This window comes from Limosilactobacillus urinaemulieris (assembly GCF_014838745.1).
Classification (GTDB): domain Bacteria; phylum Bacillota; class Bacilli; order Lactobacillales; family Lactobacillaceae; genus Limosilactobacillus; species Limosilactobacillus urinaemulieris.
On sequence record NZ_JABUXR010000008.1, the window covers coordinates 1 to 57671 of the forward strand.

The window sequence follows — 57671 nt, forward strand, 5'->3', positions numbered from 1 at the left end:
TAACCTTCTTTACATGATTTTTGTGGTGAATTGATTGTACAACACGAGGACAGCAGTTGTCCTTTTTGTGTACAAAAAAACTGGCATTGATTTTTTATCAATACCAGAAAGTGTATACCCACTTCACCATCTTTCAATGCTACATGGAGCTTGTGTTGAAAGATGGTGCTTTTATTTACTTAAATAATTTATCAACTTCCTGATCAGATAACTTAAACTGTTCCTGAACTTTTTGCTTCAATTGTTCTTCTGAAACTCCTAACTGACGAGTCAGTGTGATCATTTGTTGAATAGCCTCTTGACGACCTTCTTGACGGACATCTTCATCGTGAAACATCATATGAGTTTTATTATCCATATAACCGTTCCTCCATTTCCTATTTTGGCTAAGCTGGCCGATATAGTCTTGTAGCTCGTCTACATAACGATCATTTTTTACATCTTTATTATCTACGTAATGAAGAAAATTTTGCAAGTCTTTTGAAACATCATTTCGGTAACCTTTTGTGTTAAGAAAGATTGCTGTGCGCCCATCTTGCATTTCTAACTCTTTAGCATTAACGCAGAAGTTACGAAATTCGTACTTATATAAGCCTTTATTATATGGATCAAAAGGACAAATAAAAATGACGTAAGTTCGTTTCATTAAATCATATTGATCACCATGATTTAATAATTCAGCATCAATCCGTCCTTGATAGTACCGTACTCGTTTCGGTAATCCTTTTGTATGTCGTACCTGCATGTCAATTTCATAAATTGCATTTTGATCCTCAGTATAAACATCAAAACGAACGCCGTGACTATGAGGATCCTCCTGAACGGCTTTTTGTAATGTTGGAAATTCAATCCGTTTAATATTCAACTCAGGTAATATCAGTTGGATTAAATGACGGCAAAGTTTTGCATTACTCATCACACTACCGAAAACATAATCATCCTGAATGCTAATTTGTTCTTTCAATGCTATCACCTCAAATTTTGGCCTTACTATTTAAAGACGTAATAATTTGAGAATTATACTTATTTTAATAAGTTCTCAGTGACCTTTTTGACGTAGTGAAGTAAATTTTTACAATTAATTTTTAAAACATTTAACTTCATCAAGAAATGATATTAAATTAGGACACTCTCTATAATGAAACATATTAGTGATAGTATTCGCTTTCATTCTCTTGTGATATAGTTAAATTACTTAACCAAGGAGGAAGAATATTAAAATGTATAATAAGGAATATTCAATTGGTCTCGATATCGGGGCAACATCGGTTGGCTTTTCAGCAATTGGTAAGGACTATAAGCCGATCAGGTTGAAAGGGAAAACCGTCATTGGTGCTAACTTATTTAAGGAAGGTGAAACTGCGGCTGAACGACGTAGTTATCGGACGACCCGTCGGCGACTTAAAAGACGAAAATGGCGGTTAGCCTTGTTAGAAGAAATATTTGATCCGTATATGGCAGAAGTTGATCCGACCTTCTTTGCTAGACTAAAGGAATCAAATTTATCTCCAAAGGATAGTCAAAAGCAATTTACTAATTCTCTACTATTCCCTAAAAGAACCGATAGTAGTTTTTATGAAGATTTTCCAACGATTTACCATTTACGAGATCATTTGATGAAAAACAAAGGAAAATCCGATCTTCGTGAAATTTTTCTAGCTATTCATCATATTGTAAAATATCGTGGTAATTTTCTATATAATATGGCAGTTGATGATTTTAATACTGACTCTATTGATTTTTCTCGGGATTTTTCAGTTGTTAATGAAGCTTACCTAGAATTAGATCCAATTAAGCTGTTTCAGTTAAATAAAGATAATATTGAAGAAGTAGCTCATAATTTATTAGATAATAGTATAAGTAATTTAGATAAGCAGAAGACAATTGCAAAACTTCTCTTTGTTAAGTCTGAAGATAAGATGGTTGATAAAGTTAATAACACAATTACTAAGCAAATTAGTAAGGCTGTGCTAGGTTATAAATTTGATTTAGCTAGTGTTTTAAAAGTAGTTACTGAAGATAAAAGTAAATGGAAAATTAGCTTTAATGCTGAAAATATTGACGAAATTTTGGAAGATTTAATTACTAATCTAAATGAACAACAGCTAGAAATTTTGAATATTCTTTTAAAACTTCATTCGCAACTTGCTTTAAATGATATTGTACCTAGTGGTATGACTTTAAGTGAATCAATGATTCAAAAGTATAGTGATCATAAAGAACACTTAAAACTATTGAAAAAGTATGCTCAATCCTTAGAGCGCGGGCCTTATCGAAAGATAATGGATGCATATGCCGCCTATATTGGGAATAATTCTTCTAAGAAGCTCACGCAAGAGAAATTCTATAAGGTTATTAAACGTCAATTAAATGATTCAGAATTAGCCAGTGAGATTAGTGAATTAATTGCAAATAATCAATTTATGCCTAAGCAACGAACTAACCAAAATGGTGTTATTCCATATCAGTTACATCTTAAAGAATTAAACCAGATTATTGACAATCAGAGTAAATATTACCCTTGGCTTGCGGAGTTAAATCCTAATAAAGCACGACGTCGTAAAGCAAAATACAAAATTAGTGAATTAGTTGCCTTTAGGATTCCATATTATGTGGGGCCACTAATTACGGAAGAAGAGCAACAAAAGACATCAGATGCTGATTTTGCTTGGATGATTCGAAAGAGTGAAGGAAAAATAACTCCTTGGAATTTTGATGAGAAAGTTGACCGCATGGCATCCGCAAATAAGTTCATTAAGCGGATGACGACTAAGGATACTTATTTATTAGGTGAAGCAGTTTTACCAGCTCATAGTTTGCTATATGAACGGTATAAAGTATTAAGTGAACTTAACATAATCAGAGTTAATGGCCGTAAATTAAGCGTTGGTTTAAAACAAGATATTTATCATGATTTATTTGAAGACCATAAAAGAGTCACTAGAAAACAATTAGTGAATTACCTTGAGTCCAAGGGAATTCCTACTAATCCAATTATTAGTGGCTTATCAGATCCTGCTAAGTTTAATTCTTCGCTGGCAACATTTAATGATTTAAAAACCGTCTTTGGATCACAGCTTAATGATCCAAACAAGTTTGAAAAGATTATTGAATGGATTACCGTTTTTGAAGACAAGAAAATTTTAAAGGAGAAACTTTGTGAAGAGAAATGGTTAAGTGACACGCAAATTACAGAACTGGTTGCCAAACAATATCGTGGTTGGGGACGCTTATCGATGAGATTATTATCTGAGCTTAAAGATCAAAATGATAATTCTATTATTGATATTATGTGGAATACCTCAAAAACTTTTATGGAAATCATTAATGAACCTGTATTTGCTGAACAAATAAAAAATGAAAATCAAGATCAGTTAAAAGGAGAGGATTATGAATCGGTACTAGCTGATGCATATACCTCTCCGCAAAACAAAAAGGCAATTCGTCAAGTAATCAAGGTTGTAGATGATATTGTAAGGGCTGCAGGAAAAGCACCTAAATTTATTTCTATCGAGTTTGCTCGTGAAGATCAATTCTCACGGAGAACTCAATCACGGTTAGCACAATTGAAGCAAATTTATGAAAGTACCGCTAAAGAGTTAGTTCAAAACGAAAGAGTAAGAAAAGAACTTGGTAATATAAAGGACTTGGATGACCGATTATATTTGTACTTTACTCAGTTAGGTAGAGATATGTACACTGGTGAAACAATTAATATTGACGAAATTTCATCACGTTATGATATTGATCATATTCTTCCCCAAGCTTTTATCAAAGATGATTCTTTAGATAATAGGGTTTTAGTAAGTCGTGCTATCAATAATGGTAAATCTAACAATGTTCCACTAAAATTATTTGGCAATAGGATGAAGCCTTTCTGGAATAAGTTAAAAGATCATCATTTAATTAGTAAGCGGAAATATGAAAATTTAGTAACTAATCCAGATGCAATTGATAAATATAAGGCAAATGGCTTTATTAATCGTCAATTAGTTGAGACTAGACAGGTAATAAAACTAGCAGCTAATATTCTTTCTAGTCGTTATTCAAATGCTGGAACGCAGATTATTGAGGTTAAGGCTAATTTGAACCACCAAATGCGTGAATCATTTAGCCTCTATAAGAATCGGGAAGTCAACGATTATCATCACGCTGTAGATGGGTATTTAAGTGCATTTGTGGGACAATATCTTTATAATCGTTATTCAACACTTCAGTCATATTTCGTATATGGAAAGTATCAGCGCTTTTTTGATCAAAACGTTAAAACTAATCTAAAATTTAATCGCTTTAATTTCTTATATGATTTAACTTCATCTAATCAGGAAAACATTGTTAATAAAAGTACTGGTGAGATTATTGGCAAGCGCTCAGAATTGATTAGCCAAATCAAACGGGTATATAGCTTTAAATATATGCTAATCTCTCAAGAAACGTATACAAATTCTGGAGCAATGTTTGATCAAACTATTTATCCTGCTAAATCAAATAAAACCCTAATCCCAATTAAAAATGGTAAATCAACCCAAATTTATGGGGGATATAGTGGCAATAAGGATGCATATATGTCAATTATTCGGATAAAGGGGAAGAAGGAGGATAAATTTAAAGTTGTTGGTGTACCAATGCGAGCACTCGCAAAATTAAACAAATTAGTAAAGCAAAATAATGATGGTTATTTAGAAGAATTACATAGGGTATTGGCTGAGAAAACTGCCAAAATTAAGGTAAATCGGAAAAATGGCAAAAAGAAGAAAGAATATCTTCAATTTGATATTTTGATTCCTAAGGTCAACTATCGACAATTAATAATTGATGGTCAATTAAAGTACACGTTGGGGAGCGCTACTTACCAATATAATGCTCGGCAATTAGTTCTTTCTAACAATTCAATGAAGATTCTTGCTACAGATTTTACTAAAAGTAACGACGCAATTGAAGAACAGAATAAGCAATTAATGCTTGTCTATGATGAAATCTTGAATAGGGTTAATCAATACTTACCACTTTATGATAAGAATAAATTTAGAACTGGTCTTAAAAAGGGGAGGGATAAATTTGAATCCTTACCAGTATTACCAGTTTATGATGGAGCTACAAAAAAAGAAGAGGGTAAGGTAGAGGTGTTGAGGAATGTTTTAATGGGACTTCATAATGATCCTGTCAAGGGAAATTTGAAGTCAATTGGGATAAAAACACCATTTGGAATGTTGCAATCATCTCAAGGTATATTAATTTCAAAAGATGCAAAGTTAGCATACCTCTCTCCAAGTGCACTTTTTCAGCGAGAGGTAAGAATTAGCGATTTAATTAAATAGATATTAGAAAAGGGAAATCGCTCATTAGAACGATTTCCCTTTTGCTTATGTATTGGTCAGATAACTGACTCAAAAATTGAAACTTCTGTACAAAATGTACTGTTTGATTTTAACTCTGTACTTCAGATCAATGATGTTTAAAGTGCCGGTAGCTAACCGACATAATTATTTTACCAAAGAAAAATGGAGATGACAAATATGGGATGGCGTTCCGTCATAATTAGTCAGCATGCAAAATTATCATATTCATCAAATTTAATGGTGGTGCAAACAAGGGATGGGATAAGTCAGGTACCGATAGAAGATATCCAATTATTATTGATATCTACTACCCAAGCTGTTATTACTACTGCCTTGATTAGCGAATTAGCTGATCAAAATACAAAAATTATCTTTGTCGATAAAAATATGCAACCGAGTTGTGAGATTAATAATTATTATCCGAATAATCGAACAATTGACTTGTTAGAAACACAGTTCAGTTGGTCACAGGAAGTACGGGAGCTTTTATGGACAAAGATTATTTATCAAAAAATAAAAAATCAAATTCAAGTACTAGAAATTTACGGACATCCTGTAAAAGAATTTGAGAATGAATTAGATAAGCTAGAAATAAATGACTTGACTAATCGTGAAGCAACCGTTGCTAGAAAATATTTCCCACTATTATTTGAAAATAAGAAATTTTCTAGAAGAACTGGGACCGCAGTTAATGCAGCACTAAATTATGGTTATTCAATATTATTGTCAATTGTTAATCGAGAAATTGTCGAAAAAGGCTATCTGACAACATTAGGAATCCATCATCGAAGTAATGAGAACCAGTTTAATTTAGGTTCTGATCTTATGGAACCGTTTCGTCCAGTTATTGATTATTGGGTAGCTAATCAGAATTTTACGGAATTAACTCCAGATGTGAAATATGGGTTAGTTGATGCGTTAAATATTGAAATTACCTATTGTGGAAAGAAAACCTTATTACGGAATGCCTTGAGTAAGTATGTTGGTGATTGTTTGAATTACCTTAGCGGAATAACTAAAGTAATTAATTTAGAAACGGAGTTAAACCATGAGGTACCAAATAATGCGCTTATTAATCATGTTTGATTTACCAGTTGAAACAAGTAAACAAAGAAAAGCATACCGCAATTTTCGAAAAAGATTAATTAATGAGGGCTTCACAATGATCCAATATTCGGTTTACGTTCGGGTCTGTGTTAGTAGACAATCGGCGGGATTTATTGAGAAAAGGGTAGGCCAATTTCTTCCTGAAGAAGGTGTTATCCAGTCACTAATGCTAACCGAGAAACAATATAATGATATGCATTTTCTTTTAGGTAAAGAGAAAAAAGATGTTAGAAATTACTCAGGAAGGACGGTAATTTTATGAAGGTTACTTATAATAGCCACAAATCAGTTTCTCTTAATCCCGGTAAAATTGCTGTTATTGCAACGAATACACCGGTTGTTTTTAATGAAATTATGGGTGGATTAAATGACTTTAATGAATCAGTAAAGTTTGTTGACGACTCATATAATTCTTTAGAAGTAACTAAAATGATTGATTTAGATTCAGAGTTATTGGTGAATCATAAACTATATGAAAAATATTCTAAAGATATTATTAAAGCAGAAATTGATAATATGTCATTAGAATATCATGAAAAAGTTGACAAGCAAGCGCAACAGTTATTTACGGTACTTCAAAAATCACTTTTTATGACAGATTTACCAATTGAAGTTAGTTATGATGGTGACTTAAAAAGACTATTATCTTATAGCCAAATTAAATTATCAGCAGAACATGAGATGGGACCATATGATATAATTGCTTCAGATCTTAAAATACATCTAGAATGCAATTTAAAAAGTATTGTCTGTTTTTGTAATGTTGCTAATTACTTAAGTAAGTCTGAGTTTTATGAATTGCAAACGGAAGTTAAAAGATTGAATATTCCGCTTTTATTAATAGAATTCTCAGAAATTAATGAACGTTCTTTTTATCAAGAAAGTAACTTTCTCTTTATAGATCAAGACTTCATTGATTGGAAGCTCTAAAACATTTCTTTCATTAATTAGAATTTGATGGTTTTAGATGTACTTCAGATCAATGATGTTTAGAACAATGAATCGAAGCGGCAGGAGAAAAGCAAAGTTTTAGATGTACTTCAGATCAATGATGTTTAGAACCTATCAGCAAAATACAAGGGAGCATATAAAGTTTTAGATGTACTTCAGATCAATGATGTTTAGAACAATAATATTCCCCTTTTATGCCCCTTTGCAGTTTTAGATGTACTTCAGATCAATGATGTTTAGAACCAACGTGACTTAATATACATTGACATACCAGTTTTAGATGTACTTCAGATCAATGATGTTTAGAACGTCGATTTCCTTATCACCATTCTTCATGTAGTTTTAGATGTACTTCAGATCAATGATGTTTAGAACAATGATTCAGCGCGATCACCGGTCACCACAGTTTTAGATGTACTTCAGATCAATGATGTTTAGAACCTGTCGTGCAAAGTTAATACTGATGCTCAGGTTTTAGATGTACTTCAGATCAATGATGTTTAGAAATAATTTAAAGTTAGCGAACACGATTGGTATTAGAATGAAGAAAGATTTAATGTCATATGCTTCATCTTTAGGGTAACAAAAAAGTTTAGAACGATTATTTTCGTTCTGAATTAATCTTAGGTTATTTATAAATACTAAAATTTAAAAAACGACTCTTATATAATGTGCTTTATAATTGCTAGGCAGAAAATTTAGCGATTGTGAGGCGCTTTTGAATTTCTAAATATAAATTAATGTATTGCTGGGGTTAAAGGTATCGCTTAAATGGGCTACTGATTTGAAGTTTGACGTAAGTTAACATTTACTACCGATCCTAAGCTCTAAAATTGATATAGTAGTTTATCATTTTGCGCTTAATATGTCTCATAAGGTAAGTTAATTAGACAACATCTCCTGTGTGAGAAATACTTTCAGTTACCGAAAGTATTTGCCATTCAAATGTATCAATGAATTAAAATAGTTTTTCAAAATTCATACTCAGTATTCTATAATTTAACAATATTAGAATGACTTTAAAAGTAAAGGCATGATCTTGAGTGAATAACCCCAATCATGTCTTAGTAACATAATATTTCAATTTTGTCTGGTGTCTCGTACTTCAGTTGAGAATATTAAACTATATTATTACTTTTGTGAGAAACGAATTTTTATAACATTTTCTAATATTTGATTTGAAGTCAAATACGAATTATATGTATCGGGATTTCCATTCCTAATATCTAGAATATTTTGATCATTAATAATTCCTTTAGATTCAAAACGATGTAAAAAATCATCGATATCTAACGTTGTAACTATATCATCTGCGTAACTAGTCCCAATAATTTTTTTATTTCGATCATCAACTGATTTTATTATAATTTTACTAAAATTATGTCGATATAGGTAACTGTAAACATCTTTTATTTCTTCGACATTTTTATTGAAAAATTGTGTTAATGCTAAATTATACAGTAGTGTTATATTAATTATGTAATTTCGAGCATATTTAGAAAATCAATTATTTCCATTTTTTTGTAAATAGGAAAGATCTTTCTTTGCTTTTTTCTCCGTTTCTTTCTTTGCTTCTTTCTCCATTTTATTTTTTATTTGTCTATCCTTATAAAATCCTGGAATATTTAAATAGTATTCGAATCTATTGCTATCAATTTCTTCGATAACTTCGTTTATGATTTGACTAGCTGCATGATTTTGTGGATGTTGATCAAAATTTCTAAGATTATAACAAAGCCTATATCCTAAATTGTTATCATAAATGTAAGTACATATATTTTTCCAAATATTTTTGAATTCAGGAACATAGTTTGCTAACCATTTTTGTTCTAAATAATCAATAAACATATTTCCGTCAGCAATAAAAGCGCCTACTGTCACATTAGGATTAGTTGCTATATTTTTTGATATGAACTCACTAGTCAAATTTTTATATGAAGAAGTCACCCTATCATACAGAGCTTCTATATTTTCAAACCTTTTCCTAATATTTTGAAAAACGCCCATCTCTTTTTTATCTTCGTTGGTAATATTTATTCTCCTACCATCTTCAGAATAATAAATATTCTTCTTAAACTTATATACGTCTATTACACATTCTTTTACGTTATCTCTTATGCATTTACCATCGTTAAAAATATATTCGTTATATTGATCTTCAAAGTCTTTTGGCAAGTCTTTGCCAGTTTCTTTCTTGTATTCCTCTAAAAAAGGATCGATTTCTAATACTACACTAGCTGACTTATTTATCTTATTCTTCGAAATTTCTTCTAAATTCAAGTTGCTTTCAAATTCTTTAGTATAATTAATGTCTATTAAATTAACTATACTTTTCCAGTCATCATTACCTGCTTTCTTGCTATTAATAATTGCCATGTCATCAAAAAGTTCTTCTATCAGTTGTTGATGAGTACTATTATCTGTAAATTCAAAGCCAGCATTGCAAAAACCAATGTAATCAACTCTTCTGTCTTGAAAATAAGGTAATATGTATTTTTCAAATAATAGTTTTTTACTTAAAATAGATGCTTTTGAAGAAAATAAATTGTACTCATCTAGAATGGCAATGGAACTATCCTGACTAATTTTAAAGTCATCCACCATAGCTTCAGCCACAAAATACAAGTCACCTGACTCACTATCTGCAGCCTCGACAATATCAGCAACTTCACCATTTATTATAAAGAATCTTGCTGAAGCTAAGGTATTCAGTTCTTCATCTTCATCCATTGTCATCTTTAAATTTAAGATCGTGTTGTATACACCATCATCAAATTCTGATGATTTGAAATCTTCACTTTCAAACTCGACATATGCTAAGTTATTTTTTATGTATTCATCCGTAAATCTGGTATCCATATAAAATTTTACCTTTCTGTAATGTATTAAAACAATGATTATACACTAAAATAACACTTATTTTATTAAGAAAGCTTCGATCTTTTTTATGCTCTTAGCTAATTTATTAGTTGAGTTTCTATTGCATAGAAAGCTTGAGGGCTAGTTTTACCGCACACTTTGTTAATAACCTTTTAATTTACGTCGTTGGGATCTGGGCTGCAGTTTCTACTTCGTCAAGCATGATGTGGAGAAGTTTGACTGGAACTTTGCTTGGTATGGGAATTACTGCTGTATTAGTTTATTGGTGTTTTTTAAGAAACAAACAGAACCGAAGATTATAGTTGTTGAAAGATCAACTTAGCTAGTCAAAATAATATTGTTTATAAATCAGTCAGTATTCTTTAAGGGTCCAGTTGAAAGCCTTAGAAGATTAGGGGGATAAAAAAACAGTACTCAGTCAAAATAGCTGAGTACCGAATATTCTATTAATTAACTTTAATCACTCCACCATCTTTAAACGTAAACTCCGCGTTGGAAGATGGTGCTTTTAATTTGGTGTAATCAAGCTACAAATATTAGTTATCCTTATTGTATAATTAAACAACCAAAATTAAAGGAGGGACAGGCGATGACCCAACTCGAACAAAAAAGGCTTGAGCTAGCTGTTAAGCAAAAAAGAGGGCTGCATTTTATCGTTGCTTCTGTAATAATTTGGCTTGCAATTGCATTTATTTATTCATCTGCTATGCCAACCTTGACTAAGAACTTATTTGTTTTTATTTGTACAGGGATCTTATTACCGCTGGCATGGGGAATTTCAAAAATACTGAAAGTTAACTTCAGTGATAATGAAAATCCTTTGTCAAATTTGGGCGTCTTGTTTTCGGTGAATCAGTTATTATATTTGCTGATTGCCATGTGGATTTATCCGACTATTCCAGATAAAATGCCGATGGTTATTGCAATAATTTTTGGTGCACACCTAATGCCCTTTAGCTGGTTATATAAGTCTAAAGTGTACTTACTGTTTTCAATAGTTATTCCGTTTTTGGCGCTATTCATTGGCTTATCGTTTAGTCCAACTATTTTAGCTGTTGGAATGACAATTGTAGAAACCATTTTTTGCGGGGCATTAATTATTGAAAATAAAAATTGAAATTTATGGAATATGATCAGCAATATAAACTTAATCCGGTCAAATAAAGGCGTTGCAGTATAAGATCCCGTTGAGGTCTAAAATAACCTTAGAGACTATCCAATCGAGGCGAAACCACATGCGTAAATATGTCAAAGCGCTAATTATGATTATCCTGATTCTAGTACTAATAGTTATTGGTCAAATTGCACCACTAGCAGTAGCTGACCACTTAAATTTCTCAGAAAACACGGCAGTTATCATAATGACAGTTATTTATCCAATTATTGTTATCGTTGGTGGATGGCTACTAAACCATTTCCTATTTCATCAACCTCTGCCATTAGTGGCTAAGTGGCGTTTTCAATGGTGGCCAATTTTATATGCAATCTTGGCGGATGTCTTAATCTACCTATTTTCTTGGATTGCTCAGACCGGCTTCCATTCATCGGTCGCGACAATGAATAATTGGTGGTTACAATTCACGATGACAGTTGTGAGTGCCCCATTGGTTGAAGAATACGTCTTTCGTGGATATATATTTGGTGCGCTAGATAGCATTTTTAATCGTTCCGTAACGATTTGGCTAACAGCATTTATTTTCGGCTTAATCCATTTATCGTCGCTCGGTAAAGCAGCGTGGTATAATGCAATCTTCCTTGTGATTGCTTATACCGCAATGGGAATGTTCTTCACGTTAATTGCTGTGGCGGCGAAAAGCTTGTGGGCTAGTTTTACCGCGCATGTTGTGAATAATTTATTGATCTATATTATTGGAATTTGGGCGGCGGTTTCCACTTCATCAAGTATGATGTGGCGGAGTCTAACCGGAACTTTGCTTGGCATGGGAATTGCTGCTGGATTGGTTTATTGGCGTTGTCTAAAGAATAAACGGAAAAAGATTATTAAGGACTAACACAATTTTAGAGAAAATAGTAGATGCTTCTACAGATAGTAAAATGAACAGCTCGTGCCAGACTGACGCAGGCTGTTCATTTTAAAAACTTATTGCCTAAGCCTCCTATTAATTTTTTTCAAATCCTGCTTTACCGCGTAAAAATTAATAAACCACATAATAAGGTAAATCATTACAAAAATGCCGGTAAAAACTAACCAGTTAATTAGGTTTAATGGGAACCATCCCGCTAGAATTGCCAGGGGAGTAAATCCACAATAATAGATGATAAAGTTAATGATTGTTCGTTTTAAAATTGACCAATCCTCAATATTAAAAATTAATGCGCCAAAGCTGAATACAAGCCCCATCATCCCCCAGAGAATTACAGAGACTAACACTGCATTCAACATCCGGCTAAAATGGTCGGTGAAAGTTGGTGCAGATGGTACGTAATCTTTAAGGTTGTAGAAGTAACTAAAGAACAATGAAAAGACTAAGCCGAATAACTCGCCGACACTTACTCCGCTGACGGCATAAAGGAAATATTTTTTCATAAACCTAACCTCGCTTTTAAATTTTTGATTTTGCGACGACTAATTGGAATCCGCTGTTGATTTTTTAAAATTACATCAATTGCGCCATTATCCATTAATTCTAAGTGATCGATATGCTTAAAATTGAAAATTGCACTCCTAGAGGCTTCGACAAAATCATTAGTTAATTGCGCTTTTAATACCGAAATTGTTTTCCGATACTGATAGCGTTTATTAGCGGTTGCCACTTCTAAGCCGTGATCAGCTGTTTGAATGGCAAAAATATCACGATAATGGACGGGAACTAATTCATTATCATAGTTACACCATAGTACCTGCTCATTGTTATTTAAATATTCTAAAAGATCAGCGAGTTTAGGAGTCATTTTTCGCATCCAGATTTCAGCGTGTTCATTCTTAATTGAACTATCGACATGGCAGTTGATTTTCAAAGTGTTACACCTCCGCAATTGATGTACCAATTTTAACAAAAGATAACGGTACTAAATTCAATTAGTATTAAACGGTAAAAAAGATAAGTAAGAGGTTTGATCGAGGACTCGGATGGGTGAGCAAGGAGCATTTTGATGTCGATTTCTCGCCAAGGGGTTATTTATTGGGGAGTTTTAGAAATATTACGTCACCTAGCTGGTTATACTGGAATTATTTGGGCACAAGCAGTCAGCGATATCATTACCTGCCTGCTTGGTTACCTCCTCTACAAGCTAATTTTCAATTGGCAGGATAAAAAATAACGCGGAGATTTAATCTCTTCAGCATAAGTTATCTTAAATTTAAATAATTATTGTCATATGACTTTAGCGGTCTGGTAAACTTAAATTGATGAAAGAGGGTTAAGTGATGAAAACCGATCAAATTAAAGTTAATGTGACTGAAAATAAAGACAGGTCAGCAACATATGAAATGCTGATGTCTAATCAGCAATATAAAGTTATGAGCAAGGTTTTTGCGAAAAGTGGCTATACAATTGCGTCCTATTTTAAGGCATTCATGGAAAATTTAGTTAAAGAGGATGCTGATGGACCAGTTCACCAGTGGCTCGATCAGTTGATTGTTGAATCAGGGGATGAGCTCGGTGTAAAAAAAGAAGCAATTGAAAAGGCAAAGGTTCGAATTGCCAAGCTTAAGGCTGAAACCAAGTAATACTAAAGAAGATAATCATAATGCGACAAATACCGATTAATCAGGCGAAGTCGATCATAAAGCAGCTTTTGAAGGTAAAAAGACAGCAGAAAATTAGCCTATTAACGAATAAGAAGGATCGTTCATTAACAATTATCGTAAATGATGGTGAAGTAACCGTGAAAGAGCAAGGATATGTTAACGATATCAATACATATTCTACTGAGAGTACTGCTAAGCATGAACTAACAAGGGCTTTCAAACGCGAATTTCCTCGTAGTCACCAGCTTTATATTAGCTATGAGTAAGACTATAAAAGGTGAATAATTAAATGAAATTATTGAAAAATAGTTTAACTACTTATCGCTTGCAATTACTGCTCGCAATTATAATCGTAAGCATCAATACGTCGTCCCGTGGCGGTGTTGCTTCACTCCTAGTGCTTTTGATGCTAATAATTGCTTTACTATTTACTAGTGTGGCTCGTTCGTCTCGAAACTTGCGGTATATTAATTGGGGGATTCAGCTATTAACAGCTCCCGTTCTCCTATCATTTACTACCGGAAGCTTGCTAATGCTAGCGAGATCACTACTCTTTGTTAGCATCCTAGTACTACTGAGTTACCTTGTAATTTTCATCCCTTATACGAAACTTTACGTAAAGCCGTTAAGAAATACTTGGTTACGACTATTATGGGTAATTTTCTTTTTCCAAATTGCCATCGGTCCCGCTTCCTATTATGGAGTCACAGTTACGACTGGTAATGTGTGATTCACCTCACTAATAACCACTGGCTGTTTAGGGGCAATTGCCTATTTGATTGTAATTATTAAAGCTTTGCAAGCTGGCATTTACAAACGCCGCTATCATTTGCCAAGTACCACGTTAAGGTTAATTGGGGCGTGATCCTAGTTTATCTTTTGCTAGTATTGCTCTTTTTGTACAGTAACTTGGCAGGTTATCAAAAGCTAAGGATGAAGGGCAGATTACAATTGTGGCAAGATTTCCTTACATCGCTTGAAAGCGGAATTGGTGAAGAGACCTTATGTCGGTTTGCAATTTTGACCTTACTAGTGATCATTTGTCGTCACTCGAAATGGAAGGTACCGTTAGTGATTTATACTAGCTCACTGATCTTCTGACTTCTTCACTTCATTAACCTGATTGATCAAAATTGGCCTCTAACGGTCTATCAATTCTGCTTTACCACTATTTCAGGGATCTTCTTTGCTCTTATTTTCTTATACACTGGCCGATTATGGTTAGTTATGGTAATTCATTTTGCGATGGATTTTGTTTCTTCATTTAGCGAAATATCAGCGATGAATAGTACGGTTAGTTTAGCTGATTATCAATCGATCGTGGTGTTAGCATTGTTGATGCTTGTCCTTACCATTTGGATGATGAGAGGAAAACGGGGCAAAGTGATGCAAACTCGGACGCAATTACTAATCACTAAAAATTAAGAGGAAGCGTGACAGAAGTCATTTATGACTTCGTTTTCACGCTCCCGCGAGCGCAAATAGGGTTCCAGAGTTCGGTTATACCGGACTCTGGAACCCATTTGCGTACCGCGTTGTTCGTATTTGAACTTAGTAAAAGTATTTATGTCATATCCCCTCTTATTCAGATATTATCAGTATTTCTATAATGAAGTTTAAATGCAACTATTATCAAGAATGGGAGTAGTGTGATTACACTGCTAAGCAAGAATATTCCAAAATTTTTAATTAACTGGTCGTTTTGCTGAACTATTTGATAGGCATAATAACTCGGGAAAAGTTTTTGAATATTGGTCATTAACTTAATCATTGAGTTTGTTGGAATAAAAACATTCCACGGAACGATAAATATTGCTAGTAGAAACATCAGTGGAGTTGAACCCGCGTCAATTAAGGAGCGATCGAAGGAAATGCCAAACGTAAAGCCAATTACGCTTAGGTAAATTCCGAAGAGGTTAACTAAACCGAGAGATATCCAAGTTACCTGATTAAAGTTAATTGTATGGAAAAGGCAAGCAAGCAGTACCAATATAATGGTAATAATCATATTAAGAATTAATTGAGTAATTAGCTGTGAAATCAGATATTTCCAAATAGAGTAGTGGCTAATTCGCGCTTGAAGAAAATAAAAGCGACGATTACTAGCAATCCGTTTACTAAAAGTAACAATTGAATTGCCTAAGATTCCAATCAAAAGGGCTAATATTAGCAGAATTAATTGGAAAGGTGATTTTTGTGGCATGTTAGTTATTTTGATCATCATCCAGTACCAAGAAGTGGGGAAGATGATAGTAAAAATTAAGAAGCGACGATTACGAAGTACTTGTTTAAGTTGAATTTCTGTGATCATGCTAGTCCTCCTTATTGTTGAGTCGATACCATTGAGCAATTGTTTGGTGATGACTGTGGATTTCTTTAACACTAATGTCATGAGCAATAATACCGTCTTTTAGTAACCAAACTCGAGAGAAGTATTTGTCGATTTGGTTAAAATCATGAGTAACTACAATTGTGCTACCATTACGCTGATCTAATAACTTCCAGAAAAAATCAATTGAAGTGAGATCCATTCCGACAGTTGGCTCATCTAAAATTAATAATTTAGCAGAGCGTAAAGTGCTTATTAACAAACTGAGTCGTCGCTTTTGACCACCGGATAATTTTTGAATGAATTGATTAGTTTGATCATTTAGTTTAAATTTGAGCAATAGATTATTGATGTATTTAGGTTGATAGACCTTATTAATTAATGCAGCTAATTTAACCTGTTCCATAACTGTAAGATCTGGAATTAGGACATCATCTTGAGGCATCACATTTAGATCCTGTTTAAGATTAAAATAGTATTTTATCTTGCCACTATCCGGATTGAGTAAACCAATGAGAATTTTTATTAACGTCGATTTACCAGCACCATTGCTGCCGAGAAGCGCAATTCGTTCATAGTTATTAATACTGAAAGTAACATCTTTTAGCACAGGTTTGTTAAAGGTTTTTTTCAGGTGATTTACGGTTAATAACAGAGTATCAGGATCCTTACTACCAGTTACTAAATTATCTAAGCTTACGTTAAAAAGTCGTGCTAGTGAGATTAAATTATCTAGGTTTGGCTCTGTATCACCATTTTTCCATTTAGAAACTGCTTGACGGGATACAAATAGTTGACTAGCAATATCATTTTGAGAAAGCTGTTGCTCTGTCCGGAGTTTTCCCAACTGGTGGGCAAAAATATTTTTCATGAGAGTACACATCCTTGTAGAAATGATGCTTTTATTTTAATGGATTTTTTAATCACATCAACTAAATGCCTAGATAATAATGTTTGCGCAAGTTGCAACCATATGTTGACAGCTAATTTCCTGGGAAATAAAAGAAGTATCTAAGGGAATAGTACAAACAAGTTTGCCGATCCTAAATAGACATAATCCATGAAAATAATTTCATGAATTATTGATTCTCTTAAATGAATATAGCCAATCTGATCTGTATCATCCTGAATGCCTATTCAATTAGCCGGAAAATGAGTTAATTAATATTCAAACTGTGAATGTTTAAACATGTTAACAAAATTAACTATTTATTGCTTATTGACTAATAGATATAATCCTGTAAAGTTATTCGTGAAAGCGCTAACAAAAAACAATTAAATCTATTGGGAGATGGTTAAGATGACAGCTAATCATTTTAGATACTTGGTAGGCTTTGCCGCATTTGGATTTGTGATGGGAACAGTTAGTTCAGCAAGCGCCTGTACAACGGTTTTAGTTGGGAAAAATGCTAGTACAGACGGCTCAACAATGATTGCTCGAAATGAGGATGTTGATACTTCTTGGGCTAAACACTATGTTTATCATCCAGCTACTTCTGGAACTAATACTCAATACCGTTCTACTGATAATGGCTTTACAGTTGATCTGCCTACTAATGCTCAAAGCTATACAAGTACACCAGATTGGCAACAGAAAAAGGGTCAGGATCAGTTTGGTGAAGACGGAATTAACAGTAGTAATGTGGCAATGAGTGCGACTGAATCAGGAACGACCAACAAACAAGCACAGAAAGCAGATCCATTTGTAAAGAAAGGAATTTCTGAGCCATCAATGGTTGATGTTGTTTTACCATACGCTACTTCCGCAAAGGATGGGGTTAAACAACTCGGTCACATTGTCGAGACAAAGGGTTCAGCTGAAAATAATGGTGTGATTTTTAGTGATAAAAACTCAATTTGGTATATGGAAATTGGTTCCGGACATCATTGGGCTGCTGTTCGGGTGCCAAATAATAAGTATGCGGTAATTCCTAACCAGAATGTCATTGGCAACGTTGATACTAAGAAGAGTAATTTTATGACTTCTAAGAATTTACCTAAATTCGTTAAAAATCACCATTTAAATGGTTACGTTAATAGTCATCAGGTTAATTTTGCTCAGGCATTTGGGACTAATAATAAAGAAGATGCTACCTATAATCGTCCACGAATTTGGGATGGCCAACGAATTTTAACACCAAGTAAGAAACAATCAATTACCCAAAAGCACTATGCAATGTTTATGAAACCGGATCATAAAATCTCTGTGCAGAAGGTTCAACAGGTATTAGGCTCCCACTTTAATAACACCAAGTACGATAGTAACGGTAAATGGGTTGGCGGTTACCGACCAATTAATGTGCCAACTGATGTTGAGTCTCATATTCTGCAAATTCGTCCCAACGTTCCTAAGGAGATGGCCGGAGTTCAATGGTTAGCAATGGCTTCACCTGCCACCAGTGTATACGTACCATTCTATACAAATGTGAATAGTACTCCAAATAATTACCAAAAGGGAACGGACAAACCCGATAGTGAATCAGCTTATTGGACATATAAAATGACGAAAGTATTAACTGATCCATATAAGAACAAGCTGGTTAATAAAGACGTTGTTCCAGTACAAAAGAAAACAACTAGTCATTTAAAGACGTCATTAAAGAATAATGATCAGCAGGCAAAGAATCTTACCGGTGATGAGTTGACTAATTTCTTAACTCAATGTAACCAGCAAAATGCTGACTATGCCCAAAATGTTTTCCAAAAATTGAATAACAAGTTAATCGTTGACTCAACCCGGCAAACAAAAATTGTCCAGGATAAGAATTTATAATATTGGTCCAATGCTTACTAGCAAATAATTAGCTCTCAAAATTCGGCTTAGCTGTATTCTGAGAGCTTTTTTGTATATCCGTATTTCCCAGGAAATAAAGTGTTAGGACAGGGAGAAAGTTGTTTGTGATATCTCATATCTGTTAAAAAGATAGTTATGTTATTATAGGTGGCTTAATTGTTTTAATTAATATTATCTATACTATAATATAAATAGAATTATAAAATGATAATAAGGAGCCTTGAAAAATGAGAGTTACAAAATTAGTTGTTGGAATATTACTGTTGGTATTGGCAGCCTGGTTATTAATTGATGGGGTTGCAAATGGAATCCTGGGGATTTGGACTGATCCAAATTATGTTTACGCTAGTTTAGAAATTATTTTAGCTGGGCTATTTATTGGTGCAGGTGTTGTTTATATTGTTCAAGAAGATAGCCCGTTTCTTGGCGGTGACATTACTGGCCTAATTTTACTGGTAATTGGCGGTATTATTGGAATTGTCGGTGGCTTTATGGATCGGTGGATGTTTCTCTACGCTGTTATTAGTCTGGTAGTTGGGATTGGCTTCTTTATCTGGCATAGTAAAACATGTGAGGATATCTAGTAGTTTTATGAATTTTAAAATTTGTGATGATTAAGAAGGCTTCCAGTATTCGTTATTACTAATTTCTGGAAGCCATTTATGTATACCAAAATCTTCCATTATTAGAATTGAGAAACGAGGAGCTATTATGGATGATAAAGTAACGCCCAAATTACTTACAGCAATTTTATCAGCGGGGATGCTTTCTTTTTTAGGAATTCTCGATGAAACAGCTACTACGGTTACTTTTCCAACGTTAATTAAGGAATTTGCAATTACTACTGATCAAGTCCAGTGGATTAATACATTGGTTCTCCTTGTGATTGCGACCATTGTTCCCATTAGTTCTCAAATTAGTTTACGGTTTACGACTAAGAGAATCTTTCTTACCGGAATTACCTTTTTTGTGCTTGGCCTAGTGATTGATATTTTTACGCCACGATTTGATTTGTTATTACTAGGGCGAGCATTTCAGGGGATCGGAACCGGAATTGGGTTACCATTAATGTATAATATCATTCTTACTAAGGTCCCCAAGACCCACCTTGGCTTTATGATGGGAATCGGGACAATGATTACTGCAGCAGCGGTTGCACTAGGCCCGGTGTTTGGTGGAATTGTAACTGAGCTTTTAAACTGGCGCTGGATCTTTATTATTTCAATCTTTCTTGCAATTATTAGTGCTTTTACGGGAACCTATTCGATTACGCAACTTAATAAATTACAAAGAGTTTCTTTTAAATATGGTCAGTGGCTAACGATTGCCGTTGGTTTAGTTTTCTTAATGCTTGGTTTCACTAACCTTGCGAAAAATCATTTTTGGTCAGGACAAGTTGTCGGTTGTTTACTGTTAGGATTAGCTAGTTTACTTATTTGGGGCAAACTTTCTTGGAATGATTCAACAGCCTTAATAAGTCCACGTCTCTTTACGAATCTTGCTTTTAGTATGCAGCTTCTTTGCTATTGCTTTGCCAAGATTAGTACGTTAGCGCTTGGCTTTATTTTCCCTATCTATGTTCAAACGGTTAACCAGGGTTCAGTTTCTCTCGCCGGCTGGATAATGTTACCAGGAGCAATTATTGATGCCTTAATGGCAGCCTTGGCAGGAAAATTATTAGATAGGCAAGGCGCTCGACTGCCGATTATTCTTGGAACAATTGCTAGTTTAATTGGTATTGTTATTATGAGTATTTGGGGAATGCATCTTTCTAATCTTGCAATTATTCTTCTCTATTCTCTTTATTATGGTGGCTACGGAATGTGTTTCAGTAGTTTAATGACGAGTGGTCTAACCTCATTAGCTACTGACAGTCATGCACAGGGGAACGCAATTTTTAACACTTTGCAGCAATTTTCAGGTGCTGTTGGTACAGCACTTGCGGGAACACTTATTGCACTTAGTCAAAGTAACCATCAAATTTCTCGAGCAGTAGCAACGGCGATTGGAGCAAAATGGACCTTTCTCGTTTTAACTGGCCTAATTATTCTTAACCTAGTTCTTACTACTATCTTTGTTCCGCGGAAAAAGCATTGACGCTTCTTTTGGTAGCTAACCGTTATTCCCTGAGAAGGTGAGTGTGTGTTACTTTTAATAATCTTTTCTTTACTTGTTTTATATAATTTTATTCGGGATACATTCCGCTTTGAACCAGTTACGCGGACAAGTTTTATTATTCTGCCAATTTACGCCACGATAATGACTGTTATCTCAATGATCGTTGAACTAAAAGAATGGCACTTCTCAATCATTTTCACTTTGGCTTTAATCGGTGTACTCCTTGGATGGTTCCAAACCTTTAGTCTAAAGGTTATTCAGATTAATGAGCATTCACATGATGAGTCATCTGGATTTAAATATTGCCGTGGCTGGTCATATCTGTATGGGTTTATTTTAATCTTTATTGTTGAAATAATAACTAACTTTTCATTAGGAGAAAGAGTAACCTTTAAGGGGGTCTTTTTCGAATTGATTAATGAAATTTTACGTGAGCGATTTAAATTTTTACCATATAATGGTTGGGTTATTTGGCTGCTATTGGCGGTAACAACTAGTGTTTATACATTAATCTTAATTCATCGGTATCCAATTATTACTAAGGTCTTAACGCGTAAGCAACGTGAGAAATAGGAACCTACTTTCGTATAATTCTTGCTATAGAAAATATAAAAATAGCGAAGACGGTGAGTAAAATTCATATCGTCCTCGCTATTTTAGTTAAAATTTTTGTAATCAATTACCGTTCATCACTTGAACCAAAGATATCCAAAAAATTAATAAAGAGGTTAATGAAATCAAGGTATAGTTGTAAAGCACCTAGGATAGCTAACCCGGTAGTAGAAGCTCCTCCACCATATTCCAGATAAATATTCTTCATTCGTTGAGCGTCCCAGGCAGTGAGAATGGTAAAAATAATAACGGCAATTACTGAAAGAATATAGTCAATTGCAGGATTTTGTAGAAAGAAGTTAACAACCATTGCAATAATTAAGCCGATTAACGCTGCTGAGGCAAAGGAACCGGCCCTAGCAAAATCACGATGCGAACAAGTACCAATCAGTGCCATGGTTAGGAAAATACCAGCAGATGAAACGAATGCAGTTGCAATATCAGTTCCGGTATATGCCCCGGCAATAAACGCAAAAGTAATCCCATAAACAATTGACGTAATTATTAACAAAACAAACCCTAATCCAGGACTACGAGTAGCGTTAAAACTAATTCCAAAAGTAAGAAAAATCGGTAATAGAATGATTAACCAAATTCCCCACCGGTTGTTGATCATGAAAGAAGTAAATTGCTTAGCAAAAACGCCCATCACCAACCAAGCTGTTAGAGCGGAGATTAGTACTGCTAAAGTCATTAGTCCGTACATTCGAGTTAAGAAACTATTTAAACCATTAATATCATTGACGACTCTTCTATTAGGTGAAAATTCATCCATGACTAGCACTCCTTTCGTTTACTATTTACTATACCTCTATTATATAATATAAATAAAATAATAACGAACATGATTGGTTATAAATATTGGAGGACGCTGAATTGCAAATGTTAACGATTGTTGGGGTAATTATTGTTGGTTTAATTACTGGAACTGTTACAAGCTTGATTGGTGCTAGTGGTGTTTGCGTTGTTGTTCCAGCCCTCACACTCTTTTTTGGCCTTAATTCGCACTTAGCAATTGGGACAAGCTTAATGGTAGACGTGATTACTAGCATTGTCGTTGCTATTAACTACTTTAAGCACGGTAACGTTCGTCTTCAGGCAAGCTTATGGATTACGGTTGGATCAATTTTAGGCGCCCAGTTAGGTAGCCATTGGGCCGGAATGATTAATGATACTTCACTTAGTATGATTTTTGCAGTCGTTTTAATTATTTCTGGGATTGCCACTTTAAAGAAGGGGGTTAATAACCATTTTGATTCACAAAAAGGGATCCACTTTAAAAGTAGTTTTACTCAGGCTTTGTTATTATTAATTATTGGCAGCGTAATTGGAGTTATTAGTGGCCTTGTCGGTGCTGGTGGTGGCGTGATGATCCTGTTAGCAATTATTTTCATTCTTCATTACCCAGTACATCAGGCAGTTGGAACATCTACTGTCATTATGGCGATCACGGCTTTATCATCCATGATTGGCTATGCTCGTCAAGGGAATGTTGATTGGCTGATGGGACTATTTATTGCTAGTGGTGCGGTAATCGCTGGAATTATCGGTGCTCGTTATGCAAATTCGATTAATGAAGAGAAACTAAACAGGGTTATTTCATGGATCTTTATTATTCTGGGTTTCATAATGATTGGGATGCGTCTAATTCATTAATTTCCCGGGAAATTAAATTACTGACGGGTAACTGTCAGGATTCTGACGGCTAAATGGCGTTGTTATCCGTAATGTTAAAGTGTAATTTAAAAGTACAAGTAAATAAGGGAGGGATGTCCCATGGTAGAGACTGAAGTTAAAAAATTACGGGTTGCCAAACACTTATCTCAAGAACAACTTGCTGAAAAAGCCAAAGTTTCTGTAAGAACTATTCAACGGTTAGAAGCAGGTGATGACGCTAGCATCTCAACATTAAATTTGGTTGCAAGCGCACTAGGAGTAGAAGTTGGTGAGCTTTTTCCACAAACTCAATCTGCACAGCAAAAGGAAAAAATTCAATCAGCTGATGAACAGTTACAATCACAGCTATACCAGCGGCATGAGGAATATCACACTTTTAAGAGTATCTACAATACCTGCTTCATTGTTATTATGATGATTTGGGGATGTCTTTTTCCATTAATCCACAATAATGCTTTTTCTTCAATCGCTGGTGTTTTGTGGATTGGTGGCTGGCTGCTTTTTGGCCCGTTAAAAAAGGAAATTAAAATCAAAAGAATCGATCCAAAATTAGATGCTAAATATCCATTGACTGTTAATCGGATTGATAAAGATAAGGAGGCAAACTAAAAGTCAGGAGCATTTTTCTTTATCTCTTATAAAAAGTGAGTAGAATAATAGTTACCATATCGCTTAAGAGGGGAGAGTTATTTATGAAAAAGTTAACTGTAACTGACGCGGCATTGGAACGAATTAAGAAATATCTTCATCCTGATAAGCAAATCGTTTTAGACTTTGACGATGGGGTTGGTCCATTCTCAGCAATTGGCAATTGTAGCCTAGATGCTAATTATCGCCTAATTTTTGTTAATCGTGACGTTAAATTACCTGATTTTGACGAGATCGTTAGTTCTAATATTGGTGATATTCGGATCAAGAGTGAATGGTATGCCAGTGCTCAGTTTGAAGATCAAATGGAACTACGCTTTGATCCTAAGCACTTTACAATGCCATTGGTTAGCCCAACAAAAATTTTAACCGATAACGTTGAAGTTGTTGAAATTGATGAACCGCTTAAGACAGAATATAGCGGGACTCATGATTGCTAACAAATAATTTAAGACTAAATGAAAATATCCAAAAACGAAGCTGCGAACTTTGAGCTATAATGATTGTTCGTAGCTTTATTTTTAGAGTGTATTTTAATGAGGAAAAAACATGGATCCACAACAAATTTATCAATTGCTAAATTTTAATGGAATTAAATATCAGTCAATTCACCATCCAGCTGTCTTAACGACAGATGAAGCTGATCAGTATGTTCAAGACCATTCATTCGCAAGAACAAAGAATCTCTTTTTGCACACTCATAACCGAAAAAAGTATTTCCTATACGTCTTTCCTGAAAATAAGCGTTTTAATGAAAAAAGCTTTCGTCAGGCAGTTAAAACATCTCGATTATCATTTGCTTCCCCAGATGAACTGAACCAGATTTTGGGCGTGGCTCCGGGAATGGTGTCACCCTTTAATTTACTTAATGATCAAAGTCATCAGGTATCACTAATTGTTGAGCAAGAAGTTCTTAAAATGAATAAATTAATTGGAGTACATCCAAATACTAATACTCAAACCGTGATATTAGAGACTGCTGATTTGTTGGCACTTTTGAAAAAGGTTGGTGCTAGTATTCAGATAATTAATCTTTAGCTTCGGTCGGAATTAAACAAGTTTATTGTCGTTCGCTTTTATTGACACCCGATCCGAATAACATTAGAATTCTAATGACTAAGTGTAGTCTATTGGGGAGTAATTAAAAATAGGAGTAATAAGCAATGAGAGTAAATATCTTACAACATACATCGAATGAAGGACCTGGTTCTATTCGGGATTGGATTCATGCAAATAACGATGAAATGTATGTTTATCACCCAGATCAATTCGGTAATTTACCAACCGCAGCTGAGACTGATATGCTCGTCGTTCTTGGTGGACCGATGAGCCCTAATGATGACTTTCCGTGGTTGGAAGAAGAACGAGAATTAATTCGGACCTTGCTTGATGAACGTAAACCAATTTTTGGTGCTTGTCTAGGAGCACAGCAGATCGTTAAAGCGTTAGGCTACCAGGTTACTGAAGCTCCGCATAAGGAAGTCGGTTGGGCCCCGGTTTATCGGCAAAATGATGCAATTCCCGGTATTCCCGAAAAGCTAACCGCTCTGCATTGGCACCAGGATATGTTTGAGATTCCTGATGATGCTAAATTGCTTTTTAGCAGCGATTTAAACGAAAATCAGGGCTTCCTGTATCGCGATAATGTTATTGGTCTCCAATTTCACTTTGAACCGATGAAGGATAATGTCCGTGAAATTGCCATTAACGATAACCAATACCCGCTTGAAAATAATGATCTCCACCAAACAACTGCTGAAATTATTAATCATGATGTTCCAGCAGAAAATAAGCAAGTAATGTTCAAACTGCTAAATTACATCACAAAATAAGAATATTTGGTGCTTTCAGAAGACCGTAGTAAAGCAATTTTAACCCGCTTGTTTTATATGATTATTACTTCACTTTTGAGGTTGCTAATTTAGTATTCAAAGTGTTATTGTTTAAGGTATATGAGAAATGAGGTGATTTGAATGGCTGATCGATATACCGTAATTCGTCAAGCATTAAGTAAGCCGGAGTTAAACGCAAAGCTGTTTGCATCGGAGTTCGGACTAGAGGCAAAGAAGCACCGGGTATTAACTAATGGTCGAGCAAGTCGCTACCCATATCCAGAAGCGCTCCGTTCTCGTCGTCATAACCTATACTTGAATTCTGGCTTTACTGATAACATGATTGATTTCGAAACATCACCAGTTGTTGGCAGTAAAAATGCAGTTCGTCAATTGAAGATGCTTGAACAGATTATGGTTGGTCAACTCCATGAGGATGAACGTCTATGGCCACTCAGTCTTGCGCCAGCACCTGTTTATAATCATGATTTAGATTACCTAATGACTGCTAATACAAAGCCTTGGGATCGAGCTAATCATGATTATTTAGGTAAGAAGTACGGGATTACCCAAGAATTATTAGGCGATGTTCATGTTAATTTCAGCCTTAACAAGGGACTTTTACAATCCTTATATGATCAATTCTATAAGGATGAATATGATTCACTTGTTGATTTTCAAAATCATCTTTATTTTAAGATGGCTCAGTGTTTTGTCCTTTACCAATGGCTATTCACTTACCTTTATGGTGCCAGTCCAGTTTCGGAAGATATGCATATTCCAGAACATCTTGAATTGCCAGTTCGTAGTTTGCGGTGTAGTGATTACGGTGATGATAACCTTTCTAATGAACAAGTCGGGTATAATTCATTAGAAGAACATTTTGCCAAGCTGCAGCAATTTTTGGATGACGGGACATACTACAGTATTAAGGAGTTCTTTGGCCCTGTTCGCTGTCGGCGTCATAATCATGATGTTGGCGATTTACAGGGAATGCTGACTAAGGGAATTAATTATCTGGAGTTTCGTTCGTTTGACCTTGATCCGCTTTCTCGGACAGGAGTTAGTGACGATACAATTAATTTCCTTGAGTTATTAATGATTAATACATTAATTAAGCCGCTTCCGGATAATTTACCAGAAGAATTAGCTGCTGCCCGCAAGCTTAATAATGAAGTTGCACTCCAAAAGCCAAAGGAGCAAACTCCAGAGATGCACGAGGAAGCTATTAAGATTATTACTGAATTACAGGATTTAGTTGATGAATTTAATGCGCCGCGTGAATATCGGTTAGCCCTTAAATTTGTGCAACGGCGGGTTGATGATCCTGCTTTAACAATTAGCGGTCAATTAGCGGACCAGATTGAAAACGGGAATTTACTTTCATTTGGATTAAAACTAGCTAATGATCGCTTTACTGCCAACATGAACATGACCCACCCGCTTCAAGCAATTAGTAATAAGTATTCCGATGATACGCAACGCTTGATTAAGGCAGCAATTGAGTTGGGGGTAGATGTTTCATTTAATGATGATGGTGTAACCTTGACGGTTGGCGATCACGATGAAACGTATGAGGCTCAAGGAGACTTTGAGTTCCCTGATGGTCCACGTAAGTATATCTTAGATACATTCCCTGAAGCGGTTAAGTTCCAGGAACAACAATAAATTATGAATAATGGGGCCTCACAATTCCTTGTGGTGCCCTTTTTTGGTTAAGGAGGAGCAAGATGCGGAAGATTGGAATTATTGGCTTGGGACATATCGGACGATTATTAGCGCATACCCTAGTCATAACTGGCAAAGCAGACCAGTTAGTTTTAATCGATCAAGATGATGAGTTGGCTGTTGGTTTGAAAGCAGATTTAGAAAATGCTCAAACTGCCTTGATGTCAAGAACTATAATCATAATTCAAGATTACGCAGCCTTAAGAAATGCGGATATTTTGGTAACAGCATTCGGTGATAGTCAACTTCTTCAAGAACAACAGATGGCAGAATTATCGCGTAATGGACAAACTATTGATCAGATTGCACCACGGGTTAGGCAAAGCGGCTTCTCAGGAATCGTCTTTAATATTAGTGATCCGAACGAAGCAATTACCGCCTACCTTCAACAGCAACTTGCCTTGCCACCGAAACAGGTAATCGGAATTGGGACAACAATTGATACCATGCGAATGCGTCAGGCAGTTGCCAAAGGCGCGCAAGTATCGTCACAGAATGTTAGTGGCTTTGTTTATGGTCAGCATAACGGTGAAAAAGTATTTGCGTGGTCAACGGTAACCGTTAATGGTCAAAATTTAGAAAAGGTGATTAACGGTCACCACCTTGATCAGAATAAATTAAGAGTTAACGCTGATATGGATAATTGGTACACCCTAAAAGGACTTGGCTATAATGCAAGTGCTGTTGTCACTTGGACTCTTCAGATTATTTCTGTAATTTTAGGAAGTGGTAATTTGACCGTCCCGTTAGCAATTTATCAACCACAGTACGAATGTTACGTTAGTTTTCCAACGCTGATTAATCGTCATGGCCAAGGTAATCCGATATTATTGAATTTATATCCTGTAGAAGAAGCTGCTGTTAAAACAGCAACAAGTGCAATCCAACAGCAAATCGCGTTCTTGCAACAAGGAGGGAAAGAAAATGATTAATTCATTAGCTGTATATTGTGGTGCAAGGGATGGTAATGATCAGAAATATTTAACAGCAGCGCGACAGCTGGGTGAATGGATGGCTGCCCACCAAATTGATTTAGTTTATGGCGGTGGTCAATTTGGTTTAATGGGTGCCGTTGCTAATGGGGTTCTTGATAATGGCGGAACTGTTCATGGCATTATTACCGAAACTCTTGCTAGTCGGGGAGCAGCCTATAAAAAAATTCAGGATCTCAAAATTGTTCCTGATATGGATCACCGAAAGGAAAAAATGATGGCAATGGCTGACAGAATGTTGGCTCTTCCTGGTGGGATTGGAACTCTTGAAGAGATCAGTCAAGCTGCTTCGTGGATTACAATTGGTGAGAATCCGAAACCAGTTGCCTTTTATAATCAGGACGGGTTTTATTCACCACTTGAACAGGTGCTTAAACGCATGAGCCATGAAGGTTTTCTCGAGAAGATTTACCTTGATAGCATGTACTTTAGTGATGACTTTGATCAAATCCTTGACTTCATGGAGCATTACCATGCACCGAAGTATAGGACGTATGAGTAAGATGCAAATGCAAGCCGTGACGGGTTAGCAACTGAGCACTAGGAGGAAGTTGCCCCTACCAATCAACTTCAATATTTTCGATCAAAAAAAGCCACAATCATCATCGTGGCTTTTTTTAGTGGTTGAATTGTATAAACTTGATCGTCAGCCTCGTCAATTAATGAAACAGGACGCTGATCATTTGCTTGAATTGTAATATGATAGCCAAATTTATCAAGGTAAACTAATTTATCTTCACGAACTAGTTGAACTGTTGCGGGAATTTCTTGATTATCAATTCCCAATTTTAGTTCTGGAGAGATGGTAATTTTATGGGTTCGGTTGCGTTCTTGATCATAATATTGCCAAGTTCCGGCATAAAATATTGGCAACGCAGCCGATGTGTTACTTTTCTTCGCGTGACTGAACCCTAACGTACTAGAGAGCCCAGCCATTAATCCCGCGCCGAAAAGTAGCATTCCCTTTTCTTCATATTCCATCAATCTCCTCAATTATGTGATAAGTCATTTTTCTACAAACTTATTATACACATAATTATATGATCGAAAGATTTCATTTCTGTTAAAAACAAACAATAATTGGTATGATTAATGTAACAAGTTAAATATCTGATAAGGGAGTTGGCTTAAATGCTTAAGTTAGGAATTATTGGAACACATATTATTACGGATCAAATGTTAGATGCTGCTAAGACTACTGGTAAGTATCAATTAACCGCGGTCTATTCACGGACACTAGATCGGGCTAAGGAATTTGGTCAGCCATACGGTGCCACAGAATTTTATGATGATCTTGAAAAATTCTTTGAAGATGGTGACTTTGACGTTGTCTACATCGCGTCACCAAATAGCTTGCATTACCAACAGGCACGCTTAGCAATTGAAAATGATAAGTTTGTGATTGTTGAAAAGCCAGCGTTTGTAAACCCAAGTGAATTTTCCGGGATTCAATCCTTACTGGCAGCCCACCCGAAGGCACGATTGGTGGAAGCTGCTCGTCATATTCATACGCCGCTCTATAAGGAAGGACTAAAAAAAGTTGATGAAATGAAGGAGCATTATGTTCAAGGCGCAACGATCACTGTGATGAAGTACTCCTCACGGTATGACAAGGTCTTGGCAGGGGAAGAGCCTTATCCAAATATTTTTACCTTGAAGTATGCTGGTGGGGCTTTAATGGATCTCGGTGTTTACGCAGTTTATGGTGCATTGACAATGTTTGGTCAGCCGCAATCGGTTGTCTATTACCCGACTCTATGCAAGACAGGGGTTGATGCTAAGGGCGTTGCCATTTTGAACTATGACAAATTTAGTATGACCTTAAACTTTGGTAAGACAGCCAACTCATACTTGCCATCCGAAGTTTATGGCTTAAAGGACACTCTCGTTTTTGATAGTATTTTTGAAACGCAAAAGGTAACATATTACGATGCCGATAAGAAAGCGCACCAACTTGATGCACCGGTAGAGAAGAATTCAATGACAGATGAAATGAACGACTTCGCTGACTTGTTCAATGATCCAGATAATGAAGAACAAATGAAGAAGTACAAGGGCTGGATGGATCTTTCAGAAATGGTTAACTCCGTAATGTACTCACTTCGGCAATCAGCTCAATTAGAATTTCCGGCAGATAAAGATCAAGAATAGGATGGGGATAACATTTGATCGAACAATTTCAAGAAAAATTCAACCAGCAATTTAACCAACCGACTGCAATCCAAGAGGCGGTTGCCAAGCCATTAGCTGAGGATAAGTCAATTCTCGGCATCGCGCCTACTGGTTCAGGAAAGACGTTGGCAGTTACCTTGCCGCTCCTTCCTAAAATTATGCCTGGAGCTGGCACCCAGCTACTAGTTCTCGCACCATCACAGGAATTAGCGATTCAGACAACTCGTGTAATGCGTGAATGGGCTAATATTATTGGCGTTAAAGTTCTCGCGTTAACAGGTGGTGCTAACCTTCGTCGACAAGTGATGAAGCTGCGTAAACATCCGGATGTCGTTGTCGGTACTCCCGGTCGAGTTCTTCATATGTTGGATAATCGCCACCTCAAACTTGGTCATCTTCAGACAATGGTCATTGATGAGGCCGATGATCTATTGCGTGACGATACCTTAGCCGTTGTTGAAGATATTGAACGTGCTACACCATTAAGTGCTCAGTTAGCATTTTTTTCTGCTACTAAGTCACCAGTGTTTAAGCAACTTTCAGTAATGTTCGGTCGGGATATCTTAACCCTTGATGTTACCGATAGTGATCATACTCGGGGAACTGTTCGGCACGGGTATATTGATGCACGGACTAATGCTCAAAAGACCGCTGTTCTTCGTCGATTGACCAGCATCAAAGATTTTCGTGGTCTAGTTTTCTTCAATAGTACCCGGACGCTACATTATGCTGCTAGTCGTCTTCGCCATGAACATATGGCAATCGGGACTTTGGGTGGTCGCCAAAAGCAAACGCAACGTGAAAAGGCGATGCGGATGTTTCGGAAACGCCAGATTAAACTATTGTTGACAACAGATGTTGCCGCTCGAGGAATTGATATTCCTAAACTTCCAGCTGTTATTAATTTTGATTTGCCAACAGAAACGAATACTTATATTCACCGGGTTGGTCGGACTGGTCGACAAGGAGAACCGGGATTAGTGATTAATCTGGGGGATGATCATGATATTCGCGATTTAAAAAAGGTAGTGCAACCAACTGATTATCAGTTAGAGCACCTCTACATTGATAATGATCAGATTACGGATCAAAAACCACAAAGCGGGCAAAGGTCAGTTTCAGTTCGGCGACAAAACAGTCGACAATTACAACAAGAGCAGTGGAGTGACAGTACGAATGTTGAAAAAACTGTTCATCACACTCTTGGTAAGCCGACAAAGCCAAAGAAAAAGCCCCATAAGAAGAACCGGAAGAATAAGGGGATTCGTCTTAAGCACCGTCGTAAGAGTGGCATGTAATTGAGGCGGTACTTTGAATAATTAACGAAAAAGAGTAAAATTACCTTTACGAGTTCAGCCGTAAATGCGATAATACTCTTTGTCTGGTCCTATAGTATAACTGGATAGTACATCCGCCTCCTAAGCGGCCGATTCCGGTTCGATTCCGGATGGGACCATTTTGACTTAACCTAGGTAAGAAAAGATGTTTTTAACAATGTGTTTTCTTATCTATTTTTTTGGACTATTTTAGCGGTGCAATGAGTCATTGCTAGTAATGCTTATCGTTACTCGATATACTTAATCCAAAAATAAGGAGAGACCAATGAAATTTGGAGAACAAATTAAAGGACGACGACAGGAGTTAGATTTGACACAAGCTGAGGTGGCCGAAAAGTTATTCGTCACTCGACAAGCAGTGTCCAATTGGGAGCACAATAAAACATATCCTGATTTGAATATGCTTGTAAAAATTAGTAATGTTTATCAAATTTCGATTGATTCTCTATTAAGGGAGGACCAAAAGTTGAAGGATTATTTAGAACAAGGGAGAGCAATGAATTCGTTTAGTGTCTCTTATGGCTTTATTTGGGTAATGTTTGGGCTTAGTTATCTTCTTGATGATTCAACAAAAGGTGGCAGGATTGCTTGGGATGGCATGGCAGCAATCTTTCTTCTTGCCATGATTTATGAAGAACTAGTAACACCTTTTTTTCTTGGGATCAACCGACGCACATTTTATCGGAGTGGTAAACGGCCTGACGAAAAATTATCAATTTTTGCTAAATTGTTTTACGGAGTATTTGTTTTAGCCGTTATTGTTAGCGTGATTCTGGTTCATCAGGGAATGTCAGGACGCTATGCATTGTCAGTTTTAACTATATTGGTAGGAGTTCAGTATCTCTTACGAAAATATATGTTTCAAGAAAGTAAAACTGATTAACCGTGAGAAATTAGATCTACTATTTCCCGGGAAATAAAGTTTATCCGGAGTAAATTTTCCCAGATATTATTAAATGTTGTACAATTAAAATAGTATTTTTGCAAAGGAGTTGTCACTGTGCAGAAGCCATTCAAAATTATGCTTTTATTTGGGACGCGTGCTGAAGCAATTAAGCTTGCACCAATTATCGAGCAAATGAAACGGTTTCCAAGTACTTGGAAACCATCAATTGTCATTGCTGCCCAACAGCGACGCCCGCTCCTTCAACAAACGATGGAGTTCTTGAATTTAACGGCAGATTTTGACTTAGATCTTTCTGGCCTAAAGAATACTGATTATGCTGAACAGTTAAGCAAGCTAATCCATAACCTTGATAACGTTATTAACGCTGGCCAACCGGATATGCTTTTAGTAGTGGGGGATGCAGTTACTAGTTTAGCTGCTAGTCTAGTAAGCTTTTACAACCATCTTCCGTTAGGACACGTTGAGGCGGGATTGCGGACTTATGACAAGTACCTACCATTTCCAGATGAAATGCACCGGCGGATTACAGATAATTTAGCTGACCTTTACTTTGCCCCAACAACTCGGGCCCGGGATAATTTGTTAAGTGAACACCACTCTGCTCAACAAATCTATGTGACCGGTAACCCGGTAATTGATTCCGTTAAGGAGCGATTAACAACTAATTTTCAGAGTGATCTCCTTGAACAGATTCCCGATGATCACCGCATTATTATTTTAACGATGCAACGGGTTGAAAGTATTGGTGCGCCAATGAAACGGGTCTTTCATACAATGAGAGATATTGTGGAGACCAATGAGGATGTTGACTTAATCTATCCGGTTTATCCCAATAGCGAGGTAATGAGTCTTGCTGATGAAGTACTGGGGAATAAAGAGCGGATTCATTTAATTCAGCCGCTTAATCATGGCGATTTCTTAAATCTTGCTGCACGGTGTGACTTTATTGTGACTGATTCTGGTGGGATTCAAGAGGAAGCGCCAGCTATTCATAAACCGGTTTTGCTTCTGCGAGAAAAAACAGAACGACAGGAAGCCGTCGATGTTGGTGCCGTTAAAGTTGTTGGTACTGATCCAACAAGTATTCAACAGGCTGTCTTTACACTTTTGAACGATCATAAAGCCTATAAAAAAATGGATCAGGCAGAGAACCCGTTTGGCGATGGTCATGCTAGTGAACGGATCCTTGATATTATTGAAAATTACCTTAGTAAGAAGTAAGGGAGCGCAAATAGGGTTCCAGAGTTCGGTTATACCGGACACTGGAACCCTATTTGCATACCGCGCTGTTCGTATTTGGACTTGATAAAAGTACTTATGTCATAACTATCTAACTTTCTGAATTAACTTTAAGGCTTCATCATGACTCATGTTATATGTTTTAGCTAATTCTGAAATAATTTTTTCTTGCTCTAAACCCAAATCCTTTAGCATCGTAACTGCTTTGACTTGTGCTTCATTTTGAGCTTCCTCTTTACCTTCTCTTCGTGCATCCATTAGATCAAGTTCATATTTCATAAAGCCATGCCTCCTTATCGGGTCTTCACGAATCCGTTTCATTTCAGTCCGTACTTGTTTGACAAGCTGATCACTTGTGTCAATTTGGTTTCCCATTAATTTGAGGAATCCCTTTAGCTTCATATTACCATGAAACTGGCTAGCTTTGGCATTGAAGATCGTAATTTGCCGTTGATCACCTAGCTTAAGCTTTGGATCATTAATACAGCGATTTTCAAACTGATATTTACTCCAGCCGCGACCAAAATAATCAAAATCGCAGAACATAATTATGTAGGTTGGATACTGTGCTAATTTTGTGTAATCGTCGCCAACGTTTAAAATATCGAAATCAATTTGCTGTTGGTAATAACGAAGCCGAAAGGGAAGATTGTGCTTATCCGCAACTTGCATTTCAACCACGAAAGTCCGCTGCTCTTCATCACGGACAAAAACATCAAACCGGACTGTTCGTGCACTAATTGGACCAGTAATTTGTTTCTGGGGAGTAATTCGTGAAATTGCTTTAATGTTTAGTTCTGGTAGGGAACGCTGAATAAGTTCTAAACAGATTTGTTCATTTTCCATTACCATCCCAAACATAATGTCATTCGTAATTGTCAAATGCTCCCATTTTTCCTCAAGTTGCTTTAGATATGATTCACGATAATCCATTTGCCACCATCCTTATTAGAGTTGAGGCTTTCAATCCTCCTAAATATATAAGACGGCATTTAGGCGTTTTTGCATGAAAAGCAACGAAGAAAAAATAGCAGCCTGCATCAATCCCTGATTCAGCCTGCTAATATTTACTTATCTTCAATCCCACGATTATCCTTAAAGATTAACCACTTCGAGAAAATATAATTTGCGATTACCACAATAACGTTATCAATAAACTTAACAATAAATTGTTGTAATGGGGTATCGAACTTGAGAACTTGGATTCCAACATAGGTAATTACCATATCAATTACTAAGGTCAGTCCACGATAGAAAAAGAAGCGAAGAATTTCAACTAAGAAGTCACTAACGGTCGTGTAGTGAGAACCAAAGACCCACACTTTATTCGTGAAGTAGGCTACTAGGACAGAGGCAAACCATGCAATTACGGTTGCTACTTCAACATTCCAGTGAAGACCGGGACTTAAAATTTGAAAGACCGCTAAGTTAACAACAGTAGTGACAACGCCCCAGAACAGGTAGGCAATGATCGATTTATACTTACTCCAGAGTTGCTTAATCATTACTTAGCCGCCTTTTTAACTAATTCTGCGACAAAGTTATCAAGGGTTTTAATATCATCCTCGTCTGGCGATAAGTTAATGTGGACATTATCGGATCCCTTGGTAGCATGAGCTTTTTCAAATGCTTCGCCGAACAGGTCGACTGCCTTGCAATAATCATCAGCGTAGAAGGTATCGCCTGAACCAGCAACCCCATAAACTTTGCCAGTTAAGTCGGCTTCTTGAAGATCATCGTAGAAGTCTAATCCTTCATCTGGAAGAGCTCCTTCATCATAGGTATAAGGACAAACTACGCAAATGTCGACATCCTGAAAGTCTTCCACGTCAGCCATTGTAATTTCCGTCTCGTCGACTTCCACACCCTGATCCTCGAATGATTCAGTAATGATATCGGCGACATCTTCGTTGTTACCGGTGATGGTTGCGTAAACAACAAGTGCTTTAGCCATTTTTATTCCCCCGTTTAAAATAAATTACGTTCCATAGTATAGCATGCTTTGCTACTTCTTTGGTGACAAGTGTTATACTAGTTTACGTATAAAATAATGAAGGGGACAATTTAATGATTACATTAAAATCACCACGCGAAATTGAAGCGATGGAAAAGGCCGGTGCTGCCCTTGCAAGTATGCATATTGGAATCCGGCAATTTATTAAGCCAGGAATTTCAAGTTGGGAAGTTGAAGACTTTGCCCGGAAGTACTTTAAGGCTGCCGGTGCTAAAGCCGAACAAATTGGCTTTGAAGGGTACAAATACGCAACCTGTGTCAGTGTTAATGATGAAATTTGTCACGGTTTTCCACGGAAGAAGCTCATCTTTAAAGATGGCGATTTAGCTAAGATTGATACCGTTGTTAGTGTTGACGGCTTCTTCAGTGATTCCTGCTGGAGTTATGGAATTGGTAACGTTAAGCCGGAAATTCAAAAGTTGATGGATGTTACCAAAAAGTCATTATTCATGGGGATTGATCAATGTGTTGCTGGTAACCGAATTGGTGATATTGGTGCCGTTATCCAACACTATACTGAAGATGAAAATGGTTATGGTGATGTTCGTGAATTTGTCGGTCATGGTATTCAACCAACAATGCATGAAGATCCAATGGTTCCTCATTATGGCGAACACGGTCAAGGACTCCGCTTAAAGAACGGGATGACAATTACCGTTGAACCAATGATTAATACCGGAACTTGGGAGGCCGATACTAGTGACCCAAGTGGTTGGCTTGCTAAAACTGCTGATGGTGGTTGGTCTTGCCAATATGAACACACGCTTGTCGTTACCGATAAGGGGCCAAAGATCTTGACTTCTCAAGATCCAGAGACTGATGCTAAATACATCTATGACGACAATTACGCTAAGTACTTGAAGCATTACAGTGAAATTGCTAAAGATATTGCTCAAAAGTTTGAGTAAAGTAGAGAGCGTGAAGCCGTAAAAAACTCCCCGGAGGTTGTTAGCTCTGGCGAGTTTCGAGGGAACGCGTTTCGACTCTTTTGCACTCCATTAACCCATAAGAAAATAAAGTGACCACTAAAGTTAAATAAAGGGAACATAATAATGCATAAATAAAATGGCAGATCTGCTAAAGAAAAATTAGTGATCTGTCATTTTATGATTTATGAGAATTGAAGGAGCAAGCTTTACTAAGAGTTATTCAAATAAATCGTTCATAATGTTCGATGACCATATTAATAAATATACGAAAATTTATTGTATTAATCACTAATAATGTATTTTATGCGTGAATAAGTCAATTAATATGCATAAATAAAATTAGAAAATGATAAGAAATACTGAAAAACTCTTTTATTTTTAGTAAAGAGGACTATACTTAAAATATTAAATAATTTCTTATTTTTATTTAAGAATCTTTGCATTATATTATGGAGGTTTTTTGTTTTGGATGAGCAGAGTAGTAATAAAAAAATGATTACTACCTTCGGCCTAGTGACGATGATCATTACTGCGATCTTTGGTTTTGGTAACGTATCAAACGCCTACTTACAAATGGGCTACGGCAGTATTATCTGGTATGCGCTTGCGGGTATTTGTTTCTTCTTCCCGTGTGGCTTAATGATGGCAGAATATGGTTCTGCATTTAAAGACGCTAAAGGAGGAATTTACTCCTGGCTTGCCGGTTCGATTGGTGAACGAATGGCTTTTATCGGAACTTTCGTTTGGTTAGCTTCCTGGATTGTTTGGATGGTTTCCACCGCTTCCCGGATTTGGATTACTTTTTCCGCATTGATTTTTGGTAAGGATACCACTCAGCAGTGGCATTTCTGGGGAATGACTTCAACTGAAGTTATTGGTGTCCTTGGAATTATCTTAATGATTGCTTGTACCTACTTTAGTTCTCAGGGGATGACTGCGATTGCCAAAGTTGGTTCACTTGGTGGGATCTTCACCGTTGTTGTTAATATCATTTATGTGATTGCAGCTATTATTGTTTTGATTATTAACAAGGGTGTTTTAGCTCAACATTTTGATGGTGCTCAGAGCTTGATTATGTCACCTAACCCACAATTCCAGACGCCAATTGCAATTATTTCTTTCGTTGTTTATGCAATCTTCGCTTATGGTGGTATGGAATCACTTGGATCTGTTACTGATTCAATGAAGAACCCTGAAAAGACTTTCCCACGTGGCTTAATCATTGCCTCTATTTTTACAATCGGTGCTTATGTCATCATGATTTTGATGGCTGGTTGGTTTGCTAATTACAAGCATGACTTTGCAGTGTCGACAACTAACCTGGGGAACGCTACTTATGTCCTCTTTAACATCTTAGGGGTTAAATTAGGAACTGCTTTAGGATTTTCTCATGCAGTTGCTCTCGAATGGGGTGCTGCCATGACACGGATTGTTGCCTTCTCACAGGCACTAGGATTCTTAGGAGCCCTCTTCGTTCTGATGTATTCACCAATTAAGGCCTTTATTCTTGGTTCTAACCCTGATTTATGGCCAAAGAAGCTCACTAAGCTTAATAAGGCGGGGATGCCTGCCAATGCAATGTGGCTTCAGGTTACAGTTGTTTCCATTATTATCTTCTTGGTTGCCTTTGGTGGTTCTGCCGCTCAACGGTTCTACACCATCTTGACTGATATGGCCAACGTTTCCACCTGTTTCCCATACCTTTTCTTAGTTGGTGCATTTCCATTCTTTAAGAAGCGGACAGATATTGAACGGCCATTTGTTGTCTTCAAGAACAAGGCATTGACTAATACGATTGTTTGTTTCGTTGAAATTATTTTGATTGTCGGAATTCTCTTTACCTTTATCCAACCAATGTTAGATAAGGATTGGGAGACTGCTTTCTGGACAATCGCTGGTCCTGTCTTCTTCGCTGCAGTAGCTTTGATCTTCTACCAAATCTCTGCTAAGAAACACCATGTTAAGAATGTGATTAAGTAGGAGAGTGCGAGTCAGCAGAGGACTTGCGGTTGGCTAACGATGACTTCTGGCGAAGGCGTGACTTTGTTCACGTCTAGCCAGAAGGGCGTTAGCTCTAGCAAGTCCCTGACGAGCATGTTTCGACTATGTTGCAGTGGTAATGCTGGCTCTAGCAAGTTCTTGGCAAGCACGCTTTCTGAGTCGTTATCTCGAAGTATTAAAAATTAAATCGGTGCAACAAACAAGTTATCGGTGCAAAATCAGTCGATTTTGCACCGATAATCTTTAAATTGCACTGAAAAATCAGAAAAGTTTCGGTTAATTTCCGATCTTTTCTGATTTTTTTCCGTTTTTAAATGGTGTGGGAATAAGCGATATTCCTTCTAAGACATTGAGAGGTGAGATATAATGTATATCAAATATATATTAACGGAGGGCGTTAAAATGACAGTTAAGATCAGACGCGTTGGAACATCGGATGTTCTTACCGTTCCTAAATCTATTAAGAAGCGGTACAAGGAATATGAGGTATACCAAGATCGAAGTGGGGCGATAGTGTATATGCCTAAACGTAGTAATCCTTTTAAGAATAGTGAATTTGTTGCAAAGCATCTTTATGATGGTGATGATACTGGCTTTATTGATGGTGGGGTAAGGGATGACGAATTATTACATTAATAAGTACCTTCCTCAAAAGCAGGATCTGATTTGGATTGATTTTGAGCCTTCTGTTGGTGAAGAAATTAAGGGGAGGCATCCAGCAATCGTGATGAGTTCTGCTAATTATAGTAAGGTCACCGGGCTGGTAATGGTCATGTCGGTTACACATGCCAAGAATAATCGATTGAGGGAGTTCTTCATACCACTGCATACAAAGGAAATCGAAGGCTATATTAATCCACTTCAAATTTTTACGTTTAGTATTCGAAAACGCTGGGTAGAATTTACCGGAGAAATTGCTAGTCCACAAGATTGGGCTCGCGCTTTGATGATCCATAATGAAATATTGAATAGCTAATAAGTGGAGATGGCCTTTTCCCCAGTTCGCACGCAATTCAAAATAATGTATAATGAACGAGTATTACTGATGAGGAGTTGGGCAATGATCGGGAAGCTAAATAAAGCAAAATTAAAGAATTTAGTTGCAATGCTGGTCAAGCATTTTACCCTGGCCCAACTATCTAGTTCTGCGGCCACACTCGCGTACTATACGTTACTTTCAATTTTTCCGGCATTGCTGGTGATTGGGAACTTATTACCGATGATCGGTTTGGATGCGAATACAGTTCTTACCTACCTGCAAACGTTAGTCCCGGCAACGGTTTATAGCTTTATTCGGCCACTTGTCCTTGATTTTCTTCAACGAGGAAGTGGTGGTGTCCTGACCACCGGGGCCTTGATTGCTCTTTGGTCGACTAGTCAGGGAATCGCTGCTTTTCAACGAAGTGTCAATCATGCGTATGGAATTGCTGAAAATCAAAATCCGATTAGCAATCGGGTAATTTCGTTTATCTGGATGATTGTTGTTGTCATCATTATCTTCGTGATCGTCTTCCTTTACGGGGTCGGTGAACAATTCCTGAAATGGCTTCAACCATTCCTACACTTCAATCGGCGCTATATTTTCCTGTTCAGCAGCTTGAAGTGGCCAATTACCTTTGCCGTTATCTTTATCGCTTTGACAATGCTGTATTACTTTGTTCCCAACGCTAAGGTCGGCCTTCGCTTTGCGGCAATTGGGGCATTCCTTGTTTCGATCTTCTGGCTATGGCTTTCCAAGTTATTTGGGTTATATACCGTTCTTTTCAGCCATGGCGTGATCGGTTATAAGACCATTGGAGCCTTCATTGCAATGATGGTTTGGCTGGACTTTTCTGGTTACCTCATCATGATGGGCGCGGCAATTAACGCAGCCTTTCAAGAGGCTCACGATGGGAAACTCGAAGAAAAAGAGCACTTCTGGCAGTTAATTAAAACGGAACATGATGATGCTCGTAAACGAATTGTAAGAAAATAGCGAGACTGGAGATAACCAGCCTCGCTATTAAGGTAAGGATTATTAAAATGGAATACTGTTAGCTATTCTGCTACTGAAGCTTGCTTTTCGCTATTGAAAAGAACAGTTGGGATTGTGTCAACGTACTTCGCGGCAATTGGAGTAACGTACAGCTCTTCACCGTCCTTGAAGAACAGGTGAGTATTAGTTAAGTTAATCATTGCTTGGCGGACCGTTTCAGCATCCAGTTGATCATTTGCATAGCTTAGCTTAAGAACGTGTTTCTTACCAAGGCTACCCTTGAAAGTTAAATTAAGAGTTTTCATAAATTAAATCTTCCTTTCTAATCTTTAAACGAGGGAAATTGATTGAGTATTAACTACGTCTGCGCCAATCACTTTTTCGGTGGTTAGAATTTCCATGGCAGAGCTAAGGAGCTTAAACTGTTCTTCGCTGACATTTTCAGAAACGTTATTCAGGACATGTTTTACTCCCTTGGGGTGTTTTTCTCCGACTAACGTTAATTGAATCTTGGCTGCTTTGAACTTTCGTGACATGCTCATGATGAATTCTCCTTTGGTTTAATTTAATTGATAAGTAGTGGCCACTGCTTACACCTATTAACAACGAATGAGAAGTGGATTTGTAAAGAAGGAATTTTAAAATGGCAAAAATTACTAAAATTGAAGCGCAAAAAAGGCAGGGAAGGTACAACATTTACTTAGATGGTAAATATGCCTTTCCGGTAGCTGAGAGTGTATTGATCCAGTTCCGTTTGATGAAGGGGATGGAGATTGATCATGAACTCGAAGCCCAAATTACGACCGCTGATCAAATTGCCCGGGCCTATTCGCGGATGCTGGATTACTTATCTCACCAATTACGAACAGAAAGTGATGTGATCCAAAAGCTTCGGGATCTTGAGACGCCAGAAGAATTTATTGAGCCAGTTCTGCAAAAACTTCGTGCGCAAAAGCTGTTAGATGATCATGAATACGCTGCTAGTTACGTTCGTACTGAGATGAATACTGATCTTAAAGGTCCGGGGAATATTCGGCAGAAGCTCCGCCTAAAAAAGATCGGTGAAAATGATATTGACGATGCATTAGCTCAATTTACTCTCGAACGACAATTAGAAAACGCCACAAAATTAGCCAAGAAGCTCTTTCGTCGCTATCGTTCCCAACCCACTCGTCGTCAGGAACAAAAAGTTCGTCAGGGACTAATGACAAAAGGATACGCTAGCACGATCTACGATCAAATTAAGGATCAGGTTGAACCAGAAGAAGATCTTGACCAACAAGAAGAGCTGCTGAATCACCAGGCAGAGAAAATCTGGCACCGTTACCGTCGCTACCAAGGTTATGAGCGAGAAATGAAGTTTAAACAAGCAATGTACCGCAAAGGCTTTGATTTAGATGTTACGCAAGCTTGGCTAGATCGTCAGGATTCAGAGGAAAGCTTTTCAGACGAGTAAAATGCTGGTAAAATGTGTAAGATACGTAGAAAAGTACAAAAATAAAACTTAAAAGAGAAGTATAATGACACAAAAGAAAATTCATATTGATGAGAGAAAACTGCAACATCAGTATGGCTACCGGTTTATCAAGCGCCTTTTTGATGTAGTTGCGTCTTCAGTTGCGGTAGTGATTCTTAGTCCAGTTTTTTTAATCATCGCAATCGCAATTAAAATCAATGATCCTGCGGGACCAGTTTTTTATACCCAGACCCGGGTCGGAAAAGATGGTAAGCCCTTTAAAATGTTTAAGTTCCGATCAATGGTTACTAACGCTGATGAGCTGTTAGAAAAGCTCCGTGATCAGAATGAAGTTGAAGGCGCAATGTTCAAAATGAAGGAGGACCCTCGGATTACCAAGGTTGGTAAGTTTATTCGGAAGTATAGTTTGGATGAACTGCCTCAATTATTGAACGTTGTTGGAGGTTCGATGAGTATTGTTGGGCCCCGGCCACCGCTACCATACGAAGTTAAAGAGTATACTGATTATGATCGTCAACGCTTAATGGTTAAGCCTGGTGCTACTGGGATGTGGCAAGTTGGTGGGCGAAACGCCTTAAGCTTTGATCAGATGGTTGAACTTGATTTGACCTACATTAATGAACGTTCAGTATGGCTTGATCTTAAGATTATGTTTGAAACTGTTAAGGTGATGATCAAGCCCAACGCTGCTTATTAAGGAGAACGATTGTGAAGACAAAAGTATTAGTTGCTGCCCATAAAAATTATGCAATGCCCAAAGACCCATTGTATTTACCAGTATTTGTTGGTAAAGAGATTCATCCTGATGTTAACCATACTTTCCAGGGTGATAATACGGGGGACAATATTTCAGCGAAGAACCCTTACTATAATGAATTAACAGCGATTTACTGGGGATGGAAGAACTTAGACGTTGATGCAATGGGGTTAGTTCACTATCGTCGTTACCTAAGTCTTAACCACCAAAAATCACTGGATGAGGTATTGTCAAGTGAACAAGTGGCTGACTTGCTTAAGGATCATGATATTATCTTGCCACCTAAACGACGTTACTATATCGAGACAAATGAATCTCACTACCTCCACGCTCATGAGCATGAACCATTTGAGGTAATGCGTCAGGTGATCCACCAAAATTATCCTGAATATGCCCCTGCCTTTGAAAAGGTTATGAAACGAACATGGGCCCACATGTTTAACATGTTCATTATGAAGCGTAAACCGTTAGATGAATATTGCACATGGATGTTTGACGTTCTTGGTGAAGTGGAAAGTCGGATTGATATTTCAAATTATTCAACCTACGAACAACGGGTTTACGGCTTTTTAAGCGAGCTACTATTGGATGTATGGCTTGAGGTTCACCCTGAATATTCGACGGTTGAAGTAAAGTACGTCTTCATGGAGCATACTAACTGGTTCAAGAAGGGCGGTAAGTTTGTTCTGCGGAAGATTACAGGACATGCGTAAAGAGGAGACAGATTTAATTGCCTAAGTTATCCATTGTTGTTCCTTGTTACAATGAGCAAGAATCAATTCCATTATTTTATCCTGCTGTTGAAAAAGTTGTTAATAAGATGCCAGTCGAGGTTGAATATTGGTTTGTTAATGATGGTTCGGCTGATAAGACCCTGGATGAATTACGAAAGTTGCATCAACAAAATCCTGATAAAGTTCATTATGTATCCTTTTCTAGAAATTTTGGTAAGGAAGCTGGGCTATATGCTGGACTTGAAGCGACGACAGGAGATTATGTTGTTGTAATGGATGTTGATTTACAAGATCCTCCTGAATATTTACCAATAATGTATAAGTATATCTCTACGGGAGAATATGATTGTGTTGGGATGCGACGAACTGATCGTACTGGTGAAGCAAAGTTTAAATCATTCCTTAGTGATAAATTCTACGATGTTATTAACAAAGTTTCCGATACTAAGATTGTTAACGGTGCTCGTGATTATCGAATGATGACTCGCCAAATGGTTAATGCCGTCTTATCTTTAAAAGAATATAACCGTTTCTCAAAAGGAATCTTTAATTGGGTTGGCTTTAAGACTAAATACCTACCATATAAAAACGTCCGACGGATTGCTGGAACAACTGATTGGTCCACGTGGAAGCTATTTAAGTATGCTGTGGATGGCATAACTGACTTTTCCGAAGCACCACTGTCAATTGCAACCTGGATTGGTGGGATGTCAGCATTCTTATCAATTTTAGGATTGATTTTTGTAATTGTTCGGAGAATTATTGAACCAAGCAGTAGCGCTTTTGGTTGGGCATCAATGGTCTGTATTATGTTATTACTTGGTGGATTGCAGCTGATGTGTATTGGAATTGTCGGCAAGTATATTGGCAAAATCTATATGCAAACTAAACAACGACCAATCTATATTGTAAAAGAGAAAAAGTAGGAGGAAAGTAGGGTGCAATATCTATCATCCAAATATCAACGGTTAATTAACCTTGAGTTAGATGGACAAATCCTTTATGAAATAGCGTTTGCCTTTTACTTTGTAATTGCTTTTCTTCAAACCTCAACCTATACTTTTTATTTTCCTGGTAACCTTCTACATCAAATTGCTTTTATTCCATTAGCGATCGTTTTGTTTAAGATTATCTTTTTTGATTCAAATACAATAAGAAAAATAACGGTTAATCTTTTAGTCCTTGCTATTCTATTCATTACTTGGAGGACATCAGGTGAGTTTATCCTCTTTCCAATGGGGATTTTTGTTTTAGGTGCTAGAAATGTAGATTTTAAGAAAATCATTTATTTATATTTAGTGTTAGGAACGATCCTTCTCTCGTTTGTCTTTTTTACTTCTCTAATCGGTTTAACCAAGAACCTAATTTTTCATCGGGGAATTCACACATTAAGACGGGCATTTGGGATTATTTACCCAACTGATTTTGCTGCCCATATTCTATATCTAGTATTGGCATATTGTTATCTTTACTTCAATAAGCTTTCGTGGAAGAGTTATACAGTATTTGTGCTATTAGCAATCTTCCTCATTAAGTTTTGTGATGCACGTTTGAATGCCTATGCTTTGATTTTGGTAATTCCAGTAATGATGATCGGACAACGGGCACAAAAAGGATATATTGTTTCAAGATCGATTGCTATCTTTTACTGGGTCTTACCAGTATTGGCAGCTTATATTACTATGCTCGTATCATATCTTTATATTCCTAATAATCATCTTTTTGAAAAAGCAAATGGATTATTGTCAGGGCGATTATTTTATGGTCATGAGGCAATAAGAAAATATGCTCTTACTGTTTTTGGTCAACATGTTTACGAAAATGGTTATGGTGCTGCCGGTGGAATAAAGAAAGTAATTACCGGAAATAATTATTTCTATATTGATTCCGCATTTTTAAGATTGTTTATTATTTATGGAATTATAATGGCTTTATTAATCATAATAGCAATGACAATTGTTTCTTATCGTTCTATTCAAAAAGCTGATTTTGCCTTAGCAAGCATTATGGTTATTGTAACGATTAGTGCAATTGTGGAACAACGTCTTCTAGATTTCGGCTACGATCCGTTTTTAATTGCTATTTTTGCGCAATGTTATTTTTCAAACAAATTGATATCGGAGGAGAAAAATGAAAAACGTAACTTTAAATAATTTAATGAAAAAATACGGGAAACCAGTTTTAGTTGTTCTTATTTTTGCTATCCTCGGCGCTTTAGTAATGGGAGTAGATGCTAAAAAGAAAAAATCAACTACCTATACCGCTAGTCGTCAAATTGTAATTTCTCACAATATTCCTCAAGAAATGCGGACAATGTCAAGTGGAGCAAATATTTCAATTGTTAGTGAAGATAACAATATGATGCCAACTTATAAGGATATTGCCGAAAACGGGACAATTGCTCAAGAAGCACGAAAGCATCTGTCTAAGTCAATGAAGAAAAAATACTCAACAGATGACATTAAGAGTGCTATTGATGCTAAAATTTCACAACAATCGTTAGTGATGGAGCTAAAGGCAAAAACATCGTCTAGGGAAGCATCTGTAAAGATTGTTAACGCAACTGCAAAGGCAATGAAGGAAGAATTACCACTGTTACAACCGGGTTCGGGAAAGGTAACGCTTTTACAAAAAGCTACTGTTAATAATACCGATAGTAAAACAACTCCTAGCACGAAAAAATATGTAGTTGTTGGCTTTGCTTTAGGCGCATTGCTGGGATTGATTATTGAATTTGTTATTTTTACGGTTAAGAATTTCGGACATAAAGAGTAGAAAAATGAAAAAAGTAATTTTTACGGTTGCTGACTATGGAAATGGTAATAATGCAGGTCCCAAAGCTAAACGAGATGTGGATCATTATTTATTACAATCTGACTTTGAAATAATTCATCAGCAATTAAATAATAAATCTAAGTTAGATAAAATTAAGACAGCATACTGGGTAATCCCCCATTTATTTAATAATATAGAGAAATTTGATGAGTTATTCTTTCAGTACCCAACTTATTCAAGCTATGTGATGAAAAGGTTGGTAAAAAAAATGCGTTCAAAAAGTAAGAAGCTGTTCTTCATTGTTCATGATGTTGAATCACTTCGCCTTTTTCAAAATGATCAAACCTATTGGGAAGGTGAGCGGTCACTTTTTAACGCTACTGATGGATTGATAGTTCATAATCATGAAATGAAGCGATGGCTACAGGAAAATGGTGTTACTGTTCCAATGGTAGAATTGGGGATTTTTGATTACAACAACCCTCAAAAAATAAACCAAAATTCTGAATATGATAGGACAGTTTGCTTTGCCGGAAACTTAGCTAAATCAAAGTTCCTTAATAAAGTGAGTTTACAAACTGGAAAATTAGAAATCTTTGGTTCATATCCAAGTAAACACTATTTAAAAGGCGTTTCTTATCATGGTCAAATGAGCCCAGATGAATTACCGAAGAAACTTACTCAAAATTTCGGGCTAGTTTGGGATGGTGACCAATTAGATACTTGTAGTGGGAAGTTTGGAAATTATATGCGTTATAATAATCCACATAAAGCCTCACTTTATTTAAGTACTGGACAGCCAGTGATTATTTGGAAGAAAGCTGCTTTAGCAGAGTTTGTTATTAAAAATAAAGTTGGAATTGCAGTGGACAGTTTAGAAAATCTAGATGAAATCTTGGATAAAATCACTGCAGAGCAATATCAATTAATGAAAAACAATACTATAAAATTAGCAAGCAGTTTGAGAAGTGGACAATTTATAAAGCAAGCAGTTAAAAATATAGAAAATTATTAAGAAAAATAAATGTCGATTAACATTATAGTTAATCGCTTTTTTTGAAATAGAAATAATTTCGATCTTTTTAACATGCTAGCATGATTATGCCATCTATACTAAATTATATTTTGATAGTATAATCAAGATATTTGTAAAGTTTGATATTAAAATGTAATCGTATTTTATTTGCTAATAAATTTTATACAAAAAGAAGGGAATTACTCATGACGAAGTATGACTATTTAGTAGTTGGTGCCGGTTTATTTGGTGCTACCTTTGCCTACGAAACAGCTAAGCGTGGCAAAAAGGTTAAGGTAATTGAAAAGCGTGATCACATTGCAGGAAATATTTACACTAAGGAAGTTGACGGTATCCAAGTCCATCAATATGGTGCTCATATTTTCCACACTTCTAATAAGGAGATCTGGAATTACATTAATCAGTTTGCTGAATTTAACCGTTACACAAACAGTCCTGTTGCTAATTACAAGGGGCAAATGTATAATTTGCCATTTAATATGAATACCTTTAGTGAAATGTGGGGTGTTCGTACGCCAGCAGAAGCACTGGCAAAGATTAACGAACAGCGTCAAGAAATGGCGGGTAAGGAACCGAAGAACCTTGAAGAACAAGCCATTTCATTAATTGGTCGGGACATCTACGAAAAGTTAATTAAGGGTTATACCGAAAAGCAATGGGGGCAAAAAGCTACCGAACTACCAGCATTTATTATTCGGCGGTTACCTGTTCGTCTGACATATGACAACAATTACTTCAATGATCTCTACCAAGGAATTCCAATTGGTGGTTATACTCAAATTGTTGAAAAGATGCTTGATAGTGAATTGATTGATGTTGAAACTGGAGTTGACTTTTTTGATCAGAAGGATGATTATTTAGCTAATTATCCTAAGGTTGTTTTCACTGGAATGATTGATCAATTCTTTGATTATCAACTTGGTGAACTTCAATATCGGAGTCTACGTTTTGAGACTGAAGAAAAGAACGTTGGTAATTACCAAGGGAACGCGGTGATTAACTATACCGATGCTGAAACGCCATACACGCGGATTATCGAACATAAGCACTTCGAATTTGGTAAGGGCGACAAAGATAAAACGATTATTACCCGAGAATATCCAGCTGACTGGCATCGTGGGGATGAACCATACTACCCAGTTAATAACCAGCAAAATAATGAGCTTTATAAGAAGTATGCTCAACTTGCTACAGAGAAAGCTAATAATGTTATCTTTGGTGGACGGCTTGGTCAATATCGCTACTACAATATGGATCAAGTTCTCCACGCAGCCTTAGTTGCCGTAAATAAGGAGTTTAAGTAATTAGCAATGAAAGTTATCAAGAACTATTTGTATAATGCGGGATATCAAATTTTGAACATGATCATTCCATTGATCACCGTTCCTTATATTTCTCGTGTTTTAGGTGCACATGATGTTGGTATTAACGAATACACTAATAGTTGGGTAACTTTCTTCTTCTTGATGGGGCAAATGGGCATTACTCTTTATGGTAATCGAGAAGTTGCTTATCATCGTGATGATTTATATAAGCGGTCACAGACGTTTTGGGGAGTAGAGGCTCTACAATTGCTAACGGTTTCTACCGCTTTTATTCTATATCTTGCAGCTGTTTTCCTTTTTAGTACTACATTTAAGGAATTCTTTCTTCTTCAAGCAATTTGGATTATTGCTACTGGAGTAGATATATCCTGGTACTTTATGGGATTAGAAGAATTTCGAATAACTGTTGTTAGAAATACTTTGGTAAAAATTGCCTCACTGATCCTTATCTTCACCATGGTTAAGACTTCTAATGACTTAGGTAAATATATTTTAATTCTAGGTGCTTCTCAATTAGTGGGGAACCTTACACTTTGGCCCTATTTGCGTGGTAACATTATTTGGGTAAGTGTCAAGAAATGGCATCCGTTTAAACACTTTTATCCATCACTGTTACTCTTTATTCCAACAATTACTACTCAGGTTTACTTAGTGTTGAACCGATTAATGCTTGGTCGCATGTCAACTCAAGCTGATCTTGGTAATTTCGGGCAGGCAGATAAAATTGTTAAATTTGTCCTAGCAGTAGTTACCGCTACTGGTACTGTTATGCTACCCCATGTTGCAAATAAGTTTGCTAAGGGGGACATAAAGGGAGTTCGTAATAGTTTATATTCATCATTTGATTTTGTATCAGCAATTTCAATTCCAATGATGTTTGGCCTAATGGCAATTGCAAAAAAATTTGGACCATGGTTTTTGGGAAATGGATTCGTTTTATCAGGTTCGGTTATGTTTATTGAGGCACCAATTATAGTATTTATTGCTTGGAGTAATGTTACAGGTACCCAGTACTTAATGCCTATTAATCGTGTTAGGGCTTACACCACTTCTGTAACCATCGGTGCAGTAAGTAATGTTGTTTTCAACTTTTTATTAATAGGGAAATGGGGGGCTAATGGAGCAGCATTAGCAACTGTTGGTTCTGAATTGTTGGTTACAGCTACACAGTTGGTAATGATTAGAAAAACAATAAGCAGAAGGAAAATTTTTAAGGAGCAATGGAAATATATAATCTCAGGTATAGCTATGTTTATAATTGTTAATCGTATCTGCCAATCCATTAATATGACCATTAGTAATTTAGTTTTAGAAATTTTTGTTGGGGTATTTATATATATTATCGGGTTGATCTTAACTAAAGCTTCTATAGTTCAGGAAGGACTAAAAATAATAAGGAAAAATTAATATTGAGGAGAACTTAATTATGCAAGCGGTGTTAATCATAGCTCATAGGGATATTGAACAGGTCCTCTCCCTATCTGAAATTTTAAGTACAAGATTTGAAGTTTATGTACATTTTGATAAAAAAATGCATGTTTCAGATGGAATAAAACAAAAATTAAGGGAAAAAGGGATTAAATTCTATCAACAAATTGATGTCCACTGGGGAGGATGGTCGATTGGACAGGTTGCAATCAATCTAATGAAAGAAGCACTGAAGAACCCCGATATATCCTATTTACATCTAATTTCTGGTCAAGATTGGCCACTGCAATCGATTAATACGATTTATAATTATTATGAAGAAAATGATAAAGCGTATATGAAATTTTTTGATGCTACAAATGTAAAAAAGTCTGGAGAACCAATAATTTGGTGGCAAAAATATTATTATAACTATGATAATATGAACCGGCGAACTCTATACGGGAAAATATATCATCGAGTTTCTATTTTAGTTCAGACTATACTAAGGGTTAATAAGTTTAAAAAATTAGGCATTGAATTAACAATCTACTCAGGTTCTAACTGGTGTGATCTTCCTCGAGATATAGCAGTATATACTCTAAGGTATTTAGATGAACATCCTAATTTATTACAAATGTTAAAGACGGGCTGCTTTTCTGATGAGTTTTGGATGCAAACGATCATCGGTAATTCGAATTATAAAGAAAGAATTTCAACAGACTTTCATAGATATATTTTATGGGAAAAGAAACATAATAGTTATCCAGCTATTTTAGATGAAAATGATTATAAAAGAATTTGTGAGGGTAATTTCTTTTGGGGACGAAAGTTTGTAAAGCCTTATTCAAATAAGCTTGTTAATAAATTAAATAAAAAAATCAGTAAAGGTCAATAGTATGATGAATAAATATATATTAGGCTGGCAAGATAGTGGAAAAAACAATGGTGGACTTAAGGCTAAATCAGATGTTGAATACATATTATCTAAAAAGGATTTTAAGATAATTCCAGGGCCAAAAAGTAAATTAACTAAGTTACTATATCCATATATTTTGAATTATAAAAGTAAGACGTTAGAGAATAGCGTTGTATTAATTCAATATCCAACAGCTAAGGCTTTTCAAAGGAATGCAATTTTGCGTGGAATAAGAAAAGGAAAAAATATAAAGATTATTTTTTTAATTCACGACATTGATGCCTTAAGATTCATAAATGATAATAATCAGGAAAATAAGATAAAAGATGAAATTAATATTTTAAATCAGGCAGATGGTTTAATAGTATTAAATGATATCTTATTAAAAAAATTAGAATTATTGGGAATTGATAAACCGATGGTTAGTATGGGAATTTGGGATTATCTAAATCCCGTTTCTTTGAAAGAAAAGGTTAAGTATGAAGAAAAAGTTTGTTATGCTGGTAACCTTTTAAAAGCAAAGTTCCTATCTAAATATAATCAAAAACACTTACTTAATGTTTTTGGACCTAATAGTTCCAATATGTCAAAAGCAGTTATTTACCATGGACAATTTTCACCTAATGAATTACCTGCTCAGTTAAATTACAATTTTGGTTTAGTATGGGACGGAGATAGTGTGGATACTTGTAGTGGTGACTATGGGATGTATTTGAAGTATAACGATCCTCATAAAGTATCATTGTATATTAGTAGTGGACTGCCTGTGATTATTTGGAAGGAAGCAGCTGTTGCAAAGTTTATACAGCAACATCATGCGGGGATCCTAATAGAAAGCTTGTCTGAAATTGATAAAGTTTTAAGTAAAATAAATCAAGATGATTATTATCAAATGAGAATGAACACGTTAAAACTTGCAAGACTTATGCGAAAAGGTTATTTCTTAGATAAATCAGTAAATAAATTATTAAATTTAATGAAAGTAAGCGGAGAGTAGTTATGAAGCTTGGATTACAAAGATTACATTACATTGATGTTCTTAACTGCATAGCAATAATTTTTGTATTGTTGCTTCATTCGTCCCAATTGGCTCATTTCGGTACTTTAAAAGACTCTAATTTTATTATTACCGAAATTATGCAGTGCCTTTTTATACCAGCAGTGTATATATTCTTTATGAATTCTGGAGCAACTCTGCTAGATTATCGTGATAAATACGATACAAAAACATTTTACAAGAAAAGATTAAAAAGAGTATTAATACCTTTTTTGTTTTGGTCCGCCTTTTATTACTTGTTTAACAGTAGGTTTCATTCTTTTCCTGGACCGATTTTTCAAGAAAATATAGGAATCAAGAACTTTCTAGAACAATTTTTAAATAATAATATTAATAATCTGTTTTGGTTCTTTTATTCAATTATTGCCTTGTATGTAGTTACGCCAGTATTCTCGGTATTAGCTAAGGAACACCGCAATGTTCTGTTTGGTATGGTTGTAATTTATTTTATTTTTACGGACTTACTGACCTATCTAGGGAAGCTTATTAATATAAACTTCTTAACAAAATTTATTGATCAACCACTTCTTACTTCTAGTTTTTTGGGTTATTTTATTATTGGCTATTTAATTAAAGAAAATTACTTTAATCGAAGACATGAAAATATTTTGATTTTAGTTGGATTTTTGTGTTTATTATTAAATATCCTAAATGTTTTAACCGGTTTAAAATACTCTTTTCTTGGGAACGTTGGGCCGTTTCTATATTCAGTTGGATTATATATTTTAATTAAACGACTTGTTAATCATACTAATTATAGTTATAAAATAGCTCAGTGGCTTTCAGGGTCAAGTTTAGGTATTTATATTCTTCATCCAATTTTTTATGCTATTTTTGATAAACTGATTTATAAAACCTCAGCTGGTAATTGGAAAGACTATTTAATTACGTTAAACAGTCCTCTTCATATTTTCCTAATGCCGTTTGTGGTATATATTGTTATTGCTATTCCACTTCACTATTTAAAGAGGTTGAAATTGGTTAAGACTATCATTCCTTAATTGAATATATTACAAAGTTATGTCTTTTAATTACTTTTTATTGACAAATAATAAAATTAATTAAAAGACATTTTTTTATGTGCTAAGATATCATGTAGTCTTATGTCTAAGGGGAGAAATATCTTATGCAAGAAAAGAAGCATTATAAGTTATATAAGAGTGGCAAACAGTGGCTATGCATGGCAATTGCGATCACTTCCGTCACACTTGGTATGAGTTTTGCTTCAAATGCGCAAGCTGATACTGATGTTCAACCACAAGCTAATCAAACAGCTGTAGTAACATCAGCTTCAACAAGTTCAACCAATGTGGAATCTAGCACTGTTAGTGCAGATTCTCAATCAGCAACAGTAGAAGTTGCAGAAAACACTAACGATAACAATTCAACAAGTAACGTAACAACAAATGAGAATAGTTCAGTAGCTATTAATGATAATAGTTATGCCATTGCCGCAACTAGTGCTAAGGCTGCTGCAGCTACAGTAACTACTCCAGAAAATGGCTGGAACAGTAATCACACTGCTTTCTATCAAAATGGTCAAACTGCCAATGGTTATGTTCAAACTGATGATGGCAATTACTATATGTTTAAGAATGGTGTTCGCCAAAGCGGTGTTCAGAAGTGGATGGGAACTTATTACTACTTTGATCCATCAAGCTATTTGCGAGTAGATAATGATTACCGTGAACAGGTATGGCAAGATGGTACGCATAATTGGTACATGTTTGGCAATGATGGTCGAATTGTTAGCGGCTTATATAATTGGCAAGGTAGTACCTACTACTTTGATCCAAGTAGCTACCTTCGAGTAGATAATGACTACCGTTCAACTGAGGTTGATGGTCGAGGAGTATTACTCGGTAGTAACGGAGTTGCCTTAACCGGAGTACAAAAGTGGATGGGGAGTTATTACTACTTTGATCCAGTAACTAAGCTGCGGGTTGATAATGATTATCGTTCAACTGAAGCAGATGGCCGGGGAGTATTACTCGGCAGTAACGGAATTACCTTGACTGGGGTACAAAAATGGATGGGAACCTATTATTATTTTGATCCAGTAACAAGACTGCGGGTTGATAATAATTACGTTCAATCTCAATGGGGCTTATGGTATATGTTTGGTGATGGCGGTCGAATTGTCACTGGTGTATACAATTGGCAAGGCAGTTTGTATTACTTTAACCCATCAAGTTATTTGAAAGAAACTAATACTTATGTCTATGCAGGTGGTAAGTCTTACTGGGCTGATGAAAATGGGATTTTGTCAGAAATTACTGATGCACATTCAGCTTTCCTAGCAAGCATTAAGGAAGCTGCTCAGGCAGGTTGGAAACAGTTTGGAGTTTTACCTTCAGTCACGGCAGCACAAGCCATTTTAGAGAGTGATTGGGGACAATCAGCATTAGCAACTCAAGGACATAATTTATTTGGGATTAAAGGAAATTATAATGGCCAATCGATTATAATGAGAACGGCTGAATATGGTTCTAATGGTTATTATTATATTAATGATGCTTTTAGAAAGTATCCAAGTAATTATGAGAGTGTTGTTGATCATGGACGTTTTCTTGCCTCAAATAGCCGATATAATAACTTACTTTGGCAAAAAGATTACCATGTTGTAACTGCTGATCTTCAGGCAGATGGTTATGCTACAGCACCAACATATGCTAGTCCTTTGAATCGAGTAATTGAAACTTATGATCTTACCGGTTGGGATCAAGAAGTTTTCTAGAAAATAAAAAAGCTTTGTTGAAAAACAAAGCTTTTTTATTTAGGATTTGGTATGATATTGAGTGTAAGAATAAGAAAGTACTAATACGGAGGCATTTAGTTGTTATGAAAAAACACTTTAAACTTTATAAAGCAGGGAAACTTTGGCTAACAGCAGCAATTTCTGTTTTAGGTATTGCAGCTACTAGTACTGTGGCTAATGCTCAAACAAAAGTTACAAATTATGCTGCTACTGAAGCTATGGTTGCAGCTCAACCAGCTAACGAAAATAATAATGTAAAATCTAATGCATCTCAAAATTCTGAAACTGCAACAAGTAGTCATGTTAATTCTGCAGATAAGACTGTTACAAGTAGTGCACCTGCTTCACCAACTTCAGCTACTAAATCAGAAGCACCCGCAAATCCGAGTCAAACAACAATTTCTAAAGATCCAACAAGTGATACTTCAAAGACTGATGAAGATACCAATAAACTTGTTAAAAAGGATGATGGTAAGTATTATGTAAATAATCAACTCGCCAACGGTCTGCTTCCAAATGGAACCTCAAAGTCGTATTTTAAAGATGGAGTCATGCAAACCGGAGTACAAGAGATTGATGGTAAGTTATATAACTTCAATGATAAAGGTTATCTCAGTAGCGGGTATGTCTCAGGCAAGGGTTACTTTGGTGATAATGGTCAATTAATTTCATCTAAAGAATTATTCCAACAAAAAAATGGTAAGTGGTATTACAAAGGTAATATTGCACAAAATAAGGTCGACTTTGATGGTAGTTCTTATTATTTCAAAGATGGTGAAAAACAAACTGGTATTATTTCAATAAATGGTACTAATTACTATTTTGATCCAAATAACCAAGGTAAATTAGGTACTGGCTATGTGCAACAAGATGGCAAATGGTATTACTTTGGTAAGGATGGTAAGCAAGTATCTGTTGATGCCTTAGTAGTTCAAAACGATAAGTACTACTACCAAGGGAAAGTTGCTAACGGTTATATTACAACTAAGAATGGAGCATATTACTTTAAAGACGGAGTTAAGCAGACCGGAATAATTGATGCTGATAATGGCATGAAGTATTACATGAATAAGGATGGTCAAGGAATTACCGGATATGTTCAGGACAAAAATGGTAATTACTACATGTTTGACGAAGGTGGTAAGGTTGTTTCTGGTGCCTACAATTGGCAAGGAAGTATCTATTACTTTGATCCAGTTACTCATTTACGGGTAGATAACACTTATGTAGCGACTGAAAAAGATGGCCGTGGATTGCTGCTTGGAAAGAATGGTATTGCTCTAAGTGGTGTTTATCTATGGTATGGTTCATACTATGCTTTTGATTATAAGACTCATTTGCGAGTAGATAATAATTTCTTTACTGCACAATGGGGGTTACAATACTACTTCAAGGATAATGGTCAAATTGCTTCTGGATTAACTAATATTAATGGTGATATGTACTACTTCGATCCCTCTAGCTTCTTAATGGTCAAGAATAACTATATCGCTACACAAAGAGATGGTCGTGGGGTACTTCTTGGTAATGATGGTAAGGCTTTGACTGGTGTACAAAAGTGGATGGGAACATTCTATTACTTTGACCCAACCACTTACCTTCGAGTAGATAATGATTATCGTGAACAAGTATGGCAAGATGGCACTCACGATTGGTACATGTTTGGTAATAATGGTCAGATTATTTCAGGCTTTTACAATTGGCAAGGTAGTTTATACTACTTTAACCCAGTGACATATTTAAAAGTTACAAACCACTATATTAGAAACACTAATGGTGTTATTTACCAAGCCAACAAGGATGGGCAATTAACGCAGGTACCTAGTTATATGTATGATTACATTTTGAAGTACTTCTTCTAAAAAAGTAGAATCTCTCTAAGCCACGATAAAAGCCTAGAGAGATTTTTATTATAGATTGTATTGTTTGGAGACAGAAAATGACAAAAGAAAAGTTATTGAGTATAATTATTCCGAATTATAATAGCGGGGAATTATTAAGAGAATGTGTAACTAGTATTACTAGTAATATGAATAAAGACGTTGAAGTATTAGTAATAGACGATGGTTCTACAGATAACTCTATAGATAGAATTAAAGAATTTAGTAACACTATCAGGATAATTAAACAATC

At 36.0% G+C, this 57671-nt stretch carries 59 protein-coding genes, 1 tRNA gene, 1 pseudogene and 1 CRISPR repeat array (1 of these 62 running past the window's edge); of the genes and pseudogenes, 48 read left to right on the forward strand and 13 right to left on the reverse strand.

All coding sequences use genetic code 11. The annotated features are described in order from the left end of the window. Positions 1-175 precede the first annotated feature (175 nt). The gene (locus tag HUK45_RS05125) at positions 176-973 is read right to left on the reverse strand and encodes an Rpn family recombination-promoting nuclease/putative transposase (RefSeq protein WP_328797160.1); all 798 of its coding nucleotides are present in this window, start codon (positions 971-973) and stop codon (positions 176-178) included. 247 nt (positions 974-1220) lie between these two features. Between HUK45_RS05125 and cas9 the strand changes: the two genes are divergently transcribed. From cas9 to csn2, 4 genes are all read left to right on the forward strand, one after another. After that, the gene (gene cas9 / locus HUK45_RS05130; RefSeq protein WP_191911396.1) at positions 1221-5318 is read left to right on the forward strand and encodes a type II CRISPR RNA-guided endonuclease Cas9; all 4098 of its coding nucleotides are present in this window, start codon (positions 1221-1223) and stop codon (positions 5316-5318) included. 198 nt (positions 5319-5516) lie between these two features. Further along, complete coding sequence (gene cas1 / locus HUK45_RS05135) at positions 5517-6425, forward strand: type II CRISPR-associated endonuclease Cas1 (protein ID WP_191911469.1); 909 nt, start codon at positions 5517-5519, stop codon at positions 6423-6425. Next, a complete protein-coding gene (gene cas2, locus HUK45_RS05140) occupies positions 6403-6708 on the forward strand; it encodes a CRISPR-associated endonuclease Cas2 (RefSeq protein ID WP_191911397.1) in 306 nt (101 codons plus the stop codon). The genes cas1 and cas2 overlap by 23 nt, the downstream gene beginning before the upstream one ends. Beyond that, positions 6705-7376 (forward strand): type II-A CRISPR-associated protein Csn2, encoded by a 672-nt coding sequence (csn2, locus tag HUK45_RS05145; RefSeq protein ID WP_191911398.1) that lies wholly within the window; start codon positions 6705-6707, stop codon positions 7374-7376. Before cas2 ends, csn2 begins: the two co-directional genes overlap by 4 nt. Before the next feature lie 29 nt (positions 7377-7405). Beyond that, positions 7406-7904: a CRISPR direct-repeat array (repeat unit 37 nt; unit sequence AGTTTTAGATGTACTTCAGATCAATGATGTTTAGAAC). A 996-nt stretch (positions 7905-8900) separates the two neighbouring features. Here the strand turns inward: csn2 and HUK45_RS05150 are convergent. Then, positions 8901-10256, reverse strand: coding sequence for a hypothetical protein (locus HUK45_RS05150; RefSeq protein ID WP_235972019.1), 1356 nt, complete (start codon positions 10254-10256; stop codon positions 8901-8903). A gap of 610 nt (positions 10257-10866) precedes the next feature. On the opposite strand from HUK45_RS05150, the gene HUK45_RS05155 reads away from it, so the two are divergent. Further along, positions 10867-11394, forward strand: coding sequence for a DUF7010 family protein (locus tag HUK45_RS05155; RefSeq protein WP_191911399.1), 528 nt, complete (start codon positions 10867-10869; stop codon positions 11392-11394). A gap of 118 nt (positions 11395-11512) precedes the next feature. Continuing rightward, positions 11513-12289 (forward strand): CPBP family intramembrane glutamic endopeptidase, encoded by a 777-nt coding sequence (locus tag HUK45_RS05160; protein ID WP_191911400.1) that lies wholly within the window; start codon positions 11513-11515, stop codon positions 12287-12289. Between the two features lie 89 nt (positions 12290-12378). Here the strand turns inward: HUK45_RS05160 and HUK45_RS05165 are convergent, their stop codons facing one another. Beyond that, positions 12379-12825 (reverse strand): DUF3021 domain-containing protein, encoded by a 447-nt coding sequence (locus HUK45_RS05165; RefSeq protein WP_191911401.1) that lies wholly within the window; start codon positions 12823-12825, stop codon positions 12379-12381. Further along, complete coding sequence (locus tag HUK45_RS05170; protein WP_191911402.1) at positions 12822-13256, reverse strand: LytTR family DNA-binding domain-containing protein; 435 nt, start codon at positions 13254-13256, stop codon at positions 12822-12824. Before HUK45_RS05170 ends, HUK45_RS05165 begins: the two co-directional genes overlap by 4 nt. Before the next feature lie 135 nt (positions 13257-13391). Between HUK45_RS05170 and HUK45_RS05175 the strand changes: the two genes are divergently transcribed. The 5 genes and pseudogenes from HUK45_RS05175 to HUK45_RS09545 all read left to right on the forward strand — a co-directional run bounded on the left by HUK45_RS05175 (position 13392) and on the right by HUK45_RS09545 (position 15414). After that, the gene (locus HUK45_RS05175; RefSeq protein WP_191911403.1) at positions 13392-13559 is read left to right on the forward strand and encodes a hypothetical protein; all 168 of its coding nucleotides are present in this window, start codon (positions 13392-13394) and stop codon (positions 13557-13559) included. Positions 13560-13665: 106 nt separating this feature from the next. Then, entirely contained in the window at positions 13666-13968 is a 303-nt protein-coding gene (locus HUK45_RS05180; protein WP_191911404.1) for a hypothetical protein, read from the forward strand. Positions 13969-13988: 20 nt separating this feature from the next. Further along, on the forward strand, positions 13989-14255 hold the full coding sequence (locus HUK45_RS05185) for a hypothetical protein (protein ID WP_191911405.1): 267 nt from the start codon (positions 13989-13991) through the stop codon (positions 14253-14255). Between the two features lie 856 nt (positions 14256-15111). Continuing rightward, positions 15112-15186, forward strand: a pseudogene (locus HUK45_RS09540) (hypothetical protein); the annotation flags it as partial. Between the two features lie 30 nt (positions 15187-15216). Continuing rightward, positions 15217-15414, forward strand: a complete 198-nt coding sequence (locus tag HUK45_RS09545; RefSeq protein ID WP_235972021.1) for a hypothetical protein — start codon at positions 15217-15219, stop codon at positions 15412-15414. Positions 15415-15574: 160 nt separating this feature from the next. On the opposite strand, the gene HUK45_RS05195 is transcribed toward HUK45_RS09545, so the two are convergent. Both HUK45_RS05195 and HUK45_RS05200 read right to left on the reverse strand, forming a co-directional pair. Further along, entirely contained in the window at positions 15575-16300 is a 726-nt protein-coding gene (locus HUK45_RS05195) for an ABC transporter permease (RefSeq protein WP_191911406.1), read from the reverse strand. Position 16301: 1 nt separating this feature from the next. Next, on the reverse strand, positions 16302-17189 hold the full coding sequence (locus tag HUK45_RS05200) for an XRE family transcriptional regulator (protein ID WP_191911407.1): 888 nt from the start codon (positions 17187-17189) through the stop codon (positions 16302-16304). 429 nt (positions 17190-17618) lie between these two features. Here HUK45_RS05200 and HUK45_RS05205 point away from each other — a divergent pair, with 429 nt between their 5' ends. The 4 genes from HUK45_RS05205 (at position 17619) to HUK45_RS05220 (ending at position 21803) form a co-directional block, all read left to right on the forward strand. Further along, the gene (locus tag HUK45_RS05205; RefSeq protein WP_191911408.1) at positions 17619-19091 is read left to right on the forward strand and encodes a C69 family dipeptidase; all 1473 of its coding nucleotides are present in this window, start codon (positions 17619-17621) and stop codon (positions 19089-19091) included. Between the two features lie 248 nt (positions 19092-19339). Then, positions 19340-19696, forward strand: coding sequence for a hypothetical protein (locus tag HUK45_RS05210; RefSeq protein ID WP_191911409.1), 357 nt, complete (start codon positions 19340-19342; stop codon positions 19694-19696). 127 nt (positions 19697-19823) lie between these two features. Continuing rightward, a complete protein-coding gene (locus HUK45_RS05215; RefSeq protein WP_191911410.1) occupies positions 19824-21209 on the forward strand; it encodes an MFS transporter in 1386 nt (461 codons plus the stop codon). A gap of 45 nt (positions 21210-21254) precedes the next feature. Beyond that, positions 21255-21803 carry a hydrophobic protein gene (locus HUK45_RS05220; RefSeq protein ID WP_191911411.1) on the forward strand — a complete coding sequence of 183 codons (549 nt, stop codon included), beginning with the start codon at positions 21255-21257 and terminating at the stop codon, positions 21801-21803. 106 nt (positions 21804-21909) lie between these two features. On the opposite strand, the gene HUK45_RS05225 is transcribed toward HUK45_RS05220, so the two are convergent. After that, the gene (locus HUK45_RS05225; RefSeq protein WP_191911412.1) at positions 21910-22617 is read right to left on the reverse strand and encodes a Bax inhibitor-1/YccA family protein; all 708 of its coding nucleotides are present in this window, start codon (positions 22615-22617) and stop codon (positions 21910-21912) included. A gap of 107 nt (positions 22618-22724) precedes the next feature. On the opposite strand from HUK45_RS05225, the gene HUK45_RS05230 reads away from it, so the two are divergent. The 8 genes from HUK45_RS05230 to HUK45_RS05265 all read left to right on the forward strand — a co-directional run bounded on the left by HUK45_RS05230 (position 22725) and on the right by HUK45_RS05265 (position 29221). Beyond that, positions 22725-23498 (forward strand): sulfite exporter TauE/SafE family protein, encoded by a 774-nt coding sequence (locus tag HUK45_RS05230; protein WP_235972034.1) that lies wholly within the window; start codon positions 22725-22727, stop codon positions 23496-23498. A gap of 120 nt (positions 23499-23618) precedes the next feature. Next, positions 23619-24128, forward strand: coding sequence for a helix-turn-helix domain-containing protein (locus HUK45_RS05235; RefSeq protein ID WP_191911414.1), 510 nt, complete (start codon positions 23619-23621; stop codon positions 24126-24128). A gap of 83 nt (positions 24129-24211) precedes the next feature. Further along, positions 24212-24607, forward strand: coding sequence for an iron-sulfur cluster biosynthesis family protein (locus tag HUK45_RS05240; protein WP_191911415.1), 396 nt, complete (start codon positions 24212-24214; stop codon positions 24605-24607). A gap of 109 nt (positions 24608-24716) precedes the next feature. Continuing rightward, positions 24717-25205: a prolyl-tRNA synthetase associated domain-containing protein gene (locus HUK45_RS05245; RefSeq protein ID WP_191911416.1), complete on the forward strand. Its 489-nt coding sequence runs from the start codon at positions 24717-24719 to the stop codon at positions 25203-25205. Between the two features lie 125 nt (positions 25206-25330). Further along, the gene (locus tag HUK45_RS05250; protein ID WP_191911417.1) at positions 25331-25999 is read left to right on the forward strand and encodes a type 1 glutamine amidotransferase; all 669 of its coding nucleotides are present in this window, start codon (positions 25331-25333) and stop codon (positions 25997-25999) included. 141 nt (positions 26000-26140) lie between these two features. Beyond that, positions 26141-27667: a glutamate--cysteine ligase gene (locus HUK45_RS05255; RefSeq protein ID WP_191911418.1), complete on the forward strand. Its 1527-nt coding sequence runs from the start codon at positions 26141-26143 to the stop codon at positions 27665-27667. 62 nt (positions 27668-27729) lie between these two features. Then, positions 27730-28659 carry a lactate/malate family dehydrogenase gene (locus HUK45_RS05260; protein ID WP_191911419.1) on the forward strand — a complete coding sequence of 310 codons (930 nt, stop codon included), beginning with the start codon at positions 27730-27732 and terminating at the stop codon, positions 28657-28659. Beyond that, the gene (locus HUK45_RS05265; protein ID WP_191911420.1) at positions 28652-29221 is read left to right on the forward strand and encodes an LOG family protein; all 570 of its coding nucleotides are present in this window, start codon (positions 28652-28654) and stop codon (positions 29219-29221) included. Before HUK45_RS05260 ends, HUK45_RS05265 begins: the two co-directional genes overlap by 8 nt. Positions 29222-29289: 68 nt before the next feature. On the opposite strand, the gene HUK45_RS05270 is transcribed toward HUK45_RS05265, so the two are convergent. After that, positions 29290-29700, reverse strand: coding sequence for a DUF4828 domain-containing protein (locus HUK45_RS05270; protein WP_191911421.1), 411 nt, complete (start codon positions 29698-29700; stop codon positions 29290-29292). Positions 29701-29850: 150 nt separating this feature from the next. Between HUK45_RS05270 and HUK45_RS05275 the strand changes: the two genes are divergently transcribed. The 5 genes from HUK45_RS05275 to wecB all read left to right on the forward strand — a co-directional run bounded on the left by HUK45_RS05275 (position 29851) and on the right by wecB (position 34356). Further along, positions 29851-30870: a Gfo/Idh/MocA family protein gene (locus HUK45_RS05275; RefSeq protein WP_191911422.1), complete on the forward strand. Its 1020-nt coding sequence runs from the start codon at positions 29851-29853 to the stop codon at positions 30868-30870. Positions 30871-30884: 14 nt separating this feature from the next. Continuing rightward, complete coding sequence (locus tag HUK45_RS05280; protein WP_191911423.1) at positions 30885-32189, forward strand: DEAD/DEAH box helicase; 1305 nt, start codon at positions 30885-30887, stop codon at positions 32187-32189. An 85-nt stretch (positions 32190-32274) separates the two neighbouring features. Further along, positions 32275-32347, forward strand: a tRNA-Arg gene (locus HUK45_RS05285). 146 nt (positions 32348-32493) lie between these two features. Then, complete coding sequence (locus HUK45_RS05290; protein WP_191911424.1) at positions 32494-33111, forward strand: helix-turn-helix domain-containing protein; 618 nt, start codon at positions 32494-32496, stop codon at positions 33109-33111. 117 nt (positions 33112-33228) lie between these two features. Next, positions 33229-34356, forward strand: a complete 1128-nt coding sequence (gene wecB, locus HUK45_RS05295; RefSeq protein ID WP_191911425.1) for a non-hydrolyzing UDP-N-acetylglucosamine 2-epimerase — start codon at positions 33229-33231, stop codon at positions 34354-34356. 105 nt (positions 34357-34461) lie between these two features. Here wecB and HUK45_RS05300 read toward each other — a convergent pair whose 3' ends face one another. The 3 genes from HUK45_RS05300 to HUK45_RS05310 form a co-directional block, all read right to left on the reverse strand. Continuing rightward, positions 34462-35307: an Rpn family recombination-promoting nuclease/putative transposase gene (locus HUK45_RS05300; RefSeq protein ID WP_191911426.1), complete on the reverse strand. Its 846-nt coding sequence runs from the start codon at positions 35305-35307 to the stop codon at positions 34462-34464. 134 nt (positions 35308-35441) lie between these two features. After that, on the reverse strand, positions 35442-35879 hold the full coding sequence (locus tag HUK45_RS05305) for a GtrA family protein (protein ID WP_003716743.1): 438 nt from the start codon (positions 35877-35879) through the stop codon (positions 35442-35444). Then, positions 35879-36328, reverse strand: coding sequence for a flavodoxin (locus tag HUK45_RS05310; RefSeq protein WP_191911427.1), 450 nt, complete (start codon positions 36326-36328; stop codon positions 35879-35881). The genes HUK45_RS05305 and HUK45_RS05310 overlap by 1 nt, the downstream gene beginning before the upstream one ends. Positions 36329-36441: 113 nt before the next feature. Between HUK45_RS05310 and map the strand changes: the two genes are divergently transcribed. From map to HUK45_RS05335, 5 genes are all read left to right on the forward strand, one after another. Beyond that, positions 36442-37296, forward strand: a complete 855-nt coding sequence (gene map / locus HUK45_RS05315) for a type I methionyl aminopeptidase (RefSeq protein WP_191911428.1) — start codon at positions 36442-36444, stop codon at positions 37294-37296. Between the two features lie 486 nt (positions 37297-37782). Beyond that, positions 37783-39297, forward strand: coding sequence for a glutamate/gamma-aminobutyrate family transporter YjeM (gene yjeM / locus HUK45_RS05320; protein WP_191911429.1), 1515 nt, complete (start codon positions 37783-37785; stop codon positions 39295-39297). Positions 39298-39720: 423 nt separating this feature from the next. Beyond that, positions 39721-39954, forward strand: coding sequence for an antitoxin of toxin-antitoxin stability system (locus tag HUK45_RS05325; RefSeq protein ID WP_191911473.1), 234 nt, complete (start codon positions 39721-39723; stop codon positions 39952-39954). Continuing rightward, the gene (locus HUK45_RS05330) at positions 39935-40294 is read left to right on the forward strand and encodes a type II toxin-antitoxin system PemK/MazF family toxin (RefSeq protein ID WP_191911430.1); all 360 of its coding nucleotides are present in this window, start codon (positions 39935-39937) and stop codon (positions 40292-40294) included. Before HUK45_RS05325 ends, HUK45_RS05330 begins: the two co-directional genes overlap by 20 nt. Positions 40295-40363: 69 nt before the next feature. After that, the gene (locus HUK45_RS05335; protein WP_235972023.1) at positions 40364-41293 is read left to right on the forward strand and encodes a YihY/virulence factor BrkB family protein; all 930 of its coding nucleotides are present in this window, start codon (positions 40364-40366) and stop codon (positions 41291-41293) included. A 62-nt stretch (positions 41294-41355) separates the two neighbouring features. Here HUK45_RS05335 and HUK45_RS05340 read toward each other — a convergent pair whose 3' ends face one another. Both HUK45_RS05340 and HUK45_RS05345 read right to left on the reverse strand, forming a co-directional pair. Beyond that, the gene (locus tag HUK45_RS05340; RefSeq protein WP_191911431.1) at positions 41356-41598 is read right to left on the reverse strand and encodes a DUF2922 domain-containing protein; all 243 of its coding nucleotides are present in this window, start codon (positions 41596-41598) and stop codon (positions 41356-41358) included. Positions 41599-41622: 24 nt separating this feature from the next. Beyond that, positions 41623-41835 carry a hypothetical protein gene (locus HUK45_RS05345; RefSeq protein ID WP_191911432.1) on the reverse strand — a complete coding sequence of 71 codons (213 nt, stop codon included), beginning with the start codon at positions 41833-41835 and terminating at the stop codon, positions 41623-41625. Between the two features lie 101 nt (positions 41836-41936). Here HUK45_RS05345 and recX point away from each other — a divergent pair, with 101 nt between their 5' ends. The 15 genes from recX to HUK45_RS05420 all read left to right on the forward strand — a co-directional run. Next, on the forward strand, positions 41937-42749 hold the full coding sequence (gene recX / locus HUK45_RS05350; RefSeq protein ID WP_191911433.1) for a recombination regulator RecX: 813 nt from the start codon (positions 41937-41939) through the stop codon (positions 42747-42749). Positions 42750-42813: 64 nt separating this feature from the next. After that, positions 42814-43467 (forward strand): sugar transferase, encoded by a 654-nt coding sequence (locus HUK45_RS05355; protein ID WP_191911434.1) that lies wholly within the window; start codon positions 42814-42816, stop codon positions 43465-43467. An 11-nt stretch (positions 43468-43478) separates the two neighbouring features. Continuing rightward, entirely contained in the window at positions 43479-44240 is a 762-nt protein-coding gene (locus tag HUK45_RS05360) for a DUF4422 domain-containing protein (protein ID WP_191911435.1), read from the forward strand. Positions 44241-44257: 17 nt separating this feature from the next. Next, a complete protein-coding gene (locus tag HUK45_RS05365; RefSeq protein ID WP_191911436.1) occupies positions 44258-45187 on the forward strand; it encodes a glycosyltransferase family 2 protein in 930 nt (309 codons plus the stop codon). A gap of 12 nt (positions 45188-45199) precedes the next feature. After that, a complete protein-coding gene (locus HUK45_RS05370) occupies positions 45200-46414 on the forward strand; it encodes a hypothetical protein (RefSeq protein ID WP_191911437.1) in 1215 nt (404 codons plus the stop codon). Next, positions 46392-47036 carry a YveK family protein gene (locus tag HUK45_RS05375; protein WP_191911438.1) on the forward strand — a complete coding sequence of 215 codons (645 nt, stop codon included), beginning with the start codon at positions 46392-46394 and terminating at the stop codon, positions 47034-47036. The genes HUK45_RS05370 and HUK45_RS05375 overlap by 23 nt, the downstream gene beginning before the upstream one ends. 4 nt (positions 47037-47040) lie before the next feature. Next, on the forward strand, positions 47041-48051 hold the full coding sequence (locus HUK45_RS05380; RefSeq protein WP_191911439.1) for a sugar transferase: 1011 nt from the start codon (positions 47041-47043) through the stop codon (positions 48049-48051). A 206-nt stretch (positions 48052-48257) separates the two neighbouring features. Further along, positions 48258-49376 (forward strand): UDP-galactopyranose mutase, encoded by a 1119-nt coding sequence (gene glf, locus HUK45_RS05385; RefSeq protein WP_191911440.1) that lies wholly within the window; start codon positions 48258-48260, stop codon positions 49374-49376. Between the two features lie 6 nt (positions 49377-49382). After that, the gene (locus HUK45_RS05390; RefSeq protein ID WP_191911441.1) at positions 49383-50804 is read left to right on the forward strand and encodes an oligosaccharide flippase family protein; all 1422 of its coding nucleotides are present in this window, start codon (positions 49383-49385) and stop codon (positions 50802-50804) included. A 19-nt stretch (positions 50805-50823) separates the two neighbouring features. After that, positions 50824-51702 (forward strand): beta-1,6-N-acetylglucosaminyltransferase, encoded by an 879-nt coding sequence (locus HUK45_RS05395; RefSeq protein WP_191911442.1) that lies wholly within the window; start codon positions 50824-50826, stop codon positions 51700-51702. A gap of 1 nt (position 51703) precedes the next feature. After that, positions 51704-52720, forward strand: a complete 1017-nt coding sequence (locus tag HUK45_RS05400) for a beta-1,6-galactofuranosyltransferase (RefSeq protein WP_191911443.1) — start codon at positions 51704-51706, stop codon at positions 52718-52720. A gap of 2 nt (positions 52721-52722) precedes the next feature. Continuing rightward, the gene (locus tag HUK45_RS05405) at positions 52723-53781 is read left to right on the forward strand and encodes an acyltransferase (RefSeq protein WP_191911444.1); all 1059 of its coding nucleotides are present in this window, start codon (positions 52723-52725) and stop codon (positions 53779-53781) included. A 125-nt stretch (positions 53782-53906) separates the two neighbouring features. Next, entirely contained in the window at positions 53907-55517 is a 1611-nt protein-coding gene (locus HUK45_RS05410; RefSeq protein WP_191911445.1) for a glucosaminidase domain-containing protein, read from the forward strand. 104 nt (positions 55518-55621) lie between these two features. Further along, positions 55622-57400 carry a KxYKxGKxW signal peptide domain-containing protein gene (locus tag HUK45_RS05415; RefSeq protein ID WP_191911446.1) on the forward strand — a complete coding sequence of 593 codons (1779 nt, stop codon included), beginning with the start codon at positions 55622-55624 and terminating at the stop codon, positions 57398-57400. A gap of 77 nt (positions 57401-57477) precedes the next feature. Continuing rightward, positions 57478-57671: the 5' end (the start) of a glycosyltransferase family 2 protein gene (locus tag HUK45_RS05420; protein ID WP_191911447.1), read on the forward strand. 805 nt of this gene lie beyond the right edge of the window; 194 of the gene's 999 nt are visible here — the first part of the coding sequence; it begins with the start codon at positions 57478-57480; the stop codon falls past the right edge of the window.

Excerpts from the sequence above, each read along its gene's own strand:
- cas9 (WP_191911396.1), top strand. The coding sequence starts at position 1,221 with ATGTATAATAAGGAATATTCAATTGGTCTCGATATCGGGGCAACATCG.
- cas1 (WP_191911469.1), top strand. The coding sequence starts at position 5,517 with ATGGGATGGCGTTCCGTCATAATTAGTCAGCATGCAAAATTATCATAT.
- cas2 (WP_191911397.1), top strand. The coding sequence starts at position 6,403 with ATGCGCTTATTAATCATGTTTGATTTACCAGTTGAAACAAGTAAACAA.
- csn2 (WP_191911398.1), top strand. The coding sequence starts at position 6,705 with ATGAAGGTTACTTATAATAGCCACAAATCAGTTTCTCTTAATCCCGGT.
- HUK45_RS05150 (WP_235972019.1), bottom strand. The coding sequence starts at position 10,256 with ATGGATACCAGATTTACGGATGAATACATAAAAAATAACTTAGCATAT.
- HUK45_RS05155 (WP_191911399.1), top strand. The coding sequence starts at position 10,867 with ATGACCCAACTCGAACAAAAAAGGCTTGAGCTAGCTGTTAAGCAAAAA.
- HUK45_RS05160 (WP_191911400.1), top strand. The coding sequence starts at position 11,513 with ATGCGTAAATATGTCAAAGCGCTAATTATGATTATCCTGATTCTAGTA.
- HUK45_RS05165 (WP_191911401.1), bottom strand. The coding sequence starts at position 12,825 with ATGAAAAAATATTTCCTTTATGCCGTCAGCGGAGTAAGTGTCGGCGAG.
- HUK45_RS05175 (WP_191911403.1), top strand. The coding sequence starts at position 13,392 with ATGTCGATTTCTCGCCAAGGGGTTATTTATTGGGGAGTTTTAGAAATA.
- HUK45_RS05180 (WP_191911404.1), top strand. The coding sequence starts at position 13,666 with ATGAAAACCGATCAAATTAAAGTTAATGTGACTGAAAATAAAGACAGG.
- HUK45_RS05185 (WP_191911405.1), top strand. The coding sequence starts at position 13,989 with ATGCGACAAATACCGATTAATCAGGCGAAGTCGATCATAAAGCAGCTT.
- HUK45_RS09545 (WP_235972021.1), top strand. The coding sequence starts at position 15,217 with ATGGTAATTCATTTTGCGATGGATTTTGTTTCTTCATTTAGCGAAATA.
- HUK45_RS05195 (WP_191911406.1), bottom strand. The coding sequence starts at position 16,300 with ATGATCACAGAAATTCAACTTAAACAAGTACTTCGTAATCGTCGCTTC.
- HUK45_RS05200 (WP_191911407.1), bottom strand. The coding sequence starts at position 17,189 with ATGAAAAATATTTTTGCCCACCAGTTGGGAAAACTCCGGACAGAGCAA.
- HUK45_RS05205 (WP_191911408.1), top strand. The coding sequence starts at position 17,619 with ATGACAGCTAATCATTTTAGATACTTGGTAGGCTTTGCCGCATTTGGA.
- HUK45_RS05210 (WP_191911409.1), top strand. The coding sequence starts at position 19,340 with ATGAGAGTTACAAAATTAGTTGTTGGAATATTACTGTTGGTATTGGCA.
- HUK45_RS05215 (WP_191911410.1), top strand. The coding sequence starts at position 19,824 with ATGGATGATAAAGTAACGCCCAAATTACTTACAGCAATTTTATCAGCG.
- HUK45_RS05225 (WP_191911412.1), bottom strand. The coding sequence starts at position 22,617 with ATGGATGAATTTTCACCTAATAGAAGAGTCGTCAATGATATTAATGGT.
- HUK45_RS05230 (WP_235972034.1), top strand. The coding sequence starts at position 22,725 with ATGTTAACGATTGTTGGGGTAATTATTGTTGGTTTAATTACTGGAACT.
- HUK45_RS05235 (WP_191911414.1), top strand. The coding sequence starts at position 23,619 with ATGGTAGAGACTGAAGTTAAAAAATTACGGGTTGCCAAACACTTATCT.
- HUK45_RS05240 (WP_191911415.1), top strand. The coding sequence starts at position 24,212 with ATGAAAAAGTTAACTGTAACTGACGCGGCATTGGAACGAATTAAGAAA.
- HUK45_RS05245 (WP_191911416.1), top strand. The coding sequence starts at position 24,717 with ATGGATCCACAACAAATTTATCAATTGCTAAATTTTAATGGAATTAAA.
- HUK45_RS05250 (WP_191911417.1), top strand. The coding sequence starts at position 25,331 with ATGAGAGTAAATATCTTACAACATACATCGAATGAAGGACCTGGTTCT.
- HUK45_RS05255 (WP_191911418.1), top strand. The coding sequence starts at position 26,141 with ATGGCTGATCGATATACCGTAATTCGTCAAGCATTAAGTAAGCCGGAG.
- HUK45_RS05260 (WP_191911419.1), top strand. The coding sequence starts at position 27,730 with ATGCGGAAGATTGGAATTATTGGCTTGGGACATATCGGACGATTATTA.
- HUK45_RS05265 (WP_191911420.1), top strand. The coding sequence starts at position 28,652 with ATGATTAATTCATTAGCTGTATATTGTGGTGCAAGGGATGGTAATGAT.
- HUK45_RS05270 (WP_191911421.1), bottom strand. The coding sequence starts at position 29,700 with ATGGAATATGAAGAAAAGGGAATGCTACTTTTCGGCGCGGGATTAATG.
- HUK45_RS05275 (WP_191911422.1), top strand. The coding sequence starts at position 29,851 with ATGCTTAAGTTAGGAATTATTGGAACACATATTATTACGGATCAAATG.
- HUK45_RS05290 (WP_191911424.1), top strand. The coding sequence starts at position 32,494 with ATGAAATTTGGAGAACAAATTAAAGGACGACGACAGGAGTTAGATTTG.
- HUK45_RS05300 (WP_191911426.1), bottom strand. The coding sequence starts at position 35,307 with ATGGATTATCGTGAATCATATCTAAAGCAACTTGAGGAAAAATGGGAG.
- HUK45_RS05305 (WP_003716743.1), bottom strand. The coding sequence starts at position 35,879 with ATGATTAAGCAACTCTGGAGTAAGTATAAATCGATCATTGCCTACCTG.
- HUK45_RS05310 (WP_191911427.1), bottom strand. The coding sequence starts at position 36,328 with ATGGCTAAAGCACTTGTTGTTTACGCAACCATCACCGGTAACAACGAA.
- map (WP_191911428.1), top strand. The coding sequence starts at position 36,442 with ATGATTACATTAAAATCACCACGCGAAATTGAAGCGATGGAAAAGGCC.
- HUK45_RS05325 (WP_191911473.1), top strand. The coding sequence starts at position 39,721 with ATGACAGTTAAGATCAGACGCGTTGGAACATCGGATGTTCTTACCGTT.
- HUK45_RS05330 (WP_191911430.1), top strand. The coding sequence starts at position 39,935 with ATGACGAATTATTACATTAATAAGTACCTTCCTCAAAAGCAGGATCTG.
- HUK45_RS05335 (WP_235972023.1), top strand. The coding sequence starts at position 40,364 with ATGAGGAGTTGGGCAATGATCGGGAAGCTAAATAAAGCAAAATTAAAG.
- HUK45_RS05340 (WP_191911431.1), bottom strand. The coding sequence starts at position 41,598 with ATGAAAACTCTTAATTTAACTTTCAAGGGTAGCCTTGGTAAGAAACAC.
- HUK45_RS05345 (WP_191911432.1), bottom strand. The coding sequence starts at position 41,835 with ATGAGCATGTCACGAAAGTTCAAAGCAGCCAAGATTCAATTAACGTTA.
- recX (WP_191911433.1), top strand. The coding sequence starts at position 41,937 with ATGGCAAAAATTACTAAAATTGAAGCGCAAAAAAGGCAGGGAAGGTAC.
- HUK45_RS05355 (WP_191911434.1), top strand. The coding sequence starts at position 42,814 with ATGACACAAAAGAAAATTCATATTGATGAGAGAAAACTGCAACATCAG.
- HUK45_RS05375 (WP_191911438.1), top strand. The coding sequence starts at position 46,392 with ATGAAAAACGTAACTTTAAATAATTTAATGAAAAAATACGGGAAACCA.
- HUK45_RS05380 (WP_191911439.1), top strand. The coding sequence starts at position 47,041 with ATGAAAAAAGTAATTTTTACGGTTGCTGACTATGGAAATGGTAATAAT.
- glf (WP_191911440.1), top strand. The coding sequence starts at position 48,258 with ATGACGAAGTATGACTATTTAGTAGTTGGTGCCGGTTTATTTGGTGCT.
- HUK45_RS05390 (WP_191911441.1), top strand. The coding sequence starts at position 49,383 with ATGAAAGTTATCAAGAACTATTTGTATAATGCGGGATATCAAATTTTG.
- HUK45_RS05395 (WP_191911442.1), top strand. The coding sequence starts at position 50,824 with ATGCAAGCGGTGTTAATCATAGCTCATAGGGATATTGAACAGGTCCTC.
- HUK45_RS05400 (WP_191911443.1), top strand. The coding sequence starts at position 51,704 with ATGATGAATAAATATATATTAGGCTGGCAAGATAGTGGAAAAAACAAT.
- HUK45_RS05405 (WP_191911444.1), top strand. The coding sequence starts at position 52,723 with ATGAAGCTTGGATTACAAAGATTACATTACATTGATGTTCTTAACTGC.
- HUK45_RS05410 (WP_191911445.1), top strand. The coding sequence starts at position 53,907 with ATGCAAGAAAAGAAGCATTATAAGTTATATAAGAGTGGCAAACAGTGG.
- HUK45_RS05415 (WP_191911446.1), top strand. The coding sequence starts at position 55,622 with ATGAAAAAACACTTTAAACTTTATAAAGCAGGGAAACTTTGGCTAACA.